At 42.9% G+C, this 57,671-nt stretch carries 46 protein-coding genes, 1 pseudogene and 1 riboswitch (1 of these 48 running past the window's edge); of the genes and pseudogenes, 25 read left to right on the forward strand and 22 right to left on the reverse strand.

The window, feature by feature from the left end; translation table 11 throughout:
• The 8 genes and pseudogenes from OO184_RS14015 to OO184_RS14050 form a co-directional block, all read left to right on the forward strand.
• Positions 1–6,663 (forward strand): annotated as a pseudogene (locus OO184_RS14015) (hemagglutinin repeat-containing protein); the annotation flags it as partial.
• A 696-nt stretch (positions 6,664–7,359) separates the two neighbouring features.
• Positions 7,360–7,695 (forward strand): DUF596 domain-containing protein, encoded by a 336-nt coding sequence (locus OO184_RS14020; RefSeq protein WP_015835146.1) that lies wholly within the window; start codon positions 7,360–7,362, stop codon positions 7,693–7,695.
• A 13-nt stretch (positions 7,696–7,708) separates the two neighbouring features.
• Positions 7,709–8,458: a hypothetical protein gene (locus tag OO184_RS14025; protein ID WP_265379722.1), complete on the forward strand. Its 750-nt coding sequence runs from the start codon at positions 7,709–7,711 to the stop codon at positions 8,456–8,458.
• Positions 8,448–8,711, forward strand: a complete 264-nt coding sequence (locus OO184_RS14030; protein WP_011145468.1) for a hypothetical protein — start codon at positions 8,448–8,450, stop codon at positions 8,709–8,711. Before OO184_RS14025 ends, OO184_RS14030 begins: the two co-directional genes overlap by 11 nt.
• Before the next feature lie 122 nt (positions 8,712–8,833).
• Positions 8,834–9,394 (forward strand): hypothetical protein, encoded by a 561-nt coding sequence (locus OO184_RS14035; protein WP_265379723.1) that lies wholly within the window; start codon positions 8,834–8,836, stop codon positions 9,392–9,394.
• Positions 9,391–9,654 (forward strand): hypothetical protein, encoded by a 264-nt coding sequence (locus OO184_RS14040; protein WP_265379724.1) that lies wholly within the window; start codon positions 9,391–9,393, stop codon positions 9,652–9,654. The genes OO184_RS14035 and OO184_RS14040 overlap by 4 nt, the downstream gene beginning before the upstream one ends.
• Positions 9,655–9,766: 112 nt before the next feature.
• Positions 9,767–10,012: a hypothetical protein gene (locus OO184_RS14045; protein ID WP_265379725.1), complete on the forward strand. Its 246-nt coding sequence runs from the start codon at positions 9,767–9,769 to the stop codon at positions 10,010–10,012.
• Between the two features lie 257 nt (positions 10,013–10,269).
• Positions 10,270–10,905 (forward strand): DUF3916 domain-containing protein, encoded by a 636-nt coding sequence (locus OO184_RS14050; protein ID WP_265379726.1) that lies wholly within the window; start codon positions 10,270–10,272, stop codon positions 10,903–10,905.
• A 153-nt stretch (positions 10,906–11,058) separates the two neighbouring features.
• Here OO184_RS14050 and OO184_RS14055 read toward each other — a convergent pair whose 3' ends face one another.
• The 3 genes from OO184_RS14055 to mfd all read right to left on the reverse strand — a co-directional run bounded on the left by OO184_RS14055 (position 11,059) and on the right by mfd (position 17,158).
• The gene (locus tag OO184_RS14055; RefSeq protein ID WP_265379727.1) at positions 11,059–11,904 is read right to left on the reverse strand and encodes a TauD/TfdA dioxygenase family protein; all 846 of its coding nucleotides are present in this window, start codon (positions 11,902–11,904) and stop codon (positions 11,059–11,061) included.
• A gap of 30 nt (positions 11,905–11,934) precedes the next feature.
• Positions 11,935–12,912, reverse strand: coding sequence for an L-tyrosine isonitrile synthase (gene pvcA / locus OO184_RS14060; protein ID WP_283256306.1), 978 nt, complete (start codon positions 12,910–12,912; stop codon positions 11,935–11,937).
• 799 nt (positions 12,913–13,711) lie between these two features.
• On the reverse strand, positions 13,712–17,158 hold the full coding sequence (mfd, locus tag OO184_RS14065; RefSeq protein WP_265379728.1) for a transcription-repair coupling factor: 3,447 nt from the start codon (positions 17,156–17,158) through the stop codon (positions 13,712–13,714).
• Positions 17,159–17,356: 198 nt separating this feature from the next.
• Here mfd and lolC point away from each other — a divergent pair, with 198 nt between their 5' ends.
• The 5 genes from lolC (at position 17,357) to pepT (ending at position 22,769) form a co-directional block, all read left to right on the forward strand.
• Positions 17,357–18,559 carry a lipoprotein-releasing ABC transporter permease subunit LolC gene (lolC, locus tag OO184_RS14070; protein WP_265379729.1) on the forward strand — a complete coding sequence of 401 codons (1,203 nt, stop codon included), beginning with the start codon at positions 17,357–17,359 and terminating at the stop codon, positions 18,557–18,559.
• The gene (gene lolD, locus OO184_RS14075; protein WP_265379730.1) at positions 18,552–19,256 is read left to right on the forward strand and encodes a lipoprotein-releasing ABC transporter ATP-binding protein LolD; all 705 of its coding nucleotides are present in this window, start codon (positions 18,552–18,554) and stop codon (positions 19,254–19,256) included. Before lolC ends, lolD begins: the two co-directional genes overlap by 8 nt.
• Entirely contained in the window at positions 19,256–20,503 is a 1,248-nt protein-coding gene (gene lolE / locus OO184_RS14080) for a lipoprotein-releasing ABC transporter permease subunit LolE (RefSeq protein WP_265379731.1), read from the forward strand. The genes lolD and lolE overlap by 1 nt, the downstream gene beginning before the upstream one ends.
• A 93-nt stretch (positions 20,504–20,596) precedes the next feature.
• Positions 20,597–21,448: a Sir2 family NAD+-dependent deacetylase gene (gene cobB / locus OO184_RS14085; protein WP_265379732.1), complete on the forward strand. Its 852-nt coding sequence runs from the start codon at positions 20,597–20,599 to the stop codon at positions 21,446–21,448.
• A 55-nt stretch (positions 21,449–21,503) separates the two neighbouring features.
• Entirely contained in the window at positions 21,504–22,769 is a 1,266-nt protein-coding gene (gene pepT / locus OO184_RS14090) for a peptidase T (protein ID WP_265379733.1), read from the forward strand.
• A gap of 378 nt (positions 22,770–23,147) precedes the next feature.
• Here pepT and OO184_RS14095 read toward each other — a convergent pair whose 3' ends face one another.
• From OO184_RS14095 to rluE, 8 genes are all read right to left on the reverse strand, one after another.
• The gene (locus tag OO184_RS14095) at positions 23,148–24,269 is read right to left on the reverse strand and encodes a ribosomal protein uL16 3-hydroxylase (protein ID WP_265379734.1); all 1,122 of its coding nucleotides are present in this window, start codon (positions 24,267–24,269) and stop codon (positions 23,148–23,150) included.
• Between the two features lie 83 nt (positions 24,270–24,352).
• Positions 24,353–25,816, reverse strand: a complete 1,464-nt coding sequence (phoQ, locus tag OO184_RS14100) for a two-component system sensor histidine kinase PhoQ (protein WP_265379759.1) — start codon at positions 25,814–25,816, stop codon at positions 24,353–24,355.
• 19 nt (positions 25,817–25,835) lie between these two features.
• Positions 25,836–26,504, reverse strand: coding sequence for a two-component system response regulator PhoP (gene phoP / locus OO184_RS14105; protein WP_036781478.1), 669 nt, complete (start codon positions 26,502–26,504; stop codon positions 25,836–25,838).
• 242 nt (positions 26,505–26,746) lie between these two features.
• Positions 26,747–28,117 (reverse strand): adenylosuccinate lyase, encoded by a 1,371-nt coding sequence (gene purB / locus OO184_RS14110; protein ID WP_265379735.1) that lies wholly within the window; start codon positions 28,115–28,117, stop codon positions 26,747–26,749.
• A 23-nt stretch (positions 28,118–28,140) separates the two neighbouring features.
• Entirely contained in the window at positions 28,141–28,767 is a 627-nt protein-coding gene (gene hflD / locus OO184_RS14115) for a high frequency lysogenization protein HflD (protein WP_265379736.1), read from the reverse strand.
• A gap of 2 nt (positions 28,768–28,769) precedes the next feature.
• Positions 28,770–29,873, reverse strand: a complete 1,104-nt coding sequence (gene mnmA / locus OO184_RS14120; protein ID WP_265379737.1) for a tRNA 2-thiouridine(34) synthase MnmA — start codon at positions 29,871–29,873, stop codon at positions 28,770–28,772.
• An 84-nt stretch (positions 29,874–29,957) separates the two neighbouring features.
• Positions 29,958–30,407 carry an NUDIX hydrolase gene (locus tag OO184_RS14125; RefSeq protein WP_265379738.1) on the reverse strand — a complete coding sequence of 150 codons (450 nt, stop codon included), beginning with the start codon at positions 30,405–30,407 and terminating at the stop codon, positions 29,958–29,960.
• Positions 30,400–31,029 carry a 23S rRNA pseudouridine(2457) synthase RluE gene (gene rluE / locus OO184_RS14130; RefSeq protein WP_265379760.1) on the reverse strand — a complete coding sequence of 210 codons (630 nt, stop codon included), beginning with the start codon at positions 31,027–31,029 and terminating at the stop codon, positions 30,400–30,402. The genes OO184_RS14125 and rluE overlap by 8 nt, the downstream gene beginning before the upstream one ends.
• Before the next feature lie 139 nt (positions 31,030–31,168).
• Between rluE and icd the strand changes: the two genes are divergently transcribed.
• Together icd and OO184_RS14140 are read left to right on the forward strand one after the other, a co-directional pair.
• Entirely contained in the window at positions 31,169–32,422 is a 1,254-nt protein-coding gene (gene icd, locus OO184_RS14135; protein WP_265379739.1) for an NADP-dependent isocitrate dehydrogenase, read from the forward strand.
• A 316-nt stretch (positions 32,423–32,738) separates the two neighbouring features.
• Positions 32,739–33,113, forward strand: a complete 375-nt coding sequence (locus OO184_RS14140) for a hypothetical protein (protein ID WP_265379740.1) — start codon at positions 32,739–32,741, stop codon at positions 33,111–33,113.
• A 225-nt stretch (positions 33,114–33,338) separates the two neighbouring features.
• Here OO184_RS14140 and OO184_RS14145 read toward each other — a convergent pair whose 3' ends face one another.
• Together OO184_RS14145 and folE are read right to left on the reverse strand one after the other, a co-directional pair.
• Positions 33,339–33,917, reverse strand: coding sequence for a 6-carboxytetrahydropterin synthase (locus OO184_RS14145; protein WP_265379741.1), 579 nt, complete (start codon positions 33,915–33,917; stop codon positions 33,339–33,341).
• Positions 33,914–34,609 carry a GTP cyclohydrolase I gene (gene folE, locus OO184_RS14150; protein ID WP_265379742.1) on the reverse strand — a complete coding sequence of 232 codons (696 nt, stop codon included), beginning with the start codon at positions 34,607–34,609 and terminating at the stop codon, positions 33,914–33,916. The genes OO184_RS14145 and folE overlap by 4 nt, the downstream gene beginning before the upstream one ends.
• 800 nt (positions 34,610–35,409) lie before the next feature.
• Here folE and OO184_RS14155 point away from each other — a divergent pair.
• From OO184_RS14155 to OO184_RS14165, 3 genes are all read left to right on the forward strand, one after another.
• Positions 35,410–36,303, forward strand: a complete 894-nt coding sequence (locus OO184_RS14155; RefSeq protein ID WP_265379743.1) for a LysR family transcriptional regulator — start codon at positions 35,410–35,412, stop codon at positions 36,301–36,303.
• 2,426 nt (positions 36,304–38,729) lie between these two features.
• Positions 38,730–40,187 carry an alanine/glycine:cation symporter family protein gene (locus OO184_RS14160; protein ID WP_265379744.1) on the forward strand — a complete coding sequence of 486 codons (1,458 nt, stop codon included), beginning with the start codon at positions 38,730–38,732 and terminating at the stop codon, positions 40,185–40,187.
• A gap of 251 nt (positions 40,188–40,438) precedes the next feature.
• Complete coding sequence (locus OO184_RS14165) at positions 40,439–41,257, forward strand: N-acetylmuramoyl-L-alanine amidase (RefSeq protein WP_265379761.1); 819 nt, start codon at positions 40,439–40,441, stop codon at positions 41,255–41,257.
• A gap of 409 nt (positions 41,258–41,666) precedes the next feature.
• Here OO184_RS14165 and OO184_RS14170 read toward each other — a convergent pair whose 3' ends face one another.
• The gene (locus tag OO184_RS14170) at positions 41,667–42,095 is read right to left on the reverse strand and encodes a DUF805 domain-containing protein (RefSeq protein ID WP_265379745.1); all 429 of its coding nucleotides are present in this window, start codon (positions 42,093–42,095) and stop codon (positions 41,667–41,669) included.
• A gap of 219 nt (positions 42,096–42,314) precedes the next feature.
• On the opposite strand from OO184_RS14170, the gene OO184_RS14175 reads away from it, so the two are divergent.
• Together OO184_RS14175 and yddG are read left to right on the forward strand one after the other, a co-directional pair.
• Complete coding sequence (locus OO184_RS14175) at positions 42,315–42,809, forward strand: DUF2165 family protein (RefSeq protein WP_049581153.1); 495 nt, start codon at positions 42,315–42,317, stop codon at positions 42,807–42,809.
• A gap of 2 nt (positions 42,810–42,811) precedes the next feature.
• Entirely contained in the window at positions 42,812–43,717 is a 906-nt protein-coding gene (gene yddG / locus OO184_RS14180; RefSeq protein ID WP_283256309.1) for an aromatic amino acid DMT transporter YddG, read from the forward strand.
• A gap of 192 nt (positions 43,718–43,909) precedes the next feature.
• Here the strand turns inward: yddG and OO184_RS14185 are convergent, their stop codons facing one another.
• Positions 43,910–44,293, reverse strand: a complete 384-nt coding sequence (locus OO184_RS14185; protein ID WP_049581156.1) for a helix-turn-helix domain-containing protein — start codon at positions 44,291–44,293, stop codon at positions 43,910–43,912.
• A gap of 315 nt (positions 44,294–44,608) precedes the next feature.
• On the opposite strand from OO184_RS14185, the gene mgrB reads away from it, so the two are divergent.
• Both mgrB and OO184_RS14195 read left to right on the forward strand, forming a co-directional pair.
• Positions 44,609–44,752, forward strand: coding sequence for a PhoP/PhoQ regulatory lipoprotein MgrB (mgrB, locus tag OO184_RS25470; RefSeq protein ID WP_080984968.1), 144 nt, complete (start codon positions 44,609–44,611; stop codon positions 44,750–44,752).
• Between the two features lie 406 nt (positions 44,753–45,158).
• Positions 45,159–46,538, forward strand: a complete 1,380-nt coding sequence (locus tag OO184_RS14195; protein ID WP_265379746.1) for an amino acid permease — start codon at positions 45,159–45,161, stop codon at positions 46,536–46,538.
• Between the two features lie 67 nt (positions 46,539–46,605).
• Here the strand turns inward: OO184_RS14195 and pagP are convergent, their stop codons facing one another.
• Complete coding sequence (pagP, locus tag OO184_RS14200; protein ID WP_265379747.1) at positions 46,606–47,229, reverse strand: lipid IV(A) palmitoyltransferase PagP; 624 nt, start codon at positions 47,227–47,229, stop codon at positions 46,606–46,608.
• 588 nt (positions 47,230–47,817) lie between these two features.
• Here pagP and cspE point away from each other — a divergent pair.
• The 3 genes from cspE to OO184_RS14215 all read left to right on the forward strand — a co-directional run bounded on the left by cspE (position 47,818) and on the right by OO184_RS14215 (position 49,525).
• Positions 47,818–48,027, forward strand: a complete 210-nt coding sequence (gene cspE / locus OO184_RS14205) for a transcription antiterminator/RNA stability regulator CspE (RefSeq protein WP_036781809.1) — start codon at positions 47,818–47,820, stop codon at positions 48,025–48,027.
• 114 nt (positions 48,028–48,141) lie between these two features.
• Positions 48,142–48,234: riboswitch (TPP riboswitch) on the forward strand.
• Positions 48,235–48,276: 42 nt separating this feature from the next.
• Entirely contained in the window at positions 48,277–49,077 is an 801-nt protein-coding gene (gene thiD / locus OO184_RS14210) for a bifunctional hydroxymethylpyrimidine kinase/phosphomethylpyrimidine kinase (RefSeq protein ID WP_265379748.1), read from the forward strand.
• Positions 49,078–49,153: 76 nt separating this feature from the next.
• Positions 49,154–49,525: a hypothetical protein gene (locus OO184_RS14215; protein WP_265379749.1), complete on the forward strand. Its 372-nt coding sequence runs from the start codon at positions 49,154–49,156 to the stop codon at positions 49,523–49,525.
• Positions 49,526–49,644: 119 nt separating this feature from the next.
• Here OO184_RS14215 and fbaB read toward each other — a convergent pair whose 3' ends face one another.
• The 6 genes from fbaB to mdtC form a co-directional block, all read right to left on the reverse strand.
• The gene (fbaB, locus tag OO184_RS14220) at positions 49,645–50,694 is read right to left on the reverse strand and encodes a class I fructose-bisphosphate aldolase (protein ID WP_265379750.1); all 1,050 of its coding nucleotides are present in this window, start codon (positions 50,692–50,694) and stop codon (positions 49,645–49,647) included.
• 2,175 nt (positions 50,695–52,869) lie between these two features.
• Complete coding sequence (gene trhP / locus OO184_RS14225) at positions 52,870–54,246, reverse strand: prephenate-dependent tRNA uridine(34) hydroxylase TrhP (RefSeq protein WP_265379751.1); 1,377 nt, start codon at positions 54,244–54,246, stop codon at positions 52,870–52,872.
• Positions 54,247–54,492: 246 nt separating this feature from the next.
• Positions 54,493–54,837 carry a YegP family protein gene (locus OO184_RS14230; RefSeq protein ID WP_265379752.1) on the reverse strand — a complete coding sequence of 115 codons (345 nt, stop codon included), beginning with the start codon at positions 54,835–54,837 and terminating at the stop codon, positions 54,493–54,495.
• A gap of 97 nt (positions 54,838–54,934) precedes the next feature.
• Positions 54,935–55,639 (reverse strand): envelope stress response regulator BaeR, encoded by a 705-nt coding sequence (gene baeR, locus OO184_RS14235; protein ID WP_265379753.1) that lies wholly within the window; start codon positions 55,637–55,639, stop codon positions 54,935–54,937.
• The gene (baeS, locus tag OO184_RS14240) at positions 55,636–57,024 is read right to left on the reverse strand and encodes an envelope stress sensor histidine kinase BaeS (protein WP_265379754.1); all 1,389 of its coding nucleotides are present in this window, start codon (positions 57,022–57,024) and stop codon (positions 55,636–55,638) included. Before baeS ends, baeR begins: the two co-directional genes overlap by 4 nt.
• 186 nt (positions 57,025–57,210) lie before the next feature.
• Positions 57,211–57,671 carry the 3' end of a multidrug efflux RND transporter permease subunit MdtC gene (gene mdtC, locus OO184_RS14245; RefSeq protein ID WP_265379755.1) on the reverse strand. 2,671 nt of this gene lie beyond the right edge of the window, so only the last 461 of its 3,132 coding nucleotides appear in the window; its start codon lies beyond the right edge, outside the window; the stop codon is at positions 57,211–57,213.

The following is a 57,671-nucleotide window of genomic DNA, read 5'->3' on the forward strand; positions in this document are numbered from 1 at the left end:
GGGACAGTGTTCAATCAAGGGAAACGGTTGATCCTCACCACAGACCAGCTTGACAACCATCAGGGCAACATTGCCAGTCAGGGCGAGGACCTGCATCTCACTGCGCATCAGGCAGATAACACTCAGGGCACAGTGCAACTGGCGGGTAACGGGAAATTGTCACTCAACAGTCAACGCTGGCTGGGCAATAAGGGCAAACTGCTCACCAACGGCGCCCTGACGATACAAGCCGGGGAACTGCAACTCAACCAGGCTGAAACTCAAGCCGGGCAGATTACTATCAATGCGGACACCCTGAACCATCAAGGCGGTGTGATGCAACAACGCGGCAAAGATACGCTGTCTCTGACGGTAAACACCCTAAATAACCAGAACGGCACCCTTGCCGGTAACGGTAACCTGAACCTTAAGGCAACGACCGTCGATAATCGTCATGGCAACCTCGTAGCCGCCGACAAAGGCTCGCTGACACTGACGGTCAAAGACACGCTGGACAATCAGGCAGGCCGACTGGAAGCGGGCAACGCGCTCCGGCTCAGCGCGGCCCAACTGGATAATCGCCGGGGGAGCCTTGTTGCCGCTGGGGACAGCGCCACCCTGACCGTCGGCAAAGCCATTCAGAATGCCAATGGTCATCTTGAAGCCAAAACCCGACTGACTACAACCAGCCAGACACTGGATAACACGCAAGGTGTGTTGCTGGCGCAGCATATCAACAGCCAGACCACCGGCCAGCCCTTCATCAATACCGCGGGACAGGTGATAGCCGAGGACACTCTGACCTTAAACAGTGGTGAACTGGATAACACGGCGGGGCTGTTCCAATCCGGCCGCGAGATGGCCGTTGATACCCACGGCCACGGATTCACCAATACCCGCAATGCCGACCAAAAAGCGGGCCAGTTGTTAAGCGGCGGGCAGTTAACCCTGCGTACCGGCGACATCGATAACACCGGCGGCATGATAGCCGCGGACGGCAAAACGACGCTGACCAGCAGCATGCTCAACAATACTCAGGGACAGATAGCCGGGAATGGCGGGCTAGACATTCACAGTCAGCAACTCACTAACCGCGAGGGTACCTTACAATCCGCAGACGCTCTGAATCTGGACACCGACGGGCAATTACTGGATAACCAGCAGGGCCAGATTCTCGGCGAGGGCAAAACCACCGTCACCAGCGGCCCGCTGGATAATCGCCACGGTCATCTGCAAGGCGGCCAGTTGGTTATTGACACCCAGCAGGCAGCGCTGGATAACCGGGATGGTAAACTGTTATCCACGGACACGTTAACCCTGAATGCTCACCAGCTCGACAATCGTCACGGGCAGGTGCAGGCGGTGGGCGATACCACACTCAATGTCAAAACCCAAACCGATAACACCGGCGGCCTTATCCGTGGTGGTCAGCAATTGACCTTGAGTACCGCTCACCTGATTAATCGCGACACGGCGCAGACAGATAAAGGACTGGAAGCGCAAAACCTGACGGTCAACGCCCAACAGGCGGACAACCGCCAGGGCGCTTTACGGGCGGCTAACCGCCTGCAAGCGAATATCAGCCAGACCTTGAATAATACTCAGGGGCTGGTCTCCGCAGGCAAACAGCTCACCATCAACAGCGAGGCTCAGCAACCGCATCTGGCGATTAACAACCGGCAAGGCACCCTGATTGCCGGGAAACAGGTGGATATTAACGCCGAAGCTCTCAGCGGTGACGGCCAACTGTTATCGCAGGGCGATATGGCGGTCACCTTAACCGAGGATTTTCACCATACCGGCAACACCGCGGCCAATGGCAATCTGACCCTGAAAACCACCGGCAATCTCCGTAATGACCGCCAGATAAAAGCCGGTCGGGCGCTGCATCTTGGCGCACACAATCTCACCAACAGCGCCGCCGGTGAAATCAGCGCCGGGCAAACGCAAATCAAGGTCCGCGATACGCTGAACAATACCGGATTGATTGACGGCGGTCTGACCCATCTCACGGCCAACATCCTGAACAATACCGGCACCGGGCGCATTTACGGCGACCAGCTCGCCCTCCAGACGGGCACGCTGAATAACAGCGCCCAGGACGGCAAAGCCGCTGTCATTGCCGCGCGGGACCGACTGGATATCGGCACCGGAACACTTAACAACCAGCATCATGCCCAGATTTACAGCGTGGGCGATATGCGCATTGGCGGCCAGTTGGACAACAACCTGACGGCCACCGGTCAGGCCCGTGAGCTCAATAACCACGCGGCGACAATTGAGGCCGGGAAAAACCTGAAAATTCAGGCTGAGCAGATTCACAACACCAACGCCGGTCTGGTCACCCAAGTCGTCGAAACGGAAAAATCACGACATCACGATGCGGTATTGAGCGGCCAGACCACCCGCTATGACTGGTCGCAGGTGGACACTTCCCGCCACAACAAATACGGCGTGCACGATGCCATCATGCCGGACGGCAGTCGCAGTAATGACTTTTACGAATATCAGTACACCCGCACCGTGAAGGAAACGCAGGTTAAACAGAGTGACCCCGGTAAAATTCTGGCCGGCGGCAATATCACGCTCAACAGTGCGAAAGTCACTAATCACGACAGCCAAATTGTCGCCGGCGGCGAGCTGAACGGCGAAATCGGCGAGCTGCACAATATAGCCACTCAGGGCGAACGTATCACCACCGATAAAGGTCGCCAGACTCGTTGGTATGCGAAAAAGAAACGACTTAAGCCCAGAGCACGGGGTACCAAAACTTCTCAGGGGAAAAGTCGCAGTAGTTATAACCCCGCGCCGGTGGTAGAAACGATTGACCTGAAAACGCTGGCCTGGCAGGACCATACTCGGCCACAGAACACCGATATCACGATTACGGACCGACAGACCGGCCAGATACACGCGGCCCCCACGGCGGTCAAACCGGTGAGCGGGATAAACGACCAGCCGCTGGTCTTGCCCCCCGGCCAGCCATTTGAACTGAGTTTGCCCCCAGAAACGGTGAAAGGACAAACAGTCGATCCGGTGATACGCGTGGTCACCCCAGATACCCGCCTGCCGGATAACAGCCTGTATACCGTGCAGCCGGGCAGCGACAGCCACTATCTGGTCGAAACCGACCCGAAATTTACCCAGTATAAACAGTGGTTAGGCTCGGATTACATGCGGCAACAGTTAACCCATGACCCGGCGCTGGTTCACAAACGCCTGGGGGATGGGTTCTATGAACAGCGACTGGTGCGGGACCAAATCACCCAACTGACCGGCCGGCGCTATCTGCCCGGCTACAACAACGACGAAGCGCAGTTTAAAGCGCTGATGGATGCCGGAATTGCCTTTGGCCAACAGCAACAGTTAACGCCGGGCGTCGCCTTAAGTCCGGCGCAGATGGCATTGCTGACTTCGGATATTATCTGGCTGACTAACCAAACCGTGACCTTGCCGGACGGCACTACCGAGGTAGTTACTGTGCCGCAGGTGTATGCGCGCGTCCGTCAGGGCGACCTGAGCAGTGATGGCGCCCTACTCGCCGGTAATTCCGTGGCCCTCAACAATCAGGGCGATATTACCAACAGCGGCACGATTAGCGGGCGTGACGTCACCCAACTGACCGCCAACAATCTGACCAACAGCGGCTTTATTCGCGGCGGCAAAGTGGATGTGACGGCCCAACAGACGCTCACCAACCGGGGCGGCCAGATTCAGGGGGATGACCGGGTAGCTTTGACAGGTCACGATATCACCAGCGCGTCTACGTTGCGCGGGGATGAGGCTAACCGCTGGCTGGACCGTCCGGCGGGGATTTATGTGCAGAACGATAAGGGTACCTTATCGCTGAGCGCCATCAACAATGTGCAATTAACCGCCAGTGAGGTGAAGAACGCCGGTAAAGACGGTCGCACCGAGATAACCGCAGGCCATAACCTGACGCTGGATACCCTAAGCACGCACCGTACAGAACAGGGCGACTGGGGGAAAGATAACTATCGCCATCTGACCCAACAACAGGATATCGGCAGCCAGATAACCGGCGCCGGTGATGTGACGCTGCAAGCCGGGCAGGATTTGACCGCCACCGCCGCTCACGTCAATGCCGGTCAACAATTGACGGCGCAGGCCGGAAATAACCTGACATTGACAACCGGTACCGCCTCATCCGACTTAGTGGAGCACAGTAAACAGACCAGCAAAGGCTGGCTGTCGAAGTCGTCGGTGGAAACCCACGATGAAGTGCATGACCGGCAGGCGCTCAGTACTACATTCAGCGGCGATAAAATCAACCTACAGGCCGGCCATGACTTGACGGTCAGCGGCAGTAATGTCGCGGGCACGCAGGATGTCAGCCTGAACGCCGGTCATCAACTTACCGTCGCCACCGCCGCAGAAGCTCACGGTGAAACCCATTTACGGCAGGAGAAAAAATCGGGCCTGATGGGGACCGGAGGGATTGGATTTACTCTGGGCAAAGCCAGTCAGAAAGTCACCACCGACAGTGACAGCCAGCTTAGCAAAGGCAGCACGGTCGGCAGCAGTCAGGGCAACGTGACGCTCAACGCGGGAGAACAACTCCGGGTTCACGGCAGTGAAGTGATTGCCGGTAAAGACCTGACGCTGACCGGTCAACAGGTCACGGTCACCAGTGCAGAAAACCGCAATCACACCACAACAAAAACCGAACAAAAACAGAGCGGCCTGACGGTAGCGCTGAGCGGTGCCGCCGGAGGCGCTATCAACAGCGCCGTGCAAACGGCCCATGAAGCGCAACAGACTGCCGACCCCCGCCTGAAAGCGTTACAGAACACTAAAGCCGCCCTCAGCGGAGTACAAGCGACTCAGGCCGCCCGACTGGCGGAAGCTCAGGGCAGCGACAGCAGCAATAACAACCTGGCCGGGGTGAGCTTGTCCTACGGTCGCCAGTCTTCCCGTTCAGAACAGCAGTCCCGTCAGACCACCCAACAGGGCAGCCACCTCACTGCCGGGGATAACCTCACGATAACGGCGCACGGTGACGATAAAGGGACATCCGGTCCGAACGGCGATATCCGTATTCAGGGCAGCCAGTTACAGGCAGGTAAAGACCTGAAACTCAATGCCAGTCGGGATATTACGCTCTCGTCCAGCCAGAACACCGAACAGACCACCGGCAAAAACAGCAGCCACGGCAGCTCGCTGGGCGTGGGCCTGACCGCTGGACCCGGAGGCACTGGTCTGAACGTCTCGGCCAATGTCAGCCGGGGTAACGGCCGTGAAAACGGCAACGGCGTCAGCCACAATAACACCACGTTACAGGCGGGACAGACCGTTGAGCTAAACAGTGGCCGGGATACCACCCTGAAAGGGGCGCAGGTGAAGGGTGAGCAAATTACCGCCGAGGTAAAACGCCATCTGTCATTGAGCAGTGAACAAGACAGCCAGCGCTATGACAGCCGACAACAGAATGCCAGCGCCGGCGTCAGTGCCACCGTAGGCCCCCTCACCAACGGCACCCTGACTCTCAATGCCAGCCGCAATAAACTGCACAGCAATTACGATTCAGTGCAGGAGCAGACCGGGCTATTTGCTGGTCAAGGCGGCTATCAGGTTAATGTCGGCGACCACACCCAATTGGACGGCGCAGTGATAGCCAGTCAAGCCGACAAAGCCAAAAACACCCTCAACACCGGGACACTGGGTTTTAAAGATATTCAAAATAAAGCGGACTTTAGCGTTGAGCAGCAGAGTGCGGGCGTCAGCCTTGGTCAACCAACCGCCGGTCAGGTGCTGAATAATCTGGCGGTTAATGCGCTGACAGGGACCCATAACCAAGGCCATGATAGCAGTACCACGCACGCTGCGGTCAGTGACGGCAATCTGATTATTCGGGATAAGGCGCACCAGACGCAGGATACCGCGAACTTAAGCCGCGATACCGATAACGCCGCCAATGTCCTGAGTCCGATATTTGATAAGGAGAAAGAGCAACAACGGCTGAAACAGGCGCAACTGATTGGCGAACTCAGCGCCCAGATGACCGAGATAGCCGGGACGGAAGGGAAAATTATCGCCACAAAAGCGGCGCAAGCAAAACTGGACCATATCAGTGAACAGGATAAAGCCGATGCCAGAGAAAAGTTGGTTAACCGGGGCAATCAACACCCGACTTCCGCGGATATCAACCAACAAATCTATGACACCGCTTACACGCAGGCGCTGAATGACTCCGGCTTGGGGACCGGCGGCAAATACCAGAAAGCGTTACAGGCAGCCACGGCAGCGATTCAAGGACTGGCGGGAAATAATCTCGGTCAGGCGCTGGCCGGCGGTGCTTCACCGTATCTGGCCGGCGTGATTAAAGATCTAACGACTGACCCACAAACCCATCAGGTGGATATCGCCACCAATACGCTGGCCCATGCGATTTTGGGCGCCGTGGCGGCGGAAGTCAGTGGCAACAATGCCCTGTCGGGAGCAGCCGGCGCCGCTTCCGGTGAACTGGCGGCTCAGGTATTGATTAAGCAACTTTACGGCGATAAGGCAAAAGTCAGTGAGTTAACCGAGGAGCAGAAACAAACTGTCAGCACCCTTTCCACCCTGGCAGCCGGGCTGGCAGGCGGGATTGCCGGTAACTCCACCGGCAGCGCCGTTACCGGGGCCCAGGCCGGGAAGAATGCGGTGGACAATAATGCCCTAGCTGTACCCATGCCACCGCCACCGATAGCGGGTTCAAACACGGGTGAAGCCGTGAACGAAGCCAATCAGACGATAGCTTCAGCTTTGGACAAAAAGTTAAAGGAGATAGGAGAAACGCTAGATAAAGCTACAGAGTGTTCATTTGGACGGGTATGTTCTTCAGATTATGTGGATGGTGAAAACCAACCTAATATATCAAAGGATCTGACAGATTCAGAGAAAGCCGAACTTGGTGGTTCAGGAGCAGGAACTCCAGGAGGCTGGGAACCTGAAAATGAACAGAGAGCTAGAAATGAGGAATTGGTCAAGCATCAGCAACAGGATCGATTCAACGAGCTGACTAAAGTATACGATAAGAATCATCCATCACAAGATCTAGTCATTGATGGTCAGACGATCCGTCAAGGTGAAGGAGCTAGTCGATATGGCACAACAAAAATTTTCGAGAGCCAAAAGCTTACAGATAAACAAATTCATAACTATGCTCAACAATTAGCAGGAGATACTCCACTCAAACAGGTTAGGTCTGGGATTTATACTGCGAAATTGGGTGATGGTACTACCGTTACTTTACGAAATGTATCAACGTCAGAAGCACAAACCGGAGCTAGATGGACAATAGATGTAAAAGATAATGGTCAGTTAGGCGATGTTGCTACTAAGTACAAAACGGGTATCGAAATTAAATTTAGGTGATTTATGTTAAATGAAGAGGACTATTTGGGCCTTTGTGAAGCTTTAGAAGGACGTAATCTACAAGCTTTATGGTGGTCAACAGAGGATTTTTCGGATGATTTTTCTTCTAGGCATCTCCTTTTTCTGAGATTGTTGGGGCGCCTTATGGAAGAAGGACGAATTAGATTAGCAAAACATGGTAAATTTCTTGAAAGTACTGTGGACGAACAGTTAGAACTTTTCCGCCAGGTATTTCCCAAAACAGAAGCTGAGATGGAGGACGGTATTTGGTTTTTTGATGAAATCTGTCCAGGAGGTGCTGTTTGGGTATTAGAAGACGGTTCTTTTGAATGGACCTGACATAGTTAAAAATTTGTCCCTGGTCGAAAAGTGCGTTTCGGGGTCAACGGCTCAGGTCAGTTATAAAAAACTAGGTTCGCTATCAGACTTCACGACAGAGAAAGTTGTTGCGGATAATAATGCCCTAAGTTTACCCAAAGGCATGGCAGATTACGGTCGGTCAGCATCCAGTCTGGCTGCTGCGATGTTAAATGAAGGTAAATCTCCTCAAGAGATTTCGGCGGCATTGTCAAAACATGCCAAAGGTGATCACCCGGAAGGGCAAGATCCGGCAAGAGGATTGTTAGTCGCTTGGGGTGCAGGTGCTTCTGCTGTGGGAGGGACTATAGTTGCGCCTGTTGCTGGGACCGCAGCCGTAGTGGGTGGAGCTTTACTTGGTGCAATATCTGACACCGGAAAACAGCTTATCACTATGAAACCAAACGAGAATTACAGCTATACTGACACGCTTATAGCTGCCGGAGTGGGAGCATTAACCCAAGGTAAAGGTTTGATATATACAGAAGGGGTAAATATTGGTGGAGCTTGGCTAGGTAGCAAGCTTAAAGGTGAAGATGCAACTGGAGCTGTTATAGGTGCGGCTGTTGGTACTGTAGCAGGTGCTAAAGGTGGAAAAATAATTACAGATAAACTGGCTCCTGTCGTTATCAGTCCTGTAGCGTCAGAAATAGGTGGGGCTATCGGAGGTACTGTTGTAGGTACAGTAATAGGCACTGGTATTGAAAACCAGATAAAAGAAAATGGAGCTAAAAATGGAAAATAAACGAATAGGATTAAAAGCTTTTATCCTACTTACAGCTTACTGGACATCGTTTATTTTTCTTTTGGCCTTTATTGCAGGGTTAGCTGTACCTGCATTTTATTATTTTGAAAATGGTTATTTTAATTATCATTGGAATGATTTTATTTACACTGCGAGAGTAGGAGTTGGTGCAGGTTTGCCTGTTGGAATTGGAATTTGGGTATTGGCGAAGATAGAAGAAATTCGCAAAAGAAAATCTTCTTCAGATCCTTAGCTACTTAATTCCGGCCAATATAATCGCAAGTCTGGGTACAGCTTGTTATTGAGAATAATGCGCTGAGTTTACCAAAAGGGATGGCAGATTACGGTCGATCAGCATCAAGTCTGGCTACCGCTATGTCAAATAAAGGTCAATCCTTTCAAGAGATTTCGGCGGCATTGTCAAAACATGCCAAAGGTGATCACCCGGAAGGGCAAGATCCGGCAAGAGGATTGTTGGTCGCTTGGGGTGCAGGAATGTCCACGGTAGCGGCACCATTGTTGCTGCCATCAGGAGCAACTGTAGGAAGTATTTTTGCTGGAGGTATAATCAGTGGAACAGCTAATATCAGTAATCAACTGACAAATGGTCCAGTGAACATTACTGATGCACTGATAGCTACTGGAACGGGGGCGGTAACTCAGGGCAAAGGCTTTTGGTTTACAGAAGTGGCTAGTATTACTGGTGCGTATGCAGGTGCTAAATTGCAAGGGAAAGATCCTCTGCTCCCTGCAATTGGTGCAGGTATTGGTAACGTAATAGGTGCAAAGACCAGTAAAGTAGTTACTGATAAATTTAAACCTGTAGTATCAGGAACTGTTGCTGAAGTCATTGGTGCGGGTTCTGGTGCAATAAGCTCTGAAGTTGCGGGCAGTACAATAGAAGATAAGTTAAATAAAAACTGGAGAAAGAAATGAAATCTACAATTGTTTTTCCATATTTATTGTTTTTCCTGACTCTATCCACTATTGCATCGTTATTTATTACAACCTTACTTATAAGATTTGTCGTCGGTGTGATTGCGTATTATCAATTTGGCGAAATAGACTTTAGTCTTAATGATGTTATATACGCTGTTAAAGTGGGGATTTCAGGAGGGATACCTTTAGGTATTGGAGCTTGGATTTTAGCTAACCTAAAAGAAAGCAAAGAGAAATTCCCCCCTTCTGATCCTTAGCAAGTAAGAATTCTGGCCTTCTGACCAAGATTTTTGTCGAGAATAACCATTTAAGCGTTGACCAGAATCGTTCAAGGAGCGAAGAACTGGTCAACTGTCAGGGAGATAGCAGTTGCCATACGACAGTCGGGATAAATATCGGCAGGAATATGACCAGGTTCAGGAGCGGATAGCAACTTGCTCAGGGGCTGACCAATGTGTCGCGGTTGCCAAAGAGCTGCGGGCATTACAGGGTGATTACAGTGCCCGGATGAGCGAAATTCAGGAAAAAGCCAGAATACAGGGGCTGGATTCGTTCACACCAACAGAAGAGTGGGAATGGGCTGATAACCGTATCAACCGAATCAGAGGGCTGTAGGGAATATGAATGAATTTCTTATTCAACCAGGTTTTGGTGCTCAAATAGGGAATAGTACACAAAAAACCAGCCAAATATGTGCAGAGTGTTTACAAAGCCAATAAAAATATTGGAAAAGTGATCAATCATACCTTGATGGTCAACATAAAAACCATCTTGATATTTTTGATAACAAAGGGAAATTTAGGGCTGCCTTAAACTTAGATGGTACGGGAAACCAGACCAAAATTGATGCTGCTAAAGGAAGGGAATTATAAATGTCTATGCGTAGAATAGCGTTGAGCAATAAAAAACTGCGTGGTATACCACGTAGACTACGCTCATTGAAAATATGGTCCGAGTCATATAAAACCTATTTTCCTATTATCACTGAAAATGATTATTCTTACGGTTATTGGAATGTCAAAATTCCGGTGCATTCAGCACTGGTACAAGGAAAACAGACTAACAAAAATATTCAATCTATTTGTGCTCAAGATTTGATAGATGCAGCCTATAACATTTATAAGGCGAAGCCAGACAATGAAAATAATATAAGAATTACTTGCTCCATTGTATTGCCTGATATGTTTTCAAGTGAATTATGTATATTCACATCTGAGAAATATTTCAATGAACATACGCGTAATGGATATGGTCGGTTTGGTAAAATAACTTTATTAAGTGAGCGGAGTTTATGCAAAGAATGGAACTTACGATTACCTGATGAATTTTCAGAGCCAGGTGTTCTTAGAATAAGTGAAGATGACGAGGGAAAGCCTTATTATTCTGAATGCTGGTATATTGGTGAAGTTAACTATACCCAATGGATTTCAAGATGCATCGCGACGGCAAGGGAGCAAATCCCCGGGAGCATAGATAACTATGTGACCGGGGTGAGTGAGTGCAGCTAACAAAGAGGCAACTTGAAAGATGACGGGTATAAATATAAGAATTTGTCGGATTAGATTAATAAGTACAATTTTTTGTAAAGATAGATCATTTGGCTCCCAATAAATTACAATGGGAGCCAAATAATCTTTCGGGTTCTTCGTTGTATAAGAATACTATGATCTTAATGCTTGATTATTAAATACTGGGTTAGATTGAATATGGATTCTCTGTAAATGTCGTTCTGATTTGGAAGTAAATCCTTCACGTCCATGTAATAGAGAGAAGTTATCCACAATCACCAGATCGCCTTTTTTCCATGCATGAGCATATAAATGGCGTTTATCATATAGTGTTTTGATAAAATCTTGCTGAAATTTCTCTACTTGATCTGAGTTGATATTATGGTATTCAATAGCATGTTTATTCAGGAATTTTTCTCCATCTATTGCTGGCTCATTATACCTGATAACGTATCCGTTTCCGTCCGGGTGTTCTTCCAGTAAAGGGGAGTGAACTTCTCCACCATAATGAGTGACTTTATTAATGCGATAAGTAATAGATATATTTTTCCATTGTTCTAATTGCTGTTGAGTAGCATTGGCAACAACACGACGAGTATTGACAAAGGTTGTTCTGCCCCCTTGGTCGCTTTCGGGTGCGTGGGCACAGTGGAACATAATAAATTCGGGAATTGTCGGTTTATACATGCCATCCCAGTGCAACGGCATATAGCTGTTGTCAAAAACGTGATCGGTAGCACCTTGGTGTTCGCGAACATCCAAAATAGCACCAAACGGCCACATCATTATTTCTCCCCAATTTCGGGCATATTCTTCATATTCTTTGTGATCAGATAAGTCAGATTTGAAGCCACGTAATATAAGTAGATGATGTTTTCTAGCCAATTCTTTCAGTTGTTCCACTGATAATGTATCAATATGTTGTTCGGAATGTTGAGGCGTAATTTCTAAACCAAAAGGGGTTATCTCTTCTGTCTGAAAGTTATTTAATGCTGTCATCGTTATTTTCCTTTAAATTATAATTTCTCTTTAAATCACATAGTGACTAGGTTTTCCATGAATATCGACTAGTTTTCCACCCATCATCTGGACTTCTTTATGTTTCATAAGTATGAATTGTCCATTTACATTGGCTGCAACACCGTGCCAAGGGGTTAACCAATCATCCCGGGTCGGCATCATATGAATACCAAATTTAATACTATTTGCTGGCTGAGGATGAATAGATAAACGTATGGCATTTGGAAAATGGGTATCTAATAAACTTCCCCACGCCCAACTTCGTTGAATAACACCAACAGCCCTTTGTTTGGCATCTTTTTGTAGGGCATTGTTTGATCCGGTATAGCCGGGTAATAAGCTGTCTTCATACAAGAAACGGGTGACTGCACGATATAATTGTAATCCATCACTATTTTGTAACAATTCATCTTTGATAGATTCTTCCGAGCGGGCATAATGTTTGACTAACATCTGTCGCTGTAAATTGAAGTTGTCACTATGTTCACAGAGTTCTTTATCGTCATTAAGGTTAAATGTACTTAAGTTGATAGCACCCACTTCATGAAGTAATTGTTTAATATCTTCATGATATTGGCTGATAACATTATCACTGACATGAATGAGATCACCAAAAACATGACCATCGGAGCAAATAATAATGCGGGCGCCAGGAGGATAATAAAGTTGAATACGTTGGCAAAGAGAATTAAGAAAAATCAAAGATAAACGTTCTGCCATATCTGGAGCAGTACCAAGTACTTTATTTATGTTAGGTGACTTAGTTGGGAATGCCGGTAAAATGAATTCGATAGGCTTTTTATTCCTGATAAAGTATTCAATTCTAGGTAATTGTACAGATTTAATAATCTCTTCTTCTTTAGCAGAGTCTCTCCCTGGATCAGTAAGGCGTCTACGATATTGCAATAATTCGCGCAGAATCTGCATAGAAATATTGTGAAAGGAAACATTCTCGGATGTAATATTATTATCGGTGACACTTTGCATAATTATGGTTTCTCATACTTATTGTAAATATCCATTCTTTGATTTCTTTAGAAATAGATAAACAGCGGTTTTACTAATTGGTATAGGCGAAGTGTAAGATAATGCAATTAAAAGTTGATATAATATTTAAGAATATATAATAATTTATTTGGTAATAAACAATATGTTTGAATGTGATTTATATAATTAATCAATATATTTGATTGATTGTTACATTAAGGTACTGTTTTTAAAGGCTATTAAAAAAATTAAGCAACTGGTACGATCACTGAAATTAAATATCCTTAAAATTAAATTAGTGCAGGTGAAATTTGGCTGCCGACAATTTCATATTGGCAATTTTTCCTGAAATTCATCTTAAATAAGATGGGTAAGGTTTTTTCCTTTACTTATTAATATATTTGTAAAAATTATACAATCTGGTTATTGCATAAGAAAAAATTATAACTTCAATGAAAGAAAAAATCATTAAAGTAAAAAAATAAATTACTGCATGAGATTGATAATAAAGATTATTATTACAACCATGACCATCTTTAGTTATTGTTTTCCGAAAACTAAGTTTGCCATTAATCCAATTGGATTAATGATCCTTATTCCATATGAATATTACAATATGATTGTTATTTCAGAATAAATATTGATGAGTGAATTGCAGCATAATTATTCAATAGCGTAGATGAAGATTGGTCTTGATTTTGACAGAGCTACGTGGAAGAAACAGATAGCTGTACAGTGTGAATTAAATCACGATACTTCCCCATAGACTGACAATCAGTCATGGGGAAGTGAAAATAGCTTAAGAACAGATTTGGTGATGTTCAAAAGTATCAAGTAATTGCTGAATGAATTCCAGGCGTGCCATTCTTTCGTTCAGGTCAGTGATGAATTTCAGTTTAGCGGGGCCATCTAATCGGTAAATTTCAGGTTGTTTCTGTAACAGGCCGATAAGATAGGTTGGATCAACTTTATTTTTTTCACTAAACTCGATGAATCCCCCTTTTTCGTGGGCTTCTATTCGTTTAATACCTAATTTTTGAGCTGACAAGCGAATGGCTGCTGATTGTAATAAATGACGCCCCGGATTAGGTAATGTACCAAACCGATCTATCAATTCAACCTTCAACTCGGCTAATTCTGATTCATCTTTGGCGCTGGCAATACGTTTATAAAAAGATAAACGCATATTGACATCAGGAATATAATCATCGGGCAACAAAATAGGCATCCGCAATTCAACGTCAGTTTGGCTATTGGTCAAGTCTTCAAGTGAAGGTTTACGGCCTGCTTTTAGTGCATCGACAGCGCTTTCCAACATTTCCATGTAGAGAGTGAAGCCGATGGTTGTCATTTGACCACTCTGTTCTTCACCCAGGAGTTCGCCGGCTCCACGGATTTCAAGGTCGTGAGTTGCCAGTGCAAAACCGGCGCCTAAATCTTCAAGGGAAGCGATGGCTTCCAGACGTTTGTGTGCGTCGGTTGTCATTGCTTTCGGATGTGGTGTCAGCAGGTAAGCATAAGCCTGATGATGAGAACGTCCGACACGTCCACGCAATTGATGCAATTGGGCCAGGCCAAAATGGTCAGCACGTTCAATAATGATGGTATTGGCGCTTGGAATGTCGATGCCTGTCTCAATAATTGTGGTGCAAATCAAAACGTTAAATCGTTGATGATGGAAATCAGTCATCACTCGTTCTAAATCCCGTTCACGCATCTGCCCGTGACCAATTGCGAACCGTGCCTCTGGTACTAATTCTTCGAGACGCAGTTTCGCTTTCTCAATATTTTCAACGTCATTATAGAGGTAGTAAACTTGACCACCGCGCAAAACTTCACGCAATATGGCTTCTCGCACCACCAGACTGTCATACTCGCGCACGAAGGTTTTGACTGCCAGACGACGAGCGGGAGGGGTCGAAATAATTGAGAGATCCCGCATACTACTCATTGCCATATTGAGCGTTCGGGGAATTGGGGTTGCGGTGAGGGTCAGAATATCGACGTCGGCACGCATGGCTTTGATCTGCTCTTTGTGACGAACACCGAACCGGTGCTCTTCATCGACAATTAATAAACCAAGGTCTTTCCAGCGCAGGTCGCTTTGTAGCAATTTATGCGTGCCAATAATAATATCAACTTTACCTTCGGCTGCCATTTCAACGACTTGCTGTTGTTCCTTGGCGCTGCGAAAGCGGGATATCATCTCAATACGTACAGGCCAGTTAGCAAAGCGATCGCGGAAGTTATCAAAGTGTTGCTGAGCCAGTAGGGTTGTCGGAACCAGTACCGCCACCTGCTTGTCATTATGGACTGCCAAAAATGCGGAGCGCATTGCAACTTCGGTTTTGCCAAATCCGACATCACCACAAATTAAGCGATCCATTGCTACTGGTTGACACATATCATTCAGAACTGCGTTAATCGCTTGTTCCTGATCTGGGGTTGTTTCAAATGGAAAGCTCTGACAGAACAATTGATATTGTTCCCAATCATGTTTAAAAGCAAATCCTGGTTTTACGGCGCGGTGAGCATAAATATCAAGTAGTTCCGCGGCCACATCGCGTACTTTTTCGGCTGCTTTCTGGCGGGCTTTGTTCCATGCTTCTCCGCCCAATTTGTGTAATGGGGCATTTTCATCAGCACCACCTGCGTAGCGGCTGATGAGATGCAGGGAAGATACCGGAACATAGAGTTTATCGTCACCAGAGTAACTTAGGATCAGATATTCAGCTTTGATACCACCTGCTTCCAGCGTGGTTAATCCCTGGTAGCGGCCAACGCCATGCTCCAAATGGACCACTGGCTGACTGGGACGTAATTCTGCAAGGTTACGGATCAGGGTATCGGTATTAATCGTGCGGCGGGTGTCTTGACGGCGGCGAACAACACGCTCGCCAAGCATATCGCTTTCACAGATTAAAGCCAATTCACTCTTTATATCGATAAAACCATGTTCAGCGGCACCAATCATCAAAAAGTGACCTGGCTGTTGTGCTTGATACAATTTGCTGATTTTATTGGGTTTAATCTTTATTCGTGACAATAATTCTTGCAACGCCTCTTTGCGTCCTTCGCTCTCAACAGAGAAAATAACGCGGCCATTGAATTGTTCAAGGAAACGACGAAGCTTATCCAGCGGCGCCTTATTTTGCGCAACAACGGAGAGATCAGGCAGTAGCTGATAATCAAGATTTACGTGATTCGCTTTTTTGCTCAATTCCTCCGCTTTAAGTTGAATGCGGGGCCAGTTTTTTAGCGCTGAGAATAAATTATCCGCCGGAAGCCAAAGCTCTTCTGGGGGTAAGAGAGGTCGCATTGGATCAATTTTACGGCTTTCGAAGCGCTGTTGAATATCTTGCCAGAAACGTTCAGCGGCATTATTGATTTCTTGGCTGAGAATCAGGGTGTTATCAGGTAGGTAATCAAATAATGCAGGCAGGGGTTGGTTGAAAAACAACGGTTGCCAGTATTCTATTCCTGCCGGTAACGTACCTTTACTGACTTGCTGATAAATGTGCTCACTGTCACGACGGACTTCAAAACGTTCTCGCCACTGGCTGCGAAACAGTTCAATCGTCTCTTTATCTGTTGGGAATTCATGTGCAGGCAGTAGGTTGATTTGCTTAACTTCAGTCAGCGTCCGTTGGCTGTCAACATCGAAAATGCGTAAGCTGTCGATTTCATCATCGAAGAAATCAATACGATAGGGATGCTCACTTCCCATTGGAAAAAGATCAAGTAGTGCGCCGCGAGTAGCAAATTCGCCATGTTCAAGAACTTGTTCGACACTACGATAGCCGGCCTGTTCTAATTCAGCACGAAGTTTATTCCGTGAGAGTCTCTGACCTTTATGCATAACCAGCGCGTGTCCGTTAAGGTACTCATGAGGGCAAACCCGTTGCATTAAGGTATTTATCGGCAGGATTAAAACACCTTTGGTCATCGTCGGCAGACGGTAAAGTGTAGACAGACGGCTGGAAATGATTTCCTGATGGGGAGAGAAGCTGTCATACGGCAGTGTTTCCCAATCGGAAAGAAGATCAACAGGGCAGTCGGTAAACTGATGAATTTCATCATGCAGACGCAGGGCGTTTTGCATGTCTTTGGTTATCAGTACGACAGGTCCTTGATGGCGTTCGATAATTTCAGCACACTCTACAGCGCAAGCGGCGCCAATAAGTCGACCTAATTGACGGTTATCACCGCGGCGTTCAGGAAGTTCATAACGATATTTTGAGGACATAAGCGTAAATGTGTTCTCTATGATTCAGTCCATTCCCAACGGGCTTTCGATGCATATATGGTCTTCGAGTAAACACGCAGGCTGGTTGAGAGAAAATAAAAAAACCACAGAATCTGGGTGTTGGTGGTTCCATAAAATATAACTACCCTTTATTATCCCCGAACACTTTGCTTTGGCAACAGGGGCGTAACAGATTTCATGTTTCAATCTGTCTCATTATTTATAGGTTTACGGTATATGCGTGGCCGGGCGGCTGACAAATTTGGTCGGTTTGTTTCATGGCTATCAGCAATTGGTATTACTCTCGGTGTTGCTGCATTGATTACCGTGTTGTCTGTGATGAACGGTTTTGAGCGTTCATTGGAAACCAGTATTCTTGGTTTGATGCCACAGGCGATTGTGACGTCGGTAAACGGTTCGTTAGACCCAACATCGCATCCTGCCAGTGAACTTGCGGATTTAAAGCAGATTAACAGGATTACACCATTGGTGATGGGGGATGTGGTATTGCAAAGCGCCCGGAATGTGGGGGTCGGTGTGATGTTGGGCATCACTTTTGATGAATATGAACCGCTGACTGAATATTTGATCGGCGCTGATCGTCATCAGCTTGCACCCGGTAGCTACAATGTTATTTTGGGCGAAAGACTGGCCGGGGAGCTTGGCGTAAAACGCGGTGATCGCATTCGCCTGATGGTGCCAGGCGCAAGTCAGTTGACGCCAATGGGGCGTATTCCTAGTCAGCGTCTATTTACTGTTATTGGTACTTTTACATCTAATAGCGAAGTCGATGGCACACAGATTCTGGTTAATCAGCAAGATGCTGCCCGTCTGATGCGTTATCCGCCAGGTCACATTACTGGCTGGCGTCTCTATCTTTCAGAGCCATTGGCTGTAGATAGTTTGAGTTTACAAACCCTGCCTGAAGGGTTGTTGTGGAAAGATTGGCGCGAACGTAAAGGTGAGTTTTTCCAAGCGGTAAGGATGGAAAAAAACATGATGGGCTTATTGTTAAGCCTGATTATTGCTGTGGCAGCATTTAATATCATTACTTCGCTTGGTTTATTGGTAATGGAAAAACAGGGAGAAGTGGCGATTTTGCAAACACAGGGACTGGTACGTCGTCAGGTGATGGCGATTTTTATGATCCAGGGAGCGGGAGCTGGGATCGTCGGCACTTTATTGGGAACTGGGCTTGGTGTTTTGCTTTCCAGTCAGCTTAATAACTTAATGCCGCTTATTGGTCTGTTGACCTCCGGCGTTGAACTGCCTGTTGCTATTGAGCCGCTACAGGTTGCTACAATCGCAATTTCAGCGATGGCGATTGCTCTATTGTCTACGTTATATCCTTCCTGGCGTGCTGCGGCCATCCAACCTGCTGAGGCTTTGCGTTATGAATAATCAACCACTATTGTTGTGTAATCATCTGTGTAAAAAATATCAGGAAGGGCAAGTACTGACCGAAGTGTTGAAAAATGTCACTTTTGCTGTCAATCAGAGCGAAATGATGGCGATTGTGGGAAGTTCCGGCTCAGGTAAGAGTACGCTTCTGCATTTGCTTGGCGGGTTGGATACACCGACTTCTGGTGAAGTCCTGTTTAAAGGGCGCTCTTTGAATAAAATGTCCTCGGGAGCCAGAGCAGAACTGCGCAATCATGAATTGGGCTTTATTTATCAATTTCACCATCTGTTGCCGGATTTTAATGCGATAGAGAATGTCGCTATGCCGCTGTTAATTGGCGGTAAAAATCGCAGTCAGGCACAGAAGAAAGCATTAGAAATGCTGGCGGCTGTTGGTTTGGAGAAGCGCGCTCATCACCGCCCATCAGAATTATCAGGAGGTGAACGCCAGCGTGTGGCAATTGCCAGAGCGTTGGTTAATGAGCCTTCTTTAGTTTTAGCGGATGAACCTACCGGTAACCTCGATTTACGTAATGCAGATAGCATCTTTGCATTACTGGGTGAACTTAACCGGCAGCAAGGCACGGCATTTCTGGTCGTCACCCATGATTTGAATCTCGCCAGCAGATTAAACCGTCAGGTGGAGATGCGTGATGGTTATTTACAGGATGAATTGACCCTGACGGGGGCGTTGTAATGGCGAATTTGCCTCTCTCTTTGGTCACTGCCTTGCGATTTAGTCGTGGGCGCCGCCGTGGCGGTATGGTCTCTCTGATCTCTGTGATCTCTACGCTAGGGATTATGCTTGGTGTCGCTGTTCTCATTATTGGCTTGAGCGCCATGAATGGTTTTGAACGAGAATTGAGAAACCGCATCCTTTCTGTTGTTCCTCATGGTGAAATTTATACGGTCCATCAGCCTTTTGAACAGTGGCATCCTGCGTTGGAACGGGTAAAAAACACCACCGGCGTGGCTGCTGCTTCACCTTATATTACTTTCACTGGATTGATGGAAAAGGGCGCTAGCTTGCATGCGGTTCAGGTGAAAGGGGTTGATTTAGCCACTGAGGCTCAGGTCAGCTCATTACCACAATTTGTACAAGATAATGCTTGGCAAAATTTTCAGGCTGGTCATCAACAGGTCATTTTGGGGCAGGGAGTGGCTAATGCCTTGAAGGTTAAGCAGGGTGACTGGCTGACTGTTATGATCCCGAACAATGATCCCGAAATGAAACTGTTGCAACCAAAACGGATTCGTTTACAGGTTAGCGGGATTTTTCAATTGAGCGGTTTACTTGATCATAGTCTGGCTCTGATTCCTTTGGCTGATGCTCAACAATATTTGGATTATGGGCAGGGGATCACGGGCATTGCGATTAAGGTCGATGATGTGTTTGCCGCTGATCAACGGGTAAGGTCTGCCGGGGAAGCATCACAGGAGTATGTCTATATCAGCAGTTGGATGAGAAATTATGGCTATATGTATCATGATATTCAGATGGTACGTAGCATTATGTATCTAGCGATGATTTTGGTAATTGGCGTGGCGTGTTTTAATATCGTGTCTACCTTGATTATGGCGGTAAAAGATAAAAGTAGCGATATTGCTATCCTGCGAACCCTCGGCGCTAAAGATAGGCAAATTAGAGCAGTTTTTCTCTGGTATGGATTACTGACGGGTATGACGGGCAGTATTGCCGGTGTTATAACTGGCGTGTTGGCATCACTCAATCTGACAGCGCTAATTCATGGGTTGGAAAAGTTGATCGGGCATCAATTTCTTTCTGGTGATGTTTACTTCATTGATTTCCTGCCATCTGAGTTGCATGGCATGGATGTTCTGTATGTTCTGGCGACGGCTTTGATTCTGAGTTTATTGGCAAGTTGGTATCCGGCAAGGCGGGCAAGTAGACTTGATCCGGCACGAATTTTAAGTGGGAAATAATTAATCTATTATTGGCATGAGCTAATCAAAACGTTATGGTGTAAAAAACAGAAACCTAAGCAGCATTTAAGAAATCTTATTAAGGAAATCAGTATGCGAGTTCGTCGTCGGCTTAGTCGGCTTGGTCGGCTTCGTAAGGTTAAGCGTTTGAGGCAGCAGAGGTTTCGTAGCCGGATTTTTTATAGAGATAATCGATTGGCGCTTAATATGAAAAAACCTTACATCGTGGTATTGACGGGGGCCGGCATTTCGGCTGAATCGGGTATTCGGACTTTCCGCTCCTCTGATGGGCTGTGGGAAGAGCATAGGGTGGAAGACGTTGCTACACCCGAAGGTTTTCAGAAAGATCCAGAATTGGTGCAGGCATTTTATAATGCTCGGCGTCATCAACTTAAGCAATCAGAAATAAAACCGAACGCAGCGCATTATGCTTTAGCTGCGCTGGAGCACGAGCTTGGCGATCATTTTTTGTTGATTACCCAGAATATCGATAATCTTCATGAGCGGGCGGGCAGCTATCGCACGGTGCATATGCATGGTGAGTTGTTCAAAATCCGTTGTTGCCAATCTGGGCAAGTGTTTGAGTGGACAGACGATTTGACGACAGATGAGCGTTGTCATTGTTGTCAGTTCCCTTCGCCATTGCGTCCACATGTTGTTTGGTTTGGTGAAATGCCTTTGGAGATGGAACAGATCTACTCGGCACTGGCTCAGGCAGATATTTTTATCGCTATCGGCACCTCTGGTCATGTTTATCCTGCGGCTGGATTTGTGCATGAAGCTAAACTGGCAGGGGCGCATACGGTAGAGTTGAACTTAGAACCAAGTCAGGTAGAAAGTTTATTTGATGAAAAGCATTATGGACCAGCCAGTCAGATAGTAGATGAGTATGCCAGAAGGTTAATTGATAGTATTAAAGAATTTAAAGCTGATTTGACGCAATAATTATTGTGTTTCTCTTCCTCATAATGGGTAACGAAATCCCTGGGGGAAGAGAATAATGGACAGATTACTAGAACGTTTTTTTAAATACATATCTTTTGATACTCAGTCAAAGCCGTCAGCGAAGACTATTCCCAGTAGTCATGGACAGCTCGAACTTGCTAACGTGCTGAAACAGGAGCTGATCGAATTAGGTTTTTCCAATGTGATACAGGATGCTCATGGTTGTGTTATGGCAACATTACCAGCCAATACATCTTGGCCTGTACCTGCTATCGGTTTTATTGCTCACCTTGATACTTCACCTGATTTCTCTGGAAAAAATGTAAGTCCACAAATGTTGGAAAATTATCGAGGTGGTGAGATTGCTCTGGGAGCGGGTAATGAAGTGTTATCGCCGGTTATGTTTCCTATCTTGCATAACATGTTGGGGAAAACACTGATTACTACTGATGGTAAAACACTGCTTGGCGCCGATGATAAAGCGGGTATTGCAGAAATCATGACTGCAATGGTTCGTCTGAAAAATAGCAATATCTTACATGGTGATATTCGGATTGCGTTTACGCCTGATGAGGAGATAGGTAAGGGGGCGCACTATTTTGATATTAATTCATTTGATGCTGAGTGGGCATACACCGTAGATGGCGGTGGTGTAGGTGAATTGGCATTTGAAAACTTCAATGCAGCGGTAGTAACCGTTAAGATTGTTGGTAATAATGTTCACCCTGGTAATGCTAAAAATGTGATGATTAATGCTTTATCGCTGGCGATCCATATCCATCAGGCATTGCCATCGGAAGAAACACCGGAACGTACCGATGGATATGAAGGCTTCTATCATTTGCAACGTATTAAAGGCACGGTTGAGTGTGCTGAAATGCACTATATCATTCGTGATTTTGATCGGAATAACTTCGAAGAACGTAAAAAGAAGATGATTAAAATTGCGGAAAAAGCCGGTGAGGGGTTGCATCCTGGTTGTTATATCGAACTGACTATCGATGACAATTATTACAATATGCACGATGAGGTTATCAAATATCCGCATGTTATTGAAATTGCCAAGCAGGCAATGCTGGATTGTAATATTGAACCCGTTATTAAACCTGTTCGTGGTGGTACTAATGGCGCACAATTGTCATTCCGTGGTTTACCCTGTCCGAATATATTTATGGGAGGGTATAATTATCATGGTAAACATGAATTTGTTTCGTTGGAAGGAATGGAACAAGCTGTAAGTGTTGTCATGCGTATTGCTGAATTAACTGCACTGTTGTCTAAAAAGTCGGAAATAAGTCAGGCGTTTTGCAGCGTTAATTAATTTGATCAGATATTAATGGTAAATTTAGCATTACAAATTTTTAACAAAGTTTACGAAATTCTCCCCTTTGAATGCTAATTGAGAGCGAAGCGAACTTAGCAGCCCCCCACTATAATCACTTGTGATTTAGTGGGGAGAGCAAGTTACAGGCAGTGAGTGAATAACGGATCTAGATGTTGAACAGAATTAATGGTCTTTGATAACTATACCCGTTATCTTTCAAGTTGCCTCTTTGTTGGCTGCACTCACTCACCCCGGTCACATAGTTATCTATGCTCCCGGGGATTCGCTCCCTTGCCGTCGCGATGCATCTTGAAATCCATTGGGTATATATTACATATTGAATATTAAATGAAATTAACCTCTTGAGGTGAGGTATCAATCATTAAAGTACCAGTAACCACTATTGACCAATGCAGTGAGCAGTCTGATAAAACGAACATCATCTATTGCTTCACCAAGCATTTCTGCATTAATTTCATAATAGTGGCAAAGAACATTAGCTGCTTTAATATGAGGTGTATTTATTAATTCACCGTTAACAAAGCATTGATCGCCAATCCTTATAACCCGTAACCCGTTAAGGCGGTGGAGATTTTCACCTTGTTTCATTAATTCATAAATTTCATCACTTTCATAAGGTGGCTCTGGTGGAGCAATATCAAGTTCATGTCGTGACTGGGAGATGAATTCACCAAACCATTGCTGGAAAGTGTCAGGTTGTGCCAATAACTCGTTCATCATGGCGTGTAGCGCTGATAGTTCATGTGGTTGGACTAGTGCCGGATTTTCGCGGAAAGCCAGATCAGGATCGCTATAACGATAGCTGCCTAAATCATTAGCCAGTACATGATCGGCGAAGCTACTGAAAAGTTCACGGGAATTAGGGGCGCGGAAACCAACTGAATAATTCAGTGACTCTTCGATGGCATAACCTTCATGGGGAAATCCAGGTGGGATATAGAGAATATCGCCGGGTTCCATTTCTTCGTCAATAATGGCATTAAAGGGATCGACCTGTAATAGATCGGGGTGAGGACAGCGTTGTTCCATTGGTAGCTTTTCACCAATGCGCCAGCGACGGCGGCCCATTCCTTGAATGATAAACACATCGTATTGGTCAAGATGCGGACCAACACCACCACCGGGAACGGAAAAGGAGACCATCAGATCGTCTATCCGCCAGTCAGATAACACGCGGAATGGTTGCATTAGCGCGGCGGAAGGATGGTGCCAGTGATTAACCGCTTGTACCAGCAGCGACCACTCTTTTTCACCTAAATGATCGTAACTTTCGAATGGACCATGAGAGACATCCCAACGGCCATTTTTCTGGCTGACTAGGCGGCAGTCAACTTCATTTTCCATCGCCAGACCCGCTAGTTCATCGGGAGTAAGGGGATCAATGAATTGATGGAAGCCTTGTTTAATCAGTAAAGGCCGTTTTTGCCAATGATTCTGCAAAAACGCCTGCCAATCCAGGTTCAACTGATAGTCCATAGTGACATCCTGAGTGTGGAGTGAATTTCAGGGTATTATAACCAATAGTTAAATCCAGTATCAGACTGTAATGGCATATTTAACTAATCGTCATCATTAATTTGCTGGCATCGGAATATAACGCAAATTCTGGCGCCGCCAAGTGGGCTGTCACTGATACTGATATCACCTTCATATTGTTCGATAATTTCAGATGCAATTGACAATCCTAGCCCTTGACCAGGCCTCAAAGTATCAACACGTTGGCCTCGTTGGAAAATCATTTCCCGTTTTTCAATTGGCACCCCTGGACCATCGTCATCGACAATAATCATTATCGAATCGTGATCGAGCGCCACAGAGATCTCAACAAATTTAAGGCAATATTTACAGGCGTTTTCCAGCACATTACCCATGACTTCCATAAAGTCATTTTTCTCGCCAAGCCAGGTGATCTCCGGTGAGACATCTAACGTGAGACTGACCCCTTTACGCTGATAGACTTTTGTTAAAGCGCTGCACAGGCTATCCAGTAAAGCAGAAACAGAAGAAACTTTTCGCATAATGGTGCTATGTTCACTGCGCATACTGGCTCGATGTAGATAATAGCCTATCTGCTGAGAAATACGGCCAATTTGCTCCAGCATGATAGGTTCTGCCTGTTGAATAGTCATTTGTTTACTGTCACGTAAAGAACGGAGAGTTGATTGTAAAACAGCCAATGGCGTTTTCAAGCTGTGTGTCAGATCAGCCAGTGTTGTCCGGTATTTTGTATAGCGGTTGCGTTCGTTATTGAGCAACACATTAAGGTTACGAACTAGTCCCCGTAGCTCTGCCGGTGGGTTTTCATCCAGTTTTTCCCGTTCACCTTTTTCTAACGAACTGATCTGATGAATAAGCGATTTAATTGGCCGTAAACTCCAATGGGCTGCCAGCCAGATTAATGGGATAACCAGAATAAGATTGGCAATCAATACATAACCGAACCATTCCCACACTAGAACCGTTTTTTGTAAATCCTGTGGAATGGTATCGATGACTACAATAGTTAATGCTGGCAAATGAGCTGTCGCACTATATTTGTTGACAGAAACGGAGTGGGTTAGTTCGTTATCTTCATTTTCGTCAAGTGCGTCAAGTTTACCTAATTGCCCTTGTGTGTTAGCCGAGTGTGTTAGCAAGTCACGGCTGCTTTTTAGATCAGTATCCAGTTCATATAAACCATCTTCTTTTAACCATTCGCTAGGAATAGAGTTTTCGACTTTTGGGATATGGCGTTGACGCCAGAGGATGGTACCTTTGTTGTTATAAATCAGTACTAATGATGGGTTATTCAGTGTGAAATTAGGGGGTACTGAAATATCCAACTTATTATTATTCCACTGAGCAAGGCTGAAAAATAGATTACTTTGACTGCGTAGCAGTGTATAAGCGGTTTTATCAAAACTGACCAGATAACCGACGATGGCAACAATACCGTAAGACATGGTAAGAGCAAGAATAACCGCAGCAGTTGCCATTAAAAACCGGGTACGGAGTGAGAAAGGCTGCTTTTTGTGCTTAAGCACTTTTTTACCGATGAAAGTTTTATACATCAAAGCGATAGCCTTGACCACGAACAGTCACGATAGCTTCATAGGGCCAGATATCTAATATTTTTTTCCTTAGTCGACCAATTAAAACATCGATGGAGTGGCCTTCGCGCAGTTCAGCATCAGGGTATAATTGGCGCATTAATGACTCTTTAGTGACAACTTTGTCGCTATTACACATTAGGATTTCAATGATGCGGTATTCAAATGCTGTTAGTTTGACGCTCTCCCCGTAAACTGTTAATTCCTTGCGTGACAGATCAATTTTGAAAGGTGGGAATTCAATAATTTGAGAAACTAGCCCATTATTACGGCGTAGGAGTGCCTGCATACGGGCAATAATTTCTTCAAGATGAAAGGGCTTAGTAACATAGTCATCCGCTCCTGCATCAAGAACCGTGACTTTTTCTTGCCAACTTTCGCGGGCGGTCAGAACAAGAATGGGAAGTTTTTCATCTTTTTGGCGCCAGCGACGGATCAAACTCAGACCATCTTCTCCGGGCAAACCAAGATCGACAATGGCGATATCGGGTTCGCTCTCAACCAGATAGTAATCGGCTTCTTTGGCGTTTGCCGCGGCATCAACTAGATGGCCGGTATCACGAAGCTGTACCGTTAAATGGTGACGCAGTAACATGTTGTCTTCAACGATCAATATCCGCATGGAATAATCCTTCTCAACTCCAGTAGGCAGTATTGTAATAATCAATTCATTCGGACTGTTATATAGACAAAACTGCTAGTAAAAAATTCAATGCAATGGTTCTGGCTGAATATGTTAGATACATGGATCGGTAACAGCAAGACGTTAAGTAGAAATAGAGAATATAACTTTAAAGTGCGTTTGGGATTGGTTTATATAAGGATAGTAACAGACGGATGTTTTATCCGTCTGCTGAATATCAATTACTTCAATTCATCAACCAATGTAATTGCACGGCCAATATAATTTGCCGGTGTCATGGTTTTCAGGCGTGTTTTCTCTTCTTCCGGTAAATCCAATCCATCGATAAAGATTTTCATCCCTTCAGCATTGACGCGTTTACCGCGGGTAAGTTCTTTGAGTTTTTCATAAGGTTTTTCGATACCATAGCGACGCATCACTGTCTGGATAGGCTCAGCAAGCACTTCCCAGTTTTGATCGAGCTCATCCAGCAAGTGCTGCTCATTGACTTCCAACTTATTTAAGCCTTTCATCGTAGATTGATAAGCGATTAGAGCATATCCCAGGCCAACGCCAAGGTTACGTAATACGGTTGAATCCGTCAGATCCCGCTGCCAGCGGGAAATCGGTAATTTGCTTGCCAAATGACCAAATACCGCATTTGCCAGTCCCAGATTGCCTTCTGAGTTTTCAAAGTCAATTGGATTGACTTTGTGTGGCATAGTGGAAGAACCGATTTCACCGGCAATCGTTTTCTGTTTGAAATGGTTAAGTGCGATGTAACCCCAAATGTCACGGTCAAAATCAATCAGAATCGTGTTGAAACGGGCAATGACATCGAACAATTCAGCAATATAATCATGGGGTTCGATTTGAGTCGTGTATGGATTCCACTTGATGCCGAGTGAAGTCACAAAAGTTTCACTAAACTGATGCCAATCAACCTGTGGGTAAGCGGCTATATGGGCATTGTAATTACCCACGGCGCCATTAATTTTGCCGAGTATTTCGACTTGTTCCAGTTGGCGATACTGGCGTTCCATCCGGTGAGCAACATTGGCAAACTCTTTACCAACTGTGGAAGGCGTGGCAGGTTGGCCGTGAGTGCGAGATAACAGTGGTAAATCTCGATATTCACTCGCCATTTTTTTGATGGTATCAATCATCTGACGCCATTGCGGTAAAAGTACTTCTTCACGGGCTGTTTGTAGCATCAGCGCATAAGCTAGATTGTTAATATCTTCAGAAGTACAGGCAAAGTGAATAAACTCAGAAACTTTGTGTAGTGCAGGAACATGTGCAACTTTTTCTTTTAGAAAATATTCCACTGCTTTGACATCGTGGTTAGTGGTGCGTTCGATAATTTTAATACGCATTGCATCCTGTTCATTGAAATTTGCGATAATTTCATTCAGGTAAGCGTTTGCGTCTGTATCAAAAGCGGGAACTTCTTTAATTTCAGCACATTCTGCCAGTTTTTGCAGCCAACGTACTTCAACCTGCACTCGGAATTTCAGTAAGCCAAACTCACTAAAAATGGTACGTAATGCGCTGACTTTATCGCCGTAACGGCCATCGATCGGAGAAACAGCAGTTAGTGAGGATAATTCCATTGGTAGCAACTCCCGGATTTTATTTAACAATGAGAAAGAATATCTTTCGCCTGTTGGATCAGGCGTTGACGAGAAAACATTAATTGCAAGCGACCGCCGCCGACTTGTTGCCATAAGACCGCACAACGGATGCCAGCCAGTAGAATCGACCGGACTTTCGCTTGTACAAGTGAATTGCGCAGAACATCAGGGGAGCCTGTCACTTGAATACGTGGACCTAATGGGCTGATAACATCAACATAAATACCGGCTAACGCGTTGAACATCCCTTCGGACATGGGTTCAAAATGTGCCTGCTGGCGTTCTAACAAACTGATACGATTACTAAGCGCATCAAAAGCTGCCTGATTTTTATTTAGTCGGCGCTCCAGCGCGATCAGACTCAAGATATAGCGGGTGAGATCGGCAGAAATACCATTATTAGAGCTATTAAACATCCCTAGCATTGCGTTTAGCCCCATGCGCAGATTGCGCTCATGATTGCCGAACACATCTAAAACAGATGCTGGGTTAGTGTTCAAGATGCTATTGACCATAGTGGCGACAGCATCGGTATCACACTGGTTTTCATGAGCAAGTTGCTGTACCAGACGACCTGACTGGCAAATTCCCGCCAACGCCAGTGTGATATTGTAATAATTCTTTGCCACAATTACTCCTGCAAACGTTGTTCAATCACGCCGCCGCCAAGACAAACTTCACCCTGATAAAAGACGGCTGATTGGCCGGGGGTGACTGCGGCGACAGGGTTAGCAAAACGGATTTCTATTTTATCTTCGTTTATGGGGGTGATAGTGCAAGGAATATCCTGTTGGCGATAACGTGTTTTGACGACGCAATGAATTTCTTCAGTTAATGTCTCTCTATCAACCCAATGAAGTTGCTGAGCAATAAGGCCGGTAGACATTAAACGGGGGTGTTCATGCCCCTGCGCCACGAGCAGGATATTGTTCTGAACGTCTTTATCTATGACATACCACGGCTCTTCGCTGCCTTCTTTCGTCCCACCGATGCCTAAACCTTTACGTTGGCCCAAAGTATGGTACATCAGCCCTTGATGTTCACCGACGGTTTCTCCATCTACTGTCATAATCGGGCCTGGTTTAGCAGGTAAATAACGGCCAAGGAAGTCACGGAATTTGCGCTCGCCAATAAAACAGATACCGGTGGAATCTTTTTTCTTTGCCGTCACCAAACCAATTTTTTCGGCAATACGGCGAACCTCCGGTTTTTCCAGTTCACCGATAGGAAATAGGCTTTGCGCAATTTGCTGGTGGCTCAGAGTGTATAAGAAGTAACTTTGGTCTTTATTGTTATCCAGCCCACGTAATAATTGGCTTTTACCGTTAACATCTTTGCGACGGACATAATGACCTGTTGCGATGTAATCCGCACCTAAATCCTCAGCGGCGAATTCCAGAAATGCTTTAAACTTAATTTCTTTGTTACATAGAATATCTGGGTTAGGTGTTCTGCCCGCTCGATATTCAGAAAGAAAATGTTCGAAAACATTATCCCAATATTCGGCAGCAAAATTGACGGTATGAAGTTCGATACCCAACTTATCGCAAACGGATTGGGCATCAGCCAGATCAGTCGCGGCTGAACAGTACTCTTCATCATCGTCTTCTTCCCAATTCTTCATGAACAAGCCAGCCACTTGATAACCTTGCTGTTGTAGCAAATAAGCGGAAACGGAGGAATCTACACCGCCGGACATGCCGACAATGACTTTTTTCTGGCTGTTATCTGACATGGGAATCTCACTGGAGAAAAAAACAAGCGCCGTACTTTAACACGTTGCAGACAGGGGTGCATCAAACGTATTACGGTTTTGTCATTAAATAGACGGAGAAACATAACTATTCAATAGGGTAAGAGGATATTTTTCGTTTTGCAGGTAACAGCGGATACTTTCTGCCACGAGTGGAGAACGAAGACAATGACTGCTAAATATTTGTTCGGCTGTAACCCAATGGCAACAGTCGATATCACCGTCTTGTGGGTTGGCTACGGTTTGTTGTTCCATTTCAACCAGAAACAGAAAACGGATAAAGGGTGTGCCATCTGGCGCAACCCACTGATGAACTTTCAGTAGTGCTTGCGGCTTAGCCTGAATACCGGCTTCTTCCCATAATTCACGCTCCGCAGCTTGTAACAATGTTTCACCAGCCTCAAGATGACCAGCGGGCTGATTCCATAATGCTTTGCCATTAATGGTCTCTTCAACTACCAGGAATTTATTCTGGGCATGGACCACACAAGCAACTGTGACGTGGGGGCTAAACAAAATTGATCTCCTTCCATTCACCGGGTTTCATCTTGCCTAATTGCAAGTTTCCCATACTAAAACGAATTAGTCGAAGTGTCGGGAAACCGATATGTGCTGTCATTCTGCGTACTTGACGATTTCGGCCTTCATAAAGTGTTATTTTTAACCAGCTTACCGGAATATTTTTACGTTCACGAATCGGTGGCTGGCGACGCCAAAGCCATTCTGGTTCGTCAACTAACTCGGCACCTGCGGGTAGGGTGGGCCCATCTTTTAATATGACGCCATTGCGTAACTTATCGAGAGCGGTTTCATCTGGAACGCCTTCAACTTGCACATAATAAACTTTGGCCGTTTTTTTATTCGGTTGGGTTAGCTGTGCTTGAAGTTTGCCGTCATTCGTCAGGATTAATAATCCTTCGCTGTCACGATCTAAACGCCCGGCAGCATACACATTCGGGAACGAAATAAAGTCTTTTAGTGTTGTTCTGCCCATTTCATCAGTGAACTGGGGTAAAACATCGTAAGGTTTGTTAAATATCAACACTCGGCGAGGTACGGTTGTTTTTTTGACAGAATGTGATGTTTTTCTTTGGCTGAATCGGTTAAGTTTGTGTTTTTTAATGGGGAAATTTGTCATCATAGATCACTGCATAAAATGGAAGGGGTATTATACATTAGTCTGCTATCAATTGGCGTTCGCCGAATATTCAAGTAGTATTGACACGTCCCTTACAAAAAATTAACAAGGTATTACGCTTACTTGAAAGGAGAGGTTAATGGAAAGCAAAGTAGTTATTCCGGCGGAAGGTAAAAAAATAACAGTCGACGCTAAAGGTAAACTGGTTGTTCCGAATAACCCGGTCATCCCTTATATCGAAGGGGATGGGATTGGTGTCGATGTTACCCCTGCAATGTTGAAAGTGGTCGATGCAGCGGTTCAGAAAGCCTATCAAGGTGAGCGTAAAATTTCCTGGATGGAAATCTACACCGGTGAAAAATCGACTCATGTATACGGTAAAGATGTTTGGTTGCCGGATGAAACGTTGGATCTGATCCGTGAATATCGCGTAGCTATTAAAGGTCCTCTGACGACGCCCGTTGGCGGCGGTATTCGTTCTCTGAACGTAGCATTGCGTCAGCAATTAGATCTGTATGTTTGCCTTCGTCCTGTTCGTTATTACCAGGGTACGCCAAGTCCGGTTAAACAACCTGAATTGACGGATATGGTTATTTTCCGTGAAAACGCGGAAGATATTTATGCCGGTATTGAATGGAAAGCAGGGTCTGTCGAAGCGGATAAGGTGATTAAATTCCTGCAAGAAGAGATGGGCGTCAATAAAATCCGTTTCCCACAGCAATGTGGTATCGGTGTGAAACCCTGTTCTGAAGAGGGCACTAAACGCTTAGTTCGTGCTGCCATCGAATACGCAATTGATAATGACCGTGAATCTGTCACTTTGGTTCACAAAGGCAACATTATGAAGTTCACCGAAGGTGCTTTCAAAGACTGGGGTTATCAGCTTGCTCGTGAAGAGTTCGGTGGTGAACTGTTGGATGGCGGCCCTTGGGTGAAAATTCAGAATCCGAAAAACGGTAAAGAGATCATTGTTAAAGATGTCATCGCAGATGCGTTTCTACAACAAATTCTGCTGCGCCCTGCTGAATATGATGTTATCGCCTGTATGAACCTGAATGGTGACTACATTTCTGATGCTCTGGCTGCTCAGGTTGGTGGTATCGGTATCGCTCCGGGAGCAAACATCGGTGATGAGTGTGCTCTGTTTGAAGCAACTCATGGCACAGCACCTAAATATGCCGGTCAGGATAAGGTGAATCCAGGTTCTGTGATTCTTTCCGCTGAGATGATGTTGCGTCACATGGGTTGGACAGAAGCTGCCGATCTGATCGTTAAAGGTATGGAAGGCGCGATTGCCGCGAAGACGGTGACTTATGATTTCGAACGTCTGATGGACGGCGCCAAATTACTGAAATGTAGCGAATTTGGTGACGCTATTATTCAGCATATGTAATCTGTCATCATAGTGAAAACTTCACGGTAGCTAATGCTTCCGTGGGGTTTTCTGAATTTACCCGGATTTTTGCTGTAAAATTCTTAAAAACAGCGGCAGCCAGCGTACTTGTTTTACGTTATATTCTTCGATTCCATTTTATTTTCAGGTAGTTATCTGTTGTTTTTACCTTTTTATGATTTATGGCCTTAATTGGAAAATCTCAATCACTTAAAGGTATATATTGTTGTTTTATTAAGCGTAAAATTTTGCAAGTCATATAGGGTAGAGTGTATACTCAGATTAGTATTTATTCTGTCTGATAGGGAGATGAAAAGTGAGTGACTCAGATGATAAAAAAATAGAGTTTAGTACTAGCGATGTACTAAACGCTCTCTTGCATCGAGGGCAAAATATGCAACATCTTGCAACTCAGGAAAGTGTTGATAATTTGCGCCGTGAGACTGAGGCTAACTTTGTGTCACTTGATAAGCGTTTCGAATCTATTGATAAACGCTTTGAATCTGTTGATAAGCGATTCGAATTAATAGATAGACGCTTCGAATCTCTAGATAAACGTCTTGATGTTATGGATAAGCGTTTTGATAAACTTGAAGGTAAATTTGATCGACTTCAATGGTTTATTGTTGCTGCGGCGCTGGCGTTGCTATTCAAAGATTATATTTTTAAAGCGGCGGCTGTTATCCAGTAACTTGCAACCTTACTGCAAGTTACTGCTAACATTATTCTTTTATCTATATTTTTCTCATTGTTTTTTGGCTACGATATCTTCCAGCTCATCCGAAAATAGAGGGACATTGATAAACGGACGTTTCTTATTGTTGAGAGCTTCGATACTTAGCAATAATTGGGTGAACAAGCCGTAAGATATCGCTGTCTATATTGATAAGTCCTCGTTACATTCATTCACTGTGGTTTAGTGCTCAGAAGTGTCTGATGCAACAACATTCCTTGAGTCGTATTCAAACCGGCCCATTGCTTGTGAATAAGCTTTTAGCTCTTCAAAGCGTTGGCTGAGAAATGCGCTGCGTTCCTCTTCATGAATTGAATCGGCATTGCAATCTGTAAAACAATTGGGCGTTTCATAGAGTCTGACGTGATGAATTTTGAGGCTATCCCATTCACTAAAAAGAACTTCCATAGTGAGGAATATCTCTTTTGCAATATTCTCAACGGTTGGATTGCAGTATTCCCCACTAAGATTTAGGCTCATCAGTCTGAATTTACTGCGCGTAGCATGAACAGCGGATATAAAATCTGCATCCTTGGGATTAAGAATCGAGGCGTGATCCAGATGTTCATCAATCCATGCGGCGCCGATACGTTTTATCTCTTTGAAATCTATCGCGTATCCAATTGGTTGCATCTGTTCAAATGAGAAAGTGAGTTCATACAGATAAGTGTGTCCGTGGATGTTGAAGCATTTCACCCTCTCGTTCATCACTCGATGAGCGGAGTCAAAAGAGCCTTTGCGCGTAATATATTGAATTGTCATGCGATACCTCTAATCAATTCATAGAAGTCTTGCTTGGCTGGTGAATTAGCATCGGCGAATACACCTGAGAACATTTGTGTCTTCATCCGGCTTTTCTGGTGGCGTACACCTCTGCAACTTACACAGTTGTGTGATGCATCTATCAATACGGCGACGCCCTGATTTTTTTCACAGACTTGGTTTATTGCATTGTGGATTGTTGCTGTTAATCGTTCTTGTATCAGCCCACGTCTGCCAAAATGTTCGACGATTCGATTTAGTTTTGACAGGCCAAGGACACGGCCATGTTGACTTGGCATATAGGCGACGTGAACATAGCCCCTAATTGCTTGATGATGGTGAGAGCACATGGAGTCGAGAGCGATCCAGCCGTCGAAGACAATACCATCATAATTATCTGCTGGAAATGTGGTGATAGGCCCCATTGGTTTATATCGGCCTTTCCATAGGTCAAGGACATAAGCTTTTGCAACACGTCTCGGCGTGTCTTTCGAATTAGGATCATTTTGCCAGTCAACGCCAAGAGCGGTCAGGAATTCTCCGAATGATATAGCAGCGTTATCTATAATAAGGTTAAGTTCAGTTTTGGTCAGAACTTCATTGGGGCCATGTAATGCGCGTTTTTTTGCTAATTGCATAGATATTCCATCTGCAAATCCTTGCGTGGTGATTTCCAAATCTCTTGGTTCCATGAGAGGCACCTCGTTATTGTCACTAAATGGTTTCATTATGATCCGTTTGGAGAAAACCACATTGCCGTTTAACGGATCGGTATTTAGACCCTTACTGTATGAATCCTAAATAAAATAATGGCGGGTATCATGACCTTTGCAGTCATTTTTAAGACCTTTTAAGTCTTAATTAAATAAGCCGATATTAAGATTTTTGTTTGCCAGTTCCATCTATTTACGCTGTGAAATCGCTCATTAAGTTAGATATGTTGTCCATTATTTCTGCTTCTTTTAATTTCTTAATATGAATATTTAATACCTATCTTTCCTGGGAGTAATTAAAGAAAGAATGAGTCTTGTTTATTGTTATTGTAAATGTATTGACGTACAGTTTGGTGCTTATTCATTAAGTAAGTTAATTGATTTTAGGGGTGGAATCCAGATGGAGAACTGTTTCACAACGGTTAGATACTGCTTTTTCCACGGCTAGGCAAGCTTTGTCCGGAGATCGGTTATAGCATATTGACTAAAGGAAGTTTTATGTAATTCGGAATTGATAATATGGGCCCTGATCTAACCTACGGGACAATACCAACTTAAAGTTGAACGCCTTTAGATGATCTGAAAGAACGAATAAGGGGTGTTCAGAAAGAATAAGCATATACCCAATGGATTTCAAGATGCATCGCGACGGCAAGGGAGCGAATCCCCGGGAGCATAGATAACTATGTGACCGGGGTGAGTGAGTGCAGCCAACAAAGAGGCAACTTGAAAGATAACGGGTATAAGTCTGTTTAGCGAAAGATGGAGGTTGCATATATATGAAATTACGACATTTACGGTGTTTTGTGGCAGTAGCAGAAGAATTACATTTCGCTAGAGCTGCGGAGCGCTTGCATATAGAACAATCACCGCTATCAAGGATAATTAAAAAATTGGAAGCTGATCTTGGTACGATGTTATTCGTGCGTACCACAAGGAATATCCGGCTCACACGGGCGGGGGAAATTTTACTGGAGCAGGCTCCGCGCATCTTTTCTGTACTTGGTCAGGTTCGTGATAGTGTGAAAGCGGTTTCGGCCGGATTCTACAGTCAGCTCCGTATTGCGTTATCTGATGGCGTTACACCACCCAAATTAGCCGAATTATTAGCAAAATGTCGTGAGGACGAGCCAGGGATGGACATTCGCTTACATGAGATACCTTTAGCTCAACACATGAATGGATTACGTGACAACCTTTTTGATGTGGGATTTGCTCAATCTATGGCAGTAGGAGATGGCATTATTGCCATGCCGGCTTGGTATGATTCATTAGTGGCGGCTATTCCTGTCAGACATCCGCTTTTGGCATACAAAGTAGTGCCGTTGGATGAACTTTTGCGCTATCCATTAATCATCTGTGGTCAGGGGGCATATGAGGGATGTTTGGAGCCGGTGCTGTCCATATTCCAAAACGCAAAGTTAGCGCCATGTATATCCGAAAAGGTTGCCAGCTTTGACCTTTTGTTAACTTTAGTGGCTGCCGGGTATGGGATTGGTGTGGCGGGAGAGTCACAGATCAATTTGGCTCGGCATGGCGACGTTGCTATAAGACCATTTGCTGGTGGTATTCCTAAGCTGGCGACGTATATGCTTAGGCTTGATGCGCCGTTAACAGAAGAACTTGCCCGGTTTGAAGAAAGAGTTGTAAGTTTGTACAGTAATGTTTGTTGATCTTATTAGGGGAAAGGACCTTTTAGGGCTCTCCTCTCCTTGTGCTAATACTGATTAAAATGTTATTCGCAATCTTCTAAATTTGTAGAGAATTGCGAATTTCTGGCAAATATTTGACCATTTTTTTCCAATACTCAATGAAAGTTTTTATGCTAACCAGAGTCGGGGACTTAAGGTACCTATCTTAAGAAAGCATTGGATAATCAGCTTGGTTTGATGAGTGATAAGTAGATGTAGAAGTTAAAACTGGATAGTTAATTTAATAGCGTGTAAAAATCTTTATTGTGTGTGTATTTAGACAAAAACCGCTAACGGGAGTGTGTTCTCCCGCTGGTTTTATAACTGTAAATAGAGTACTTACTGTATAATATTTGAAGTGTTATTATTTAGTTATTGTTTTTCCTTATTAAGAATTTTTTCATACTCCTCCCAAACGACAGACAATGGTGAACTTAAACAACAAATGGATATTGAACCTCCTGATGGAGGGTGATATTCATATTTAGATCTCCCACGATAGACTCTTATAGGTAAATTGTTATCAGTGGGATTCTTCCTTTTTCTTCTTAACATCATTCATAACCTCAACGTATATTGTTTAAATTATGCATTTAGAATAAAAGTGAGATATTTATACAATATTAACTTCATAAACATATTTTTTTTGTAAAAGATAACAAATGAAAATATTAGCAGTAGATAATAAAAGATCCAGTTTTATGTTGCATATAAGAGAAGTTTTTTCACATTTTTTATAAAATAGTTTCAAAATAAAATAATATTTCATGGAAATTAAAACACAATGTTAGGTAAATGTAAAACAAAAGTTGATTTTAGCTATGCATGGTTGGGTTAAGCTTGCTGTTTTTATAGCCGAATGAAGGGGTGATTAATCATATAGCTGTCTGTTTGGAAGAATTTTAATGCTTTATATATCCTATGGATTTCAAGATGCATCGCGACGGCAAGGGAGCGAATCCCCGGGAGCATAGCTAACTATAGTGACTGGGATGAGTGAATGCAGCCAACAAAGAGGCGCCTTGAAAGATCACGGGTATAGGTATTCAAAGAGTTGATGTAACAAAATGGTAGGTGTAATTTGGGTAAACCATCTCTAACTAGTTATCACGGTGAATTGCCAACGTTGAGTCTTGCATTTTTGTGATTTACCCAAGATACCTATGCTCGTAGTATCCAGTCTCAAGGAAATTTAAAGCGGTGATATCATTGTAATAACTTTATATTTTGCAGTGTACCCGATTTTACTTAAATTCTGTTGCTCATGTGGTAAATTTTCTACAAATTTTATTGAATACTCAGTCTATCTGGTAGTTGATCAAATTTATCCTGGCGCGACTGAAAAACTTGCCGAATAAACATTATTTACCTCCAAAAGGCAATCAGAGGAGTACCTTCGATTTTTTATAAAAAAGGGTTTTATTATGTCGGTTTTATGGTCATTTCATTTTAATCTATTTGCGGAAATATTGGTCAATCATCTTATGGAAAATAGAGTAATAGTCGTGATCAAATATATATTTGAAGATATTCGGAGAATAGAAAAGTAAGTGGAAATGTCTTCGATATAATCGGATGAAGAAGCGGGGACCATTCGTTAAAAACTTTTTAATGTTAATGATAACTTAACCACAATATAGCTAAGAGAAAAATATCATTTGTTGCTTGATTGAGGAAGCTTGCAGATAAATGTCAGATATAAGCTGAGATTTTTATTAGTTTTTTGCATGTTATGTTATTTACTAGGATGATATTTCCTACGTTCGAACATATGTATTGGTATTTCATTGTGGTTTGATAAGTGAGTGTTTTATCTTTTTGATTTTTAATGTTTTATGTGATAGATGTCACTATGCGGAGTTTTCTAAATTAATGATGATTTTTTTGTTAAAGCTGATAATCTGCTCACAAAATTAATCACAATATCTTATTTTTGAATTTTTTTTCTTGATATTAATTGGTTGTTGATTTAATTAACAAGTGTTTCATTGGTAGAACTTCTTTTACTTGTGTAAGGGTTATTGTGTGAAGGCTATAGTCTCCGGTTTCATATATGTAGCTTGTGGTGAATCATAGTTTGTTGCGAATCATAGGAGGCATAGCTAAAAGTGTATGAAGTGACTGACGGGCATAATAGTCGATTGAATGGTAAATCTATTAGCTAGCAGCCAAAAACAGTACACCAAACATTCATTTAATCTGATGGATAATGTAAAAAGGTCAGTAAACATTACACATCAATTTCAAACTTGTGTTACATTCATAGTGTTTTTCTGACCAGTATCTCTCTGTTTTTCTATACAGCATTGTGTTACTTGTTAATTATAAAGGCATATTAAGCACAATGAATTCTGCCGGATACGATTTTGTGGTCAGACTGGGTTTACTAATTTAAGGGGAAAAATATCTTGACGGAACTAATTAGCTTTTTTAACAGTATCCTTTGGGGCTCCGTGTTGATTTATCTTCTTCTTGGGGCGGGTATTTACTTCACTATACGTACAGGTTTTATACAGATTCGCCATTTTGGGCACATGTTTTCAGTATTGAAAAACAGTAAAAAATCTGACAGCGCAGGTATTTCATCATTCCAGGCTCTGTGTACCAGCTTAGCTGCACGGGTTGGTACCGGTAACCTTACTGGCGTGGCAATAGCCTTAACGGCTGGTGGGCCTGGCGCCATTTTTTGGATGTGGATGGTTGCTCTGATTGGGATGGCAACCTCTTTTATTGAGAGTACACTTGCCCAGCTGTACAAGACAAAAGACGATAAGGGGAATTACCGCGGTGGTCCGGCCTACTATATGGAAAAAGGGCTTGGAGTACGCTGGATGGGCATTATGTTCTCCATATTCCTTATTATTGCTTTTGGTCTGGTATTTAATGCTGTTCAGGCAAATTCCATTGTTCAGGCTGCTGCGTTCGCATTTGATTTTAACCCTTTGTATGTCGGCATCGGTTTGGTGATTCTTAGCGGGGTCATTATTTTTGGCGGCTTGCGCTCTATTGCTCGGGTTGCAGAGTTAGTTGTCCCTTTCATGGCGATAGCTTATCTGATTCTGGCATTCTGGGTCGTCGGGCATAACTTTGAACGAATGCCGGAAGTGTTTGCATTAATTTTCAAAAGCGCGTTTGGTTTGCAGGAAGCTGTTGCAGGCACCGTTGGTTATGGTGTTGCACAGGCGATGACGCAGGGTGTTCAGCGCGGGCTGTTTTCAAATGAAGCAGGGATGGGTTCAGCGCCCAATGCGGCGGCTTCCGCTTCTCCATATCCTCCACATCCGGCATCTCAGGGTTATGTGCAAATGCTAGGTGTCTTTATGGATACTTTGGTCATCTGTAGCGCCACTGCTGTTATCATCCTGTCATCGGGTGTGCTTGATGGCAATATTTCAGGAATAAGTGGAATAGAATTGACTCAGCGGGCATTGTCTTCCGCTGTTGGTGATTGGGGATCTGAATTTATTGCATTGGCTATCTTCTTTTTCGCATTCACATCAATCATTGCAAATTATGCTTATGCTGAAAGCAATATCGTATTCCTTGAACGTAATCATACTGCCGGTTTAGTGATCTTACGTCTGGCGGCGTTGGGTATGGTGATGTTTGGTTCGTTGGCTGAATTGCCTTTAGTTTGGAAAATGGCTGATTTGTCTATGGCATTGATGGCAATTACCAATCTGACCGCTATTTTGTTGCTTTCCGGCGTCGCATTTAAACTCGCAAAAGATTATAACCAGCAAAGACGCGTTGGTAAGTTACCGACATTTGATATCAATCAGTATCCTGAAATTCAGAAAAAGGTCGAAGTGGGTATTTGGGAAGAAACTCTTGCCCGATCGAACCAATTGGCTAGCCGTAAGTGAAATGCTAGAACAAAGTATAGTTAATTACTATTTAACAACATAGCGGCTGATAGCTTTCACGTTTCATTTGTAATTCTTGCCTTATTTCCATCTAAGTTATGGGTATAAGGCATCTTTGTTTGTGTTCTATGTCAAGAGCAAAACTGAAAGTTTTATAAAAAAATCATGTAAAACATAAATTTTATTTTGTATTCATTTGATTTCTTTGTGTTATTATCTTACTTTCAATTAATAGGTGGGACAGGGAAATGATAAAGAAGATCATATTAGTTGGCTTATTTATGCTATTGGCGGGGTGTTCCAGCCTGGAAGATCGGGGTACTTACAAAGTCAATAATTCTTTTCCTTCACAAGGGCAAAATGACAGAGTAAGGTTTTTGGTGTTCCACTATACCGCTGTCGATGATAAAGATTCTTTACGTATACTCACTCAAGGCGGTGTTAGCGCTCATTATCTGATCCCATCGCTACCGGATTATGTGAGAGGAAAGCCTGTTATTCTGCAACTGGTTCCTGAAGATAAGAGAGCATGGCATGCTGGCGTCAGTGGATGGAATGGCCGGAAGGACTTGAATGATACTTCGATTGGCATTGAAATTGTTAATAAAGGATTTACGGAAATGCTACTTGAGAAAGAGTGGTATCCGTTTCATGAGCAGCAGATCGATCTATTAACGCGTTTGGCGAAAGATATTATTCAACGTTATGGTATTGAACCTATTAATGTCATTGGTCACAGTGATATTGCGCCTTTGAGAAAGTATGATCCCGGCAAACTTTTCCCTTGGAAGAGTTTGGCTGAGCAAGGTATTGGTGCATGGCCTGATGATGCAACCGTTGAGAAATATATGGCTGGTAGGAAATGGAATGATAGTGCTTCTGTTGAGTTAATTCAGAAGACATTGGCTAAATATGGCTACACCATTCCGCAAACCGGTGTACTTGATGAAGATACTCGTAAGACAATCAGTGCGTTCCAGATGCATTTCAGGCCAGATGATATCAGTGGTAATCCTGATGCACAAACTGAGTCAATAGCTTTGGCTCTGGTTGAGAAATATAAAAAATAGTTTTAGTTAGTTGTATCGCGTGGATCGTGCCATAGAAAAAACTTTATCAGAGTGATTTTTATGGCATGATTTATCTTATTAACAATTCTGTAGATTTTCATGATCCACTATTCAGATTCGTTTTCACTTTACTTTAACCCGTCATTACAGATTATCTCGCCAGTTGATGGCTAAGTAATAAAATATTCAGTGTATACCCGTCATCTTTCAAGTTGCCTCTTTGTTGGCTGCACTCACTCACCCCGGTCGCATAGTTATCTATGTTCCCGGGGATTCGCTCCTTTGCCGTCGCGATGCATCTTGAAATCCATTGGGTATATATAAATAATCGTCGCTTTATTTTATAATGACTATTACTATCTTAAGTAATAGTCAGATTAAATGAAATTTTTGCGATATGGAGAAAATATTACTTTTTATTATTGTTTCTCTTTTCTGGCAGAATAAATGCTAGGATAACTCCAATCAGACTGATAAAGGGTGAATACATTATTATTTTCTCGGAAAAATAGTTTGGTAACACGCTGCAAAGATAAATAAAAATAGAGATTAACCAACCATACAGCCCCGCGTCATTAAATCTATAAGCTGTTTTCATGATTAAATAGTAAACGGTAGCGAAGGAGCACATTGCCCATAAGCCAATCGAGATCATGTACAGCCACACTGATAACTCATATTGCATGTGGGCCGCGTAATGATTTTCTGCTAGATAACCAGAGAGAAAGATCAATATTCCTAAAATAACGGCTATTTTAATAAAGCTAATAATATAATCTTTTCTACTTGATTTTTGGCTGAAATAATTTTTTATTGCACTAACTAGAGAGTCGTCCATAAATAACAGTCATGTAAATAACAATGGAACAGATAATAACTGATCTAATGATAGTATGAATAGAAAAATATAAATCGGATATTAGATGAAAATATTTTAAACGTAACTCGATAATTAAATATGTAAGAATAAGGTGATGATTGTTAAATTGTATGGTATTTTATGTGTTTTATGATCTTTTTGGTACTTATAGCAATCTATTCTTTGGGAACTTGACAAATGATTATTCGCTTATCTAAGATTTTGATGATTTTTGCAGTAGGTTTGTTTGCTACGTTAGCTGCTTTTGGTAATATTACAGACTATGCGACTAATTTTGCATTTGTACAGCATGTATTAATGATGGATACCATTTTCCCAGATACGGCTATTACCTATCGTGCAATTCATTCACCGGCGTTACATCACATTGGCTATATTGTCATTATTTCTTTAGAAACTTTAACAGCAGTGTTATGTTGGATTGGCGGTATTCATTTACTGGCGAATTTAAAATCTAATGCTGCTGTTTTTAATAAAAAGAAGGCTATTGCGATAGCGGGTCTGACTTTGGGATTCTTGACTTGGCAGGTGGCATTTATGTCAATCGGCGGAGAATGGTTTGGGATGTGGATGTCTAAACAATGGAATGGCGTGTCTAATGCTTTCCATTTTTTTGTTACCATCATTCTGGTACTGATTTATTTGATTCAGTATGACAGAGAATTAGAATAAAGATGGGGATAGATGTGAAAACAAGGATCGAACAACACAAAGCGACCTTATACGGAATATTAGCGATTGTGTTGTGGAGTACAATCGTTGGATTAATAAGAAGTGTGAGTGAAGATTTCGGGCCTGTAGGTGGCGCAGCGCTCATTTATACTGTTGGATCAGTTTTCCTGATTCTGCTAATGGGCTTCCCAAAGATCAGTACCTTCCCCAGAGTTTATTTGTGGCTTGGTAGCTTATTATTTGTCAGTTATGAAATCTGTTTATCACTTGCATTAGGTTTTGCCAATAATCGTGCTCAAGCAATTGAATTGGGTATGGTTAACTACTTATGGCCAGGTTTTACTGTTTTATTCGCAGTGATTATTAATAAGCAAAAAGTGAACTTGTGGTTATATCTTGGTTTATTATTGTCTATTCTGGGGATTGGTTGGGTGATGAGTGGTGATAATGGTTGGTCACTCAGACAGATGGTAGAAAATATCCAGAGTAATCCATTAAGCTACGGGCTGGCTTTTGCGGGGGCAATTATTTGGGCAGTGTATTGTAACATTACAAAAATAATGTCGGCAGGTAAGAATGGCATGTCGTTGTTTTTTATCCTGACAGCGTTCGCATTATGGATTCAATATTTTTTCACATCTCCGCCTGAAATGGTGATAAGCCTACATAGTGTCAGCATATTATTGTTTGCTGGCGCGGTTATGGGGTTGGCGAATGCAGCCTGGACCGTTGCGATTATCAGAGGACATGTTGCATTATTGGCTACACTGTCTTATTTCACGCCTATCATATCTACGGCCTTTTCATCATTGCTCCTTAGCACTGCACTCTCTTTTTCATTTTGGCAAGGCGTGCTAATGGTTACCATAGGATCAATTGTCTGTTGGTTAGCGACTAAAACCAAATGATACCGGTTGAATCAAGATTAGAGCTCTCTGTCCATCTAAACCAGAAACTCAGAGAGCCTCGTTAAGGGAAGTATTGTGTCTGGTATTAAATAAAAGATCAGAACACAAAGGTTGAAGCTCTTTGCCTTTCACCGGAAAGCACGGTTGCATTTGTTGGATAATTGCCAGTTTCAATGCTCTCTGATTATCGTGTCACGAACAGTTGGTAGCGAAATGCAGAGGTAATTTAACTTCGAGCTCAATATCTGGATTCTGCCGGAAATCATAAGGCGTTATGCCATACTCTTTGCGGAACATGTAAGTGAAATGAGATTGAGAGCCGAAGCCGAAATCTAAGGCGATATCAAAAATAGGCAAAGAGCTGTTTCTTAAAAGATGAACAGCACCGGCCAGGCGTCGCTGGCGGATATATTTACCAAGAGAAATTCCAGTGACTTCCTTGAATATTTTCTGCATGTGCCAAAGCGAGTAACCGGAGTAAGTTGCCAGTTCTTCCAGGTGGATTACCCGGCCAAGGTGATTCTCAATCCATTTGCTGAGAGCGCATACAAGTGCTAAGTGATTATCCTGTGGCATTAACAATTTTGTTCTGGTTGAAAATGAAGGGAAGTATACACAACTTTTTCTACAGATGACAAAGCCTTGACATGATGATTTAGATTGTAACTGAATGTGACAATTGATTTTTTTGTTATAGTGAATAGAATCCACATGGTTAGTATTTGTTTAAATGTGTTCTGATATGTTGTTAGCATACATACTGTTACCGGTACGATTTTTTCACAATGAAAGCACAAGATGAATATTTTTCTTGTTTCATTGTTGTAAAATATCATTTTTCAACTTTATTCTTAACGTATTGCGTTCTGATCGAACTTGAAGGAAATAGAATTGGACATAAAAAAAACCATTGCAATCTTAGTATTACTTGGAATATGTCTGTTCTTGTACCTGCTAGCTTTGGATAGCTATTGTGATCAGGGGGAAAAGTTTGATTCAGGTATTTGTTCTGTGACTCGATATCTGCCTTTCTGATTAGTTGCTGATACTCATCAGCCATTTTCCCGTCATATATCTGTGCTAACATACTATCTTCAATATCCACCCTTTAAAGCTAGTGTTTTGTTTGCTTAGAATTAAGTGCCATCCTAATAGGCGTAATTGTTGCAGGCCGTTCTTATCAATGAACAGTGAACACGGACAGCGCGGAAAAACCGGAGCGTACACGTAGTACGTGAGGATGACTCGCTTCGCTTGCCCTACGGGCCGCACTAAAGTGCGTTCAAAAGCTAACGCTTTTGTTTGAGCACTGCCCAAGTTCGCTCTTTATGGCAAAGAAGGGCAAATAAAATAGCCCTATTGGGATAGGCAGTAAAGCAGATAATGGGAAGCGGTTGTTTTCCCACTTATAACAAGATAGAAGTTGCATCAAGAGGACAAGATGGCAGGACAATCGCAGCGGTCAACACTTAAACGCGGTTTAAAAAACCGGCATATTCAACTTATTGCTTTGGGGGGGGCTGTCGGGACTGGGTTGTTTCTCGGTATTGCACAAACCATAAAAATGGCAGGTCCCTCCGTAATTTTAGGGTACGCTATTGCAGGCTTTATTGCATTTCTGATTATGCGTCAGCTAGGCGAAATGGTGGTCGAGGAGCCTGTAGCGGGGTCGTTTAGTCATTTCGCGTATAAATATTGGGGGGACTTTCCCGGGTTTTTATCAGGCTGGAATTATTGGGCGATGTTTACTCTGGTTGGCATGGCTGAATTAACGGCTGTGGGAATGTACATCCACTACTGGTGGCCTGATATTCCAACCTGGGTTTCTGCAACCGTCTTTTTTGTCTTAATTAATACGGTAAATTTAATTAATGTCCGCTTATATGGCGAAACAGAATTTTGGTTTGCCATTATTAAAGTGACCGCCATTATCTGCATGATTGTGTTTGGCGCTTACCTGTTAGTCAGCGGAAATGGCGGGCCTCAGGCCAGCATTGCTAACCTTTGGCAACATGGCGGCTTTATGCCTAATGGCATCACCAGCCTTATCATGGCAATGGCTGTGATCATGTTCTCTTTTGGTGGATTGGAACTGGTGGGTATTACCGCAGCAGAAGCGGAAAATCCGCGTATCAGCATTCCTAAGGCTACCAATCAAGTGGTATACAGGATATTGATTTTCTATATCGGTTCTCTGACTGTATTGTTGTCGCTTTATCCGTGGGGCAATGTCGTTGAAGGTGAAAGTCCATTTGTGATGATTTTTCACAACCTGGATAGTTTCTGGGTAGCTAATGTTCTGAATATTGTTGTCCTAACTGCTGCATTATCTGTTTATAACAGCGGTGTGTATTGTAACAGCCGGATGTTGTACGGTTTAGCAAAACAAGGCAATGCTCCTGGGATGCTGACCAAAGTCAATGAGAGTGGCGTCCCTATCAGAGCCATTGTCATTTCTGCTTTGGCAACGTCCGTTGGTGTGCTGATTAATTATGTAATCCCGGGCAAAGCATTTGAATTATTGATGGCACTGGTGGTAACAACATTGGTGATTAATTGGGTCATGATCTGTACGGCGCATTTAAAATTTCGGGCAGAAAAAGTTAAACAGGGAATAGAGCCATCATTTAAGGCATTCTGGTATCCATTCGGTAATTATCTGTGTCTGGTTTTCCTTGCCTTTATACTTGTCATTATTTTGATGATGGATAGCATCCGTATTTCAGTCATCCTGATGCCATTCTGGGTGGGTGCGTTATGGATCGGGTTTTTAATGTCTCGTTCCCGCCGTGAAAAAATGAGAGCACAGGAGCAGGGATAACATATACCTGGATTATCGCTATAAAAATACCGGGCTGATATTACACAGCCCGGTATTTTTTATCCAGTTACCATTGCCAACGTAACCAAGCAAAGAGGACGTTACCATTATTATATGTGCCGGGAATATATGTCCCTTGCAGCGATAACCGATCATATTCTATGGAGAATAACGGTAATGGGAGTGGAATAGGGACATAATAATATTCATGACGAGCTGTAACGCTTAAAGTGAACCCTATTCCCATTCGAAAACCATCTAAATCACCGGGTATCCACATTTTCTGAAATCCATAGCCAACGATGGGTTCCAAACGGTTATGAGAATCCATAAAAGCCATTGCATAAAGGGAATGCCAATCATTGTCTTCGTCGTAACGATATTTACCATAGCCGAAACCCCAGGGCCGTTCATTATATCTATCGATCTTCTCTTTATCGTAGGTATGCCTGTTATGCCAAGTAATTACTGGCAGATAAAGTTCATTGTCGGGTGCATCCCAGGTGAGGGTGATATTATTGTTGAGTTTTTCCCATAAGCTACTTGAATTGTTGCCATAACTGCTCGGTGTGTGAGATTCAGTCGTTGCTAATGACTTATTAGCAGTATCTGCCGTTGCTGCAAACACTGTCCCAGATGAGACTAAAAGAGTAGTTGATAGGGTATAGGCTGCGGTTAAATCAAACTTCATTATTTATTGCTCCAATTTCCCGACGACATAAATTGGGAAGATCCTGTGCATCACGTAAAATATGACAAACATCTAAATTCAGGAATTCTACTCTTGCTATTTTCAATAAAAGCTAAACGAAAAATTAATATTAAGATGTGATAGGTATTAACTGGGTATATTTAATACTGATATTTTAGTCGACTAATATTGGGAATGTGTTGACTTTTTCTTTCGCCTAAACAGTAGAAATTGGTCCTATGAACATACTATGAGATATAGAAAGTCTAATAATAAGACAGGCAAAATAAATTAGTGTTATTTATGTTATCTGGGGTTTTGTTGAGTGGATAAACTGTAAGCTAATTAGGATAACCTTGGATTTTCAAATTTTTGCAGCTATGTTAAACAATAATTGTTGTTAAGAATTTTAAATATGTGCGTTAGCTCCATAGCTGATAAAAAATGGCTTGCCATCATATTAAGAATATGTGATAAATCGTTCGGGTAAACGAGGTACGGTTCTGTTAATAGCAGCAACTCGCTCTAGTTTTTATGTTACGCCGAAACGGCGAATTAGAATTAAGTGATCCAAAGGAAATTCTTAAAATGGCAAAAATCACTGGTACTGTAAAGTGGTTCAACGAATCAAAAGGTTTTGGTTTTATTACTCCTGCTGACGGCAGCAAAGATGTGTTTGTACATTTTAGCGCTATTCAGAGCGAGGGTTTTAAAACTCTGGCGGAAGGCCAAAAAGTTGAGTTTGAAATTCAGGACGGTCAGAAAGGTCCTTCTGCGGCAAACGTCACTACAGCATAACTTCTTTTTGTCGACCATTTTGGATTGACGAAGTAAATTTGTTGTCTGATTGATTTTTTACTGGCAACAATGACATACCGATATCACCCTGTTGGTTATCTGATAGGGTGTTTTTGTTTTGGCTCGGGGCGCTCTTTATTGAGCTGAGATGAACCCGTAATACCTGATCTGGATAATGCCAGCGTAGGGAAGTCATGGTGTCTTTTCCTGATACTTGCTTTTCTTTATGTCTGGTTGGAAGAGGTACCTATGATGAGAATCAATTCACTGACAATTGCCGGTACTGATCCTAGTGGCGGTGCCGGCATTCAAGCCGACCTAAAAACTTTCTCTGCACTTGGTGCTTATGGCGCTACAGTCATGACAGCGCTTGTTGCACAAAACACCTGTGGTGTGCAATCTGTTTATGATATCGATCCTACTTTTGTTGCGGCACAGCTTGAATCTGTGTTGTCAGATATCAGAATTGATAGCGCTAAGATAGGCATGTTATCTAATGCAGCCAATGTTGCTGTTGTTGCCGACGCAATAAGTCGTTATTCCGTTCCTTATGTTGTATTGGATACGGTAATGATTGCGAAAAGTGGCGATCCGTTGCTGGCGCCGGAAGCGGTTTCCGAGGTTGTTGAACAATTATTACCGAAGGTTTCGTTGATTACCCCAAATTTGCCGGAAGCCGCAGCGATATTGAAATGTTCTGTAGCAAAAACCGAAACGGACATGCAAAAACAAGGGCGTGAATTATTATCGCTAGGATGCGAAGCCGTTTTACTGAAAGGCGGACACCTTACAGAACATGAAAGCCCTGATTGGCTATTTACTGTTGAGGGAGAATGGCGTTTTACTGCGCCTAGAATCAATACGCGTCATACACATGGTACAGGGTGTACGCTCTCCGCTGCACTGGCCGCTTTGCGTCCGCGTTATTCAAATTGGCAGACAACACTGCCTGTTGCCAAATCATATCTTCAGGCGGCGTTAGAACAAGCGGATTTGTTAGATGTAGGAAAAGGGATTGGACCTGTGCACCATTTTCATCAGTGGTGGTGAGAGTAGCGGATTGGCGAACTGTGTAAAATCAGTTGATCGTTCAGGGGAGTCCATATAGGGGCATGACGACGGGTCATTGGCATTTAAGTTCCGTGTCATTGCCGCTCATCTTAAGCCTTCCGGTAAACTAATTGCGTATACCGCTGAACCTGATTGTCGATTAGAAAAAGTGAATTATGAAAATTATGGTATAAAAATTCTGAGTGAAGAGCCCGTGAAAGACACAACTCTCGTGAGAGCTGAATTTCTTACCACACCACCTAGCCCTTTCACTATGTATCATTGGAGCCGTGAACAGTATCAAGCAGCGCTCCGAAAGGCAGGGTTCAAACAATTTAGATGGCAAAAACCAATGCTGTTAAAAAGCGATATTGAGGAATATCCCCTCGGTTTTTGGGATGATTATCAACGAAATTGCCTTGATACAGTTCTTATTTGTCAGTTTTAACGAGATAATTCCCGAGATCCGCTGTTTTTCCTGCACAAATCCCCCGATGAAAATCGAGGGATTTTTTTGAATTTCCCTCTTCTGGTGACTGCTCCCCACTTTCTTCCGGACGGGTGATGTCAAGCTATAGTAACTTGCTTATCCAGATAGACATCTTGAACTGCATTAATCAGTTCAACACCTTCTTTCATGGATTTTTTGAACGCCTTACGACCGAGGATTAGCCCCATACCGCCTGCGCGTTTATTAATAACTGCGGTACGAACTGAGTCGCTCAAATCATTATTACCGGATGCGCCGCCTGAGTTAATCATACCGGCGCGGCCCATGTAGCAGTTAGCTATCTGATAACGGACCAGATCGATAGGATGATCGCTAGTCAAATTAGCGTAAACACGTTTATCAGTATGACCAAAACCAATCGCCGTATAGCCGCCGTTATTTTCGGCCATTTTCTGCTTAACGATATCAGCACCGATAGTGACTGCCAAATGATTAGCCTGGCCTGTTAGGTCCGCACTAGAGTGATAATCTACACCTTCTTTTTTGAAGGCAGGATTACGTAGGTAGGCCCACAATACCGTTACCATGCCTAATTCATGCGCCCGTTTAAAGGCGGCTGAAATTTCCTCAATTTGACGCCGTGATTCAATAGAACCGAAATAAATTGTTGCTCCAACGGCAACGGCACCCATCTCAAATGCTTGTTCGACACTGGCATATAAAGTTTGATCATATTGAGCGGGATAGCTCAGTGTTTCATTGTGGTTCAATTTAACCAGAAATGGGATCTTATGAGCATAACGACGAGAAACAGCGGATAACACGCCATAAGTAGAGGCAACACAGTTACAACCGGCTTCAATAGCCAATTCAACGATATTTTTTGGATCGAAATAGAGTGGGTTTGCTGCAAAAGAAGCGGCAGCAGAATGTTCTACGCCTTGATCCACCGGCAGAATAGATAAATAACCAGTGCCTCCAAGACGACCATGATTTAATAATGTTTGCATGGAGCGCAGAACCGTATTCGGTCGGTTATTGTCGATCATTACGCGGTCAACAAAATCGGAGCCTGGCAGATAGAGATTTTCACTCGGAATGGTACTACAACGATGTTGTAATAAACTGTCCGCGTCTTTGCCTAACAACTTAGCGATATCAGTCATGTTTTACTCCAGTTATGAAAAGATGCTATTGATTGTCATTTATCCTTTTTAGGATAACAAGTTGTATTGAGAGGGAAGTGGTAGTGGATCGCTTCAGGTGGGAGGTTAAAGAGAATTTTATTACCTGAAAAGTGGCTATTTAGTGCGAAAGTAACATTACCATTTTTTAGGGAGTATAGGGGCGAAAGAGTAAGATCTTTATGTGCTGGATTATATGTTCTCGTAATTCTTATCGTTTGCTAGCAGACAATTTTATTGGATAAGATAAGTAGGTTTATGAGATTTAATACCGATAAAGAATAAATTATTCACTGTATTTATAATGTCGATATTGATTTGGTTTTCATAAATTTAAATATAGTTAAACTCATCGTCTTTATTGATTTTGTTAATATTTTTTTTGGCCCTTATTATTCAACAATGAAATATTTTCATCATAGATTAGATATACATTATTATTTCTGTAAAATTCTAAAAAAGAAATTTATATTTTGTTTGTTTGAGATTTTTTTATCTATACAGATTATATATTATAAATTTAACTATTTCTCTTTATAAATATCAAAAAAAATGGAAATAAATTTATTGTCGTAAATTTTTATCTATGTTAGCGTCTTTTTATTTTTGAAAGAATGAATTTTTTCGTTATTGTTCTTTATTGATTTGTAATTTTCCAATGTTGTTGGAGATAATTGATAAGATTGTTGGATGATTTTAGAGCAAAAACTAATATGAATTTATCAATTGCAATAAATAACTCATTGATTAATTTTGAATTGTTTAATTTCTTTCCTAATTTAATTAACCCGTCACTGAAATCAGTTTTTATATTTTTATTTTTCTATCGCTAAACTGAACATTTTATTATATGAATTTATTACAAAGATATAATATGTTTCTCTATTATCTAAATGAGTTTTATAAGGTTATATGTTTATATTTACCTATCGCTATTGATATAAATCTCATTGGTTTTAATTATTCATATAAATAATTTTTTATTTTGTCAATTTAATTATAACTATGTTGCAATATTATATATGATAAATAACCGTTTCTAACGTCAATGTTTTTAAATCTACATAATCCTGTGAGCAACAGTCAATATGGTTATTTATTCTTTCGTAAAAGTGATAATAATTTATAATAATAATTAGGCTAAAATTTTAGTTTTGTTTTTTATTTGTCAACTAATTAACTTATTGAAAGATACATCAATATAATTTGATTTTGTCACAGATGGAAAATTTCTCATGTTTTTATTGCCAATAGTGACATTTCGGTTTCTTCCATTTGCCAAGAGTAATTTCTTATTACATTTCTTCTTTAGTAACTTGTTTACAAACGATGTTTTATAAAGTTATTGGATCTATTGATACAGGTTGAGAGCGTGATAGATGAAGATTGAATGTCTGTCGCTGTTACTTGCCAAGCTGATTTTTCCTGATGTTATTGTTAGATGATATTTTTCATGCTGATCCGGTTAAAAATGCGTTTCTATTGTCTTTTGGTTTACTGAACAGCCCCTATTGTGGGATTACATTTCATTTTTATGAGAGAGCAACATGTACTGCGCTGTTGTTTATCAGCTTTGGGGCGATTTGGCTACTTTATCCTTATTTATATTGTGGATATATAAAACAAAATCCATTTTGGGTTGCTAGGTCGATATAGTCAGCTAAATGTTGAACTAATAGTTTTAACAATAAGTAAATTGTAATTATCTGTTTTCATAATTTTCACCTGATTAATTCTATCAAATTGTATAATATTTGGTCTAAATATGATGGATTTCTTGAATTATTGAACAGTGGAAAATTTTAATTACATTTCTTTAGATAGTGTGATATTTCAATAAGTAGAAATATTCTCTTATTAATATGTAGGTATAATAAACACATTAATATAAATATTCATTGGTTTAATAGTTAAATTTCTCTATTTAATTAATCATGTAAATGAATTCTGTAACTTATTGATTTTATTTCTCGGAGGGAAAAAGAAAAGGCCAGCTCAAGGGAGATTGAGCCGGCCAAGGAGGTGGTTCCTAGTCTTACTGTAAAACTTTTTTAATTTTTTATTTTTCACCAACAATACTACGGTAAATAAAATAGTATTGATGTGATCTGTTTCTAAAAAAAGAAATATATCATCATAAAGAGGGGATATTGATGATTATTTGTCTGAGTCTTGGTTCGTTTGAGCATATTGAGAATTAATACCATTTAGATTACGTATTAATAAGGCATAATTAATATCGATTTGTTTAGGGATTGGTAAATAGACAATATAACCATCCCCAGGCGCAACTTCCATTGGTTGGCCTTTTTTATCCTGCATTGCTTCCAGAGTAAACTGGATATTGCCTGATGGCGTCATTAATTCGAGACGGTCTCCGATCATAAATTTATTCTTGACAGTAACTTCAGCTAATTCGTTGACTCGTTCACCTGTAAATTCACCAACAAATTGTTGTGTATCGGATATCGAATAGCCGTATTCATAAGTCTGATAGGCATCATGGGTATGACGGCGTAAAAATCCTTCGGTATAGCCGCGATGGGCGAGTCCTTCTAACGTTGTTAGCAGAGTTGGATCAAAAGGTTTCCCTGCAACGGCATCATCAATGGCTCGGCGGTAAACTTGTGCTGTGCGAGCGCAGTAATAGAAGGATTTTGTTCGTCCTTCGATTTTCAAAGAGTGAACGCCCATTTTAGTTAATCGCTCAACATGCTCAACTGCACGTAAATCTTTAGAATTCATGATGTAAGTACCATGTTCATCTTCGAAAGCTGACATATATTCACCTGGACGTTTTGCTTCTTCGAACGTAAATACTTTATCTGTTGGTGTGCCTTTTCCCAATGTTGGCTCGATATTTTTTGTCGGTATAGGTTCATGCATATGCACAATATTACCGATATCATCCTCTTTACCTTCTTGGACGTGATATTCCCAACGGCAGGCATTAGTACAGGTTCCTTGGTTAGGATCTCGTTTATTAATATAGCCAGACAACAGGCAACGACCCGAATAGGCCATACACAATGCGCCATGTACGAAAATTTCCAGTTCCATATCGGGAACCTGCTGGCGAATCTCGTTAATTTCATCCAGAGAAAGCTCGCGGGAAAGAATGACGCGTGTCAGCCCCATTTGTCGCCAGAATTTTACTGTTGCCCAGTTAACTGCGTTAGCTTGAACGGAAAGATGAATCTCCATTTCAGGAAAAGCTTCACGAACCATCATGATCAGTCCGGGATCGGACATGATGAGAGCATCTGGTCCCATATCAATGACAGGTTTTAGATCACGGATAAAAGTTTTCAGTTTGGCATTGTGAGGAGCAATATTGACCACAACGTAAAAGCGTTTACCAAGCTCATGCGCTTCTTTAATACCGAGCGCCAGATTTTCGTGATTAAATTCATTATTGCGAACACGCAGGCTGTAACGTGGTTGACCCGCATATACGGCATCTGCGCCATAAGCAAAAGCATAGCGCATATTTTTCAGTGAACCGGCAGGGGAAAGTAATTCTGGAGTAAACATGGTTAAAAAATTCTCGATTTGAATTGAGACTGGTTTTCACTATAAAAAGTAAGGATAAGACGGGGGATTCTAACGCTTAATTTGTTGGGGATACAAATTTATTAGCATGAAACGTTCGGTTCTATTGATCAGCAAAGAACGTGATCAGCAAAGAACGTGATCAACGAAAAACGTGATCGATGAAGAGCGCCTTATCAATTGACGATAACTTTCAACTGATAAGGTGCGGTTTATGATGAAAAAGTATCATTCTGACTTTGTCAGATCTCGGACATTGGCGCTAGAACCATGTTTAATCGCAGATTGAATGCCTTTTTTGGCCGCGACTTCATTATCGTGAGATTCGCTGATGCCGATGACTTGATAGTTTCTCGCTTTCAGCACGAAATAGGACTTGCCAGATTTGTTTTCTCTGATTTCGAAGTTTTTTTCTGCCGGTGAATTTGCCTGGACAGAACGAATTCCTTTATTCGCTGCTGCCTTGGTGGTGTACATTTCACTGGTAAGGATAACTTCACCGTTCGATGTTTTTAAATTGAAGTAATACTGCTTGTTTTTTGTTCTTCTCAGATCATAATGACCTACAGCCATAAGAAATTCCTCCAATTAAAGGTAAGTATTTTTAATATAGCTGAATTTCTGACCGGTGAAAGGTTGAGAGAAATTTAATTCAGTTAAAGTGTGACAGTTATAACAAACGGCATATATCTGCTTCCCATCGGTAACCGAGTCCGTAAATAGAACGAATGAATGTTTTACTGTTGTCCAATTGTTCCAGTTTACGACGTAAATTTTTAATGTGGCTATCAATAGTACGGTCTGTCACGATCCGGTGATCGTCATACAGGTTATTCAATAATTTATCGCGGGAAAATACTTGCCCTGGACGACTTGCCATCGTTTTTAATAACCGGAATTCAACCGGGGTCAAATCCAATATTTTATCGCGGTAACGTGCTTGGAAACAGGCCTCGTCGATTTGCAGATCGCTTTGCTTGACAATATCTTGTGGTCGGTAACAGCGACGAAGAATCGTTTTAACTCGTGCGACAATTTCACGTGGACTATAAGGTTTACAAATATAATCGTCTGCTCCGATTTCCAATCCAAGTAAACGGTCAATTTCTTCCGTTTTGGCGGTGACCATAATAATCGGCACATCAGAGAAGCGGCGAATTTCCCGACAGATAGATATGCCATCGCAGCCTGGAAGCATCAGATCCAGCAAAATAATATCTGGATTGTGTTGCTGTACATGGGAGACAGCTTCATCACCCCGCAGTAGCCACTGGGTTTCGTAATTAGCCGCCCGCAGGTAATCAACCAGCAACTGACCAAGTTTTGGCTCATCTTCAACAATCAAAACAGTATAATGTTCAAATTCTGTATTCATAACGTTTCGCCGTCGAGGGATTTAGTTAGCGGCAATTCTACGATAATTCTCAGGCCGCCTAAAGGTGAGGGGGCGGCATGGATGGCGCCGCTATGTGCTTCAACAATGTTATAGCAAATAGCTAATCCCAGCCCTGATCCGCCACTGGCACGGTTTCGTGAGGATTCACTGCGGTAGAATCGTTCAAAAACCCGTTGGCATTGCTCTGGTGACAAGCCGGGCTTGCTGTCCTCCCAATTCAGAATGAAATAGTTATCGTTAGAGCAATCTTTAATGATTAATTTTCCATTATCGGCGGTATAGCGAAGACTATTTTCCAGTAAATTATGAAATAGCTGAGTCAATCTGTTTGGGTCAGCAAATACCATAATAGTTTCAGGAAGTTTAACATCTATTTGGATTTGCTTATCGAGGAAACGTCCACGATAAGATGCGATAGCAGCCTGAATTAATTCACTGATATTGATAAATTCTTTCCGGTATGCCAGCGCCCCGCGATCGGATAAAGAGAGTTGGTGTAGATCATCAACCAGTTTGGTCAATGTGGTAATTTCAGCTAATAACGAATTGAGCGTTTCTGGCGTGGGTTTGTGAACACCATCCTGTAACGCTTCCAATTCACCGCGCAATATAGCAAGGGGGGTGCGTAGTTCATGAGAAATATCTGCCATATAATCGCGACGCATCTGCTCGTTTTTTTCTAGGGTACTGGCAAGTTGGTTAAAATTGTGGGCAAGCTGACCAATTTCATCTTTACTTGATGGTGTGACTCGGGCGCTGAAATCGCCTGCTGCCAGTTTATGCGTCCCTTCAACCAAACGTTTAACGGGTTTTAACATACCGCGGGATAATAATAGCGTGGCGATGATCGCCAGTAAGGTAGATAAACCGGCAATTATCCAGCTTGTCAGTTGCTGCTGGCGATCAAAACTGATATCAGCTTGACGGGTAATTTTATCTGATGTGCTGACAATGACCCAACCAACAACTTGATGGTGATAGAGAATAGGTTTGCGATAGGTCTCTGTCGGGATTTTGTTTTCATGACCGACTAGCAATTTCATATCACTGTCCACCACCCAAAATTGAGTTCGCCAACCGCGAGGTGGTGGACCCTGGCGGCTTTCACTGGTTTGTTCAATGGAGCGAATGATTTGAAAAATTACCCGGTCATTCCTCTTTAAGAATTTCCAGCTACCATATTGTTGATATTGTTCAGCCAGTGCTTCGGCTAACATGGCGGTACGTAACTGGATATTTTGTTTTATATAACCAATAAAACCATGTTGGAAGCTGCTTCTTACGCCCCAGTGCATGGTGATGAGTACCAGCATACAAGTGGCGAAGATGGCCATGAATAGTTTACCACTGATGCCGAGTTTCATGATGGCTCCATAATTTGCTTGGTAGTACGCCGTTGTTGCCACTTTTCCCTTACTGCCTATTCCAATAGGGCTATTTTATTTGCCCTTTTTTGCCATAAAGAGCGAACCTGGGCAGTGCTCAGACAAAAGCGTTAGCTTTTGAGCGCACTTTAGTGCGACCCATAGGGCGAGCGAAACGAGTCATCCTCACGTACTACGTGTACGTTCCGGTTTTCCGCGCTGTCCGTGTTCACTGTTCATTGATAAGAACGGCCTGCAACAATTACGCCTATTGGGATAGGCTCTTAATCGATCAAAATAGAGATAGATAACGGGTGTGGTATATAGCGTCAAAAGCTGGCTCATAACCAAACCCCCCACAATAGTTATTCCTAAAGGTTGGCGTAATTCTGCTCCGTCGCCATTGCTCAAAACCAGTGGCAGAGCGCCAAATAAGGCGGCTAGTGTCGTCATCAGAATCGGACGGAAACGTAACAGGCTGGCTTGGAATATCGCATCACGGGCACAGATATTACCGTTACGCTGAGCTTCAATAGCAAAATCCACCATAATAATGGCGTTCTTTTTCACGATACCAATCAATAACATGATGCCTATTAATGCTATCAGGCTGAATGGTGTGTCAAACAGTTCCAATGCCAGTAGGG

Origin of the sequence: Photorhabdus aballayi (assembly GCF_026153155.1) — a bacterium.
In the GTDB taxonomy this organism is placed as follows: Bacteria; Pseudomonadota; Gammaproteobacteria; order Enterobacterales; family Enterobacteriaceae; genus Photorhabdus; species Photorhabdus luminescens.

What these genes read in the sequence shown, in the direction of transcription:
- OO184_RS14020 (WP_015835146.1), top strand. Translation starts at nt 7,360, where the DNA reads ATGTTAAATGAAGAGGACTATTTGGGCCTTTGTGAAGCTTTAGAAGGA.
- OO184_RS14030 (WP_011145468.1), top strand. Translation starts at nt 8,448, where the DNA reads ATGGAAAATAAACGAATAGGATTAAAAGCTTTTATCCTACTTACAGCT.
- OO184_RS14035 (WP_265379723.1), top strand. Translation starts at nt 8,834, where the DNA reads ATGTCAAATAAAGGTCAATCCTTTCAAGAGATTTCGGCGGCATTGTCA.
- OO184_RS14040 (WP_265379724.1), top strand. Translation starts at nt 9,391, where the DNA reads ATGAAATCTACAATTGTTTTTCCATATTTATTGTTTTTCCTGACTCTA.
- OO184_RS14050 (WP_265379726.1), top strand. Translation starts at nt 10,270, where the DNA reads ATGTCTATGCGTAGAATAGCGTTGAGCAATAAAAAACTGCGTGGTATA.
- OO184_RS14055 (WP_265379727.1), bottom strand. Translation starts at nt 11,904, where the DNA reads ATGACAGCATTAAATAACTTTCAGACAGAAGAGATAACCCCTTTTGGT.
- pvcA (WP_283256306.1), bottom strand. Translation starts at nt 12,912, where the DNA reads ATGCAAAGTGTCACCGATAATAATATTACATCCGAGAATGTTTCCTTT.
- mfd (WP_265379728.1), bottom strand. Translation starts at nt 17,158, where the DNA reads ATGTCCTCAAAATATCGTTATGAACTTCCTGAACGCCGCGGTGATAAC.
- lolC (WP_265379729.1), top strand. Translation starts at nt 17,357, where the DNA reads ATGTTTCAATCTGTCTCATTATTTATAGGTTTACGGTATATGCGTGGC.
- lolD (WP_265379730.1), top strand. Translation starts at nt 18,552, where the DNA reads ATGAATAATCAACCACTATTGTTGTGTAATCATCTGTGTAAAAAATAT.
- lolE (WP_265379731.1), top strand. Translation starts at nt 19,256, where the DNA reads ATGGCGAATTTGCCTCTCTCTTTGGTCACTGCCTTGCGATTTAGTCGT.
- cobB (WP_265379732.1), top strand. Translation starts at nt 20,597, where the DNA reads ATGCGAGTTCGTCGTCGGCTTAGTCGGCTTGGTCGGCTTCGTAAGGTT.
- pepT (WP_265379733.1), top strand. Translation starts at nt 21,504, where the DNA reads ATGGACAGATTACTAGAACGTTTTTTTAAATACATATCTTTTGATACT.
- OO184_RS14095 (WP_265379734.1), bottom strand. Translation starts at nt 24,269, where the DNA reads ATGGACTATCAGTTGAACCTGGATTGGCAGGCGTTTTTGCAGAATCAT.
- phoP (WP_036781478.1), bottom strand. Translation starts at nt 26,504, where the DNA reads ATGCGGATATTGATCGTTGAAGACAACATGTTACTGCGTCACCATTTA.
- purB (WP_265379735.1), bottom strand. Translation starts at nt 28,117, where the DNA reads ATGGAATTATCCTCACTAACTGCTGTTTCTCCGATCGATGGCCGTTAC.
- mnmA (WP_265379737.1), bottom strand. Translation starts at nt 29,873, where the DNA reads ATGTCAGATAACAGCCAGAAAAAAGTCATTGTCGGCATGTCCGGCGGT.
- rluE (WP_265379760.1), bottom strand. Translation starts at nt 31,029, where the DNA reads ATGACAAATTTCCCCATTAAAAAACACAAACTTAACCGATTCAGCCAA.
- icd (WP_265379739.1), top strand. Translation starts at nt 31,169, where the DNA reads ATGGAAAGCAAAGTAGTTATTCCGGCGGAAGGTAAAAAAATAACAGTC.
- OO184_RS14145 (WP_265379741.1), bottom strand. Translation starts at nt 33,917, where the DNA reads ATGACAATTCAATATATTACGCGCAAAGGCTCTTTTGACTCCGCTCAT.
- folE (WP_265379742.1), bottom strand. Translation starts at nt 34,609, where the DNA reads ATGGAACCAAGAGATTTGGAAATCACCACGCAAGGATTTGCAGATGGA.
- OO184_RS14155 (WP_265379743.1), top strand. Translation starts at nt 35,410, where the DNA reads ATGAAATTACGACATTTACGGTGTTTTGTGGCAGTAGCAGAAGAATTA.
- OO184_RS14170 (WP_265379745.1), bottom strand. Translation starts at nt 42,095, where the DNA reads ATGGACGACTCTCTAGTTAGTGCAATAAAAAATTATTTCAGCCAAAAA.
- OO184_RS14175 (WP_049581153.1), top strand. Translation starts at nt 42,315, where the DNA reads ATGATTATTCGCTTATCTAAGATTTTGATGATTTTTGCAGTAGGTTTG.
- yddG (WP_283256309.1), top strand. Translation starts at nt 42,812, where the DNA reads ATGGGGATAGATGTGAAAACAAGGATCGAACAACACAAAGCGACCTTA.
- OO184_RS14185 (WP_049581156.1), bottom strand. Translation starts at nt 44,293, where the DNA reads ATGCCACAGGATAATCACTTAGCACTTGTATGCGCTCTCAGCAAATGG.
- OO184_RS14195 (WP_265379746.1), top strand. Translation starts at nt 45,159, where the DNA reads ATGGCAGGACAATCGCAGCGGTCAACACTTAAACGCGGTTTAAAAAAC.
- pagP (WP_265379747.1), bottom strand. Translation starts at nt 47,229, where the DNA reads ATGAAGTTTGATTTAACCGCAGCCTATACCCTATCAACTACTCTTTTA.
- cspE (WP_036781809.1), top strand. Translation starts at nt 47,818, where the DNA reads ATGGCAAAAATCACTGGTACTGTAAAGTGGTTCAACGAATCAAAAGGT.
- thiD (WP_265379748.1), top strand. Translation starts at nt 48,277, where the DNA reads ATGATGAGAATCAATTCACTGACAATTGCCGGTACTGATCCTAGTGGC.
- fbaB (WP_265379750.1), bottom strand. Translation starts at nt 50,694, where the DNA reads ATGACTGATATCGCTAAGTTGTTAGGCAAAGACGCGGACAGTTTATTA.
- trhP (WP_265379751.1), bottom strand. Translation starts at nt 54,246, where the DNA reads ATGTTTACTCCAGAATTACTTTCCCCTGCCGGTTCACTGAAAAATATG.
- OO184_RS14230 (WP_265379752.1), bottom strand. Translation starts at nt 54,837, where the DNA reads ATGGCTGTAGGTCATTATGATCTGAGAAGAACAAAAAACAAGCAGTAT.
- baeR (WP_265379753.1), bottom strand. Translation starts at nt 55,639, where the DNA reads ATGAATACAGAATTTGAACATTATACTGTTTTGATTGTTGAAGATGAG.
- baeS (WP_265379754.1), bottom strand. Translation starts at nt 57,024, where the DNA reads ATGAAACTCGGCATCAGTGGTAAACTATTCATGGCCATCTTCGCCACT.